The organism is Trichocoleus desertorum AS-A10 (genome assembly GCF_039962155.1).
Taxonomy (GTDB): domain Bacteria; phylum Cyanobacteriota; class Cyanobacteriia; order FACHB-46; family FACHB-46; genus Trichocoleus.
Window position 1 is genome coordinate 1 of record NZ_JAMPKN010000006.1, and the last position, 57,671, is coordinate 57,671.

Sequence of the window (57,671 nt, forward strand, 5' to 3'; positions counted from 1 at the left end):
AGCGTTTCAACTTTCGTAGACGGCTGGCGCTTTGAATGGGTATTGGTAGATTCGCTGCAAGGGATTCGAGCTTGATGGTTTTGAGGGTTTGTAGGAGTTGAATTACCAGCAGGAGTAGGAGAAATTGAGCCAGACTGAGGCAAGAGCGCAGATGAGTTTGGTAGAATTTAGGCATTTTGATTATGGAAGGTCTTCTCAACAAGCAGGGACCTTTTTTATTTGCCTATTGTCCCTCCACCTCTGCTACATCTGCCTTAAACCCACTCTGTCCCCCCACCAGGAAAATGGCTTATGTTTTAGCACTGTATGAAGATACAGCTTTGGTCAAACTCGAAGCGCTGTTGCAACCCTTTGGTCTGACTTACTTTACACAGATGCTTGGGGAGCTTATCTACGGTTGCTTAATTCTCAGCAGCACACTGTTGGAAAAGCGAACACCCAAAAGATGGAGCGCAAACATTTAACCTTGAGAACTCGGATTAAGCGATTAGCTCGTAAAACAATTTGTTTTTCCAAAACTACTTGGTTGCATGACATTGTAGTTGGGTTGTTCATCAACCGCTATGAGTTTGGTCGGGCTGTTTGACTGCTTCCACAGGTCTAGAACACTACCCAAGTTTTTCGGCTTACCGTACTTATGAGCATACTCTTGGGCCAGCCGAGTCAGCCCTGCTTCTGTTTTGGCAGTGGGTGTAATGGAAGTGCCTTCCCGGGAAATGTAGAGGCCGAAAACATAGAGAGACTCAGCTTCAGCAACTGCTTTGGTTTGGGCAAATGCTTCAGCTGTGGCAGAAGTCAAAGCCTCTTTCAGCTTTGCGTAATCGAAATTCAGTTGCATACAAACTCAGTACAGTAGGATCGCGTTATCGGACTCGAAATTCCACCACGTCGCGCCGAATCGTGACATCAAAGTTGCCAAAGAAATCGTGACCGAGCAATCCAGTATCTAAGTCAGGCCCCGCGATCGCAACTGAGACATTGCTAGCAACTGCACCATCTACTTCAATCGAATCGACAAAGCCGACGGGAATTTCTACTCCTTTTTGGCTAGCTGTGTCTACCAGGGCTTTGGTCACGGGTTTGACACCCATAGCAGCTGCCATTTGCTGAGTAATCAAGGTGCCGCTTGCGCCCGTATCCACAATCATCTCGAAGGTTTGATTGCCGTTAAAGGTGACATCAATCACGGGAGTGCCGCCTTCTCGGCGCTTGATCGGAGCCTCAAAAACTCGTTCGCGCCTAGGTGCAGGTTGAGTCGGTCGGGTGGCGACATTGGAGCGTGAGGCTTCTACGGGTTGTGGGATCGGGGGAGGCGCTAAAGCAATAACGCTCTCAGTAGGGGGCTCAGCCGCTCCATCTGGCTTGCTGGCTTGTTTTTTGGCGTACGTGAGTTGCTGTTGATATTCGCTAATTTTTTCTTTGACTAGCAATTGGTAAGGGCTGGAGTTTGGCACCTGTTTGAGGAAGGCGATCGCTTCTTGCCACTGGCTCACCACTAACTTCCAGTCATCTTGGGATTGCGCGGAGGCTCCAATGCTAGCAGCACTGGCAGCGCGATCGAGCGCAAACTCAAAGGGATCTAGTTCTGGGGAAGGCGGAGACGCAGGTTCTTCAATCACTACAGGTGAGGGATCAATCGGTAATGCAGCCACTGGCGCAGCACTCGAAGTAGGCGTGGGAGCAGACAGACTCTGCGCCGAAGGCTTGATCGAGGAGCCGCTGCAACCTGTACTAGCCAGCGTTAAGACACCCGACACAATCAGCAAAATCGCTCTCGACGGAAAAAGCTTTGGCATAGGAAGGCAAACAACTGCCGTGGGATGGTTTAAAGTCTACAAGCTAGATATTTTCAGTTTTCACTCTTCTACTTTAAACTCACCGACTTCAGCTGAGATTCCGTACAGGGCGATCGCCTGCTCAAAAGACGGTTGGCTTGTTCAGGCAACCGAGCGGCACCAAGCTGGAATCAGCTAGGTTTAGTTTAGACACTGAATAAGTTGATATTGATTCACAACATCCAAGTGGGGCCAAGCCAGTGAAGCGTGCAAGTTTGATCATGAATCCGGTTTCCGGTACGGATGAGCCTAACCCCATGAAGCTGCCCGATATCATTGCTGCCTTGGAGACAGAAGATATTCGAGCTGATCTCGCATTTACCAAGCCAGATGAATCTCCGGCGCTGCTGGCCCAACGAGCCGTAGAAGAAGGATATGACATGGTGATTGTGGGGGGTGGAGATGGCACGGTCAGTGAAGTCGCAAAAGGGCTGATTCACGCGCCAATTCCGCTGGGCATTGTTCCCATTGGCACCTATAACAACATTGCTCGTAGCCTCAATATACCGACTGATCTGGCTCAAGCCTGTCAAGTGATCGCCCAAGGGCAAATCAAAAGTATTGATGTCGGACAAGCTAACAACGACGCTGAGCACTACTTTTTTGAGGCCGCTGGGGTAGGGCTAGATGCAGCTCTCTTTCCTTTAGGGGAGGAAGTGAAGGATGGGCAATGGGGACGAACGCTGCAAGCTGTCCGCTTAGCCATTAGTTATCAACCTCAGCGCTTGAAAATTGAGTTAGATCGTCCCTTGGCAAACGCGACGACACGCACCTCCTTGCGTCAACGATTTTTGCGCCGTCAACTCGCAACTCGCAGCGAATTTCAGCTCCAAGCTCTACTAGTTGTGATTGCCAATGGTCCCTATTATGGAACCGGATTTACGGTGGCTCCTGATGCAGTGATGGATGATGGGCTGCTGACTGTCAGCGTTTATCGCAAGTTCAGCAAATGGGAACTAGTGCGTCATTTTTGGTCTATTAGTCGAGGACAGTACCACTACAACCCCAAAATTGAAACTTACCAAGTGGCAAAGGTGCGTCTTAGTTCACCTAGCAAGCTGCCTTTTCATATTGATGGGCATCAAATTGGTGAGTTGCCTGTGACATTCCAAGTTGTGCACCAGGCTCTGAAAGTGCTTGTTCCAGCAGAGACAAGTTCGCCCTAATGTGCTCCTACTGGGCCAGTCGGATTCGGCAGTTTTCGATACGACACTTACAATTGGGCATGGGATAATAGCGTCCGGCAAGTATTAGTTTTCAAGTATCAGTTTCCAGGTCCTCCTATCTAGACTTCTATGGCTCTTTCTGCCCCTCAACCTGCTCTTTTAGTTCTTGCGGATGGTTCAGTTTACCGGGGGTGGTCTTTTGGTGCGCCTGGGACCACCATTGGCGAAGTTGTGTTCAACACAGGAATGACGGGTTATCAGGAGGTTTTGACCGATCCCAGCTATTGCGGTCAAATTGTTACCTTCACTTATCCTGAGTTGGGAAATACTGGCGTAAACCCTGAAGATGATGAATCTGCACGGCCTCAGGTACGAGGGGCGATCGCTCGCAATATTTGCCCACGTCCTAGCAATTGGCGATCGACCCAATCTTTATCGGACTACCTGAAGCAACACAACATTCCAGGCATTTACGGCATTGATACCCGCGCCCTGACGCGCAAGCTTCGCTCTGCTGGAGCCATGAATGGGGCAATCTCGACCGAAATTCTTGATCCCACAGAACTGCTGGAGCAGGTGCAAAATGCACCCAGTATGGCTGGTCTCAACTTAGTCCAGGAAGTAACGACCTCAACGATTTACGAATGGTCTGACCCCACCGATTCCGTGTGGGAGTTCAGCCCTACTGCTCAGAACGATGAGAGTGGCTCTAATTTGTTAACCGTGGTGGCGTTGGACTTTGGGATTAAGCGCAATATTTTGCGTCGTCTGGCTAGCTACGGTTGCCGCGTCCTTGTGGTTCCAGCCGACACGCCTCCTGACGAAATCATGAAATACAATCCAGACGGGATTTTTCTCTCGAATGGACCCGGTGACCCGGCGGCAGTAACCGAAGGTATTGCCACGACCAAGGCACTCTTGACCAGCCAAAAACCCATCTTCGGCATTTGTATGGGCCACCAGATTTTAGGGTTGTCGTTGGGGGCAGAAACCTTCAAGCTGAAGTTTGGTCATCGAGGACTCAATCAACCTGCTGGATTAAAGCAGCGAATTGAGATCACCAGCCAAAATCATGGATTCGCGATCGCGCCAGAATCCCTGCCTGATGCAGATGTGGAAATCACCCACCTCAACCTCAACGATCGCACGGTAGCAGGCTTGCGGCACAAATCCTTGCCATTGTTTTCGGTTCAATATCACCCGGAAGCTAGTCCTGGTCCGCATGACGCAGATTATTTGTTTGAGAACTTTGTGCAGGCTATGCGAGCTGCCAAAACTAACGGCGATCGCCCTACCGCCGTCGCCACCGAAGCAACGTCCTAAAAAACTTAAAGTTGCAAACTTGAGGTTACAGGCATGGAGCTAAGGATTATACTGGCATGAGTTGTCCTGAAAACTGGCTAAAGTGTATACTGGAGCCTCGAATTATGGACATTTTTTGTTAGGAGGGATTTATTCCTGAGCCACTCACCCTGACCGTTAGCCTTAGAGGCACACGCGAAGTCAGAGATAATTGCCAACTCTTCCGTCTGACGGGTCTGTTAGATGCATTTTCTGAACCTACCTTTCGTAAGGTGCTCACAAAATGCGTCGAAGAAGGCCCCAAGCATGTCATTTTAGATCTTTCCCATATCGACTTTGTTGATAGTTCTGGACTGGGTGCACTGGTGCAGCTAGCCAAAAAGGCGCAAGCCGCTGAGGGAACCTTGCAGATTGTCACTAATCCTCGAGTGACTCAAACTGTGAAGCTAGTTCGTCTAGAGCAATTCTTAGCTCTGCAAACTTCAGTCGATGTGGCCTTAGAGAACGTCAAGTCAGCTTGACTCATGCAAAAGTCGCGCCATCAAGCTATCCAGGCTTAACTGGATAGCTTGTCATTCTGCAAAAATGGCAAGACTGTAGCGAATCAATCGACTGACCTATGATGGAAAATAACGGTTCTGTGGGATCTAGCTGACAAGGTAAAAGCTGTCTGTGAAAGCAGAAGAAGATTGCTTAGAAATTTCGGATACACAGGCAGCTCAAGACCTGGCTAGCCCAGCTAATCTTCTGCCCACTGCTCAGTTGCAGACGATTTCACCTGGTGCATTGGCTTACTTGGGAGATGCAGTTTATGAATTGTATATCCGCTCTCAGTACCTGCTTCCTCCCAAGCGACTGCAAAGCTATCATCAGCGAGTTGTGGCGCAGGTCAGAGCTGAGAGCCAGGCTCACCATCTGCGATCGCTAGAGTCTTTGTTGACAGGCGAAGAGTTAGAAATTCTGAGACGAGGACGTAACGCCGCTTCTAGCCGCTCTAAGCGAGTGAATCCAGAAATCTATCAGCAGGCAACTAGTCTAGAAGCTTTAATGGGCTATCTATACCTAACCAATCCCCAGCGTTTGGCTTACTTATTGGCCCAACTGAAACTAGACCCAACGCTAGAGGAGTAGCTACCTCCTGGTCAACATAATGAGCCTCAGACCAGTGGGGACTTGAAGGCTCCGGGATATAAATTTTTCGAACTATTGAGAGAATAATATGGCCGCCAAGAAGAATTACTCTAAAGACCGCGGTAGAGCCGCTGAAGGCAAAGGGTCTCAATCGCAAGGTCAGTCAGGAGACCGCCAAGGCCGCCCCATCCCAAAGGATGCATCTCGCAGCTCACGTCCTCGTCTGCGCACAAAATCTGCTAAGGAGCGCCCCTCTGGTAAGGGAACCGATTATAGAGCGGGAGAATACCGAGGCAGCGACCGGAGGGGTGCAGGTGACGGAGAGCCTAGAGTCAGGCCTACTGCAAACACAGGAGACTTTCAGGCTCCTCGGCAGCGCTCAGATAAACCCACTCGTAACTTTGATAAGCGGGAACGCACCTCTGAGAGCCGCGATCGCAGTTTTGGAGAGCGCGATCGCAGTTCTGGTCGTCCCGAAGGACGGGAGCGTAACTTTGGCCCCCGTGAACGCAGTTTTGAGCCGCGTGAGCGGGGTTCGGAAGGGCGGGAACGCAGCCCTGAAAATCGTGGCCGCAGCTTTGGAGAGCGCGATCGCAGTTCTAGTTCTGAAGGCCGCAGCGAAGGCCGCGATCGGAGTTTCGGTCGTCCTGAAGGACGGGAGCGTAACTTTGGGGGTCGTGAGCGCAGCTTTGAGGGTCGCGGTGGCTCAGAAGGTCGGGGTCGCAGTTTTGAAGGTCGGAGTGAAGGTCGCGAGCGCAAGTTTGAGGGGCGGAGTGAAGGACGAGATCGAGGGCAGGAAAACCGCGATCGCCGTTTTGACGAGACTTCCACCAAACCTGCTGGCGAGTCCGAAGAAAGCGACTTGATCTATGGTCGTCATCCGGTGCTAACGGCCTTGGAAAACCAACATCCGCTCAATCGGATCTGGATTACTCCTCGACTGCGTTATGACCCTCGATTTCATACCGTGCTGCTGCAAGCCAAAGCCAATGGCACTGTCATTGACGAAGTAGAGCCGCAACGTCTCAGCTACATTGCGCCAGGTGCAAATCATCAAGGTGTGATTGCCCAGGTTGCACCCTATGAATATGCTGATTTGGGCGATTTGATTGCCCAAGCCCAAGCAGCAACGGCTCAGCCCTTAATCATTGTGGCGGATGGGATCACCGACCCCCACAACTTAGGAGCGATTATTCGGACTGCTGAAGCGCTAGGAGCCCAAGGCCTGGTGATCCCACAACGCCGAGCTTCGGGGATTACATCCGTTGTGAAGAAAGTAGCAGCAGGGGCTTTAGAAACATTTCCTGTTTCTAGGGTCGTCAATCTCACCCGGGCTTTAGAAGAACTCAAGACTGCCGGATTCTGGATTTACGGTACTGCTGCGGGAGCGAGCGAGCCCGTCCCCACGGTGAAGTTTTCTGGCCCGATTGTCCTGGTTATCGGTTCGGAAGGGGAAGGTTTAAGCTTAACGGTACAGCGCTGCTGTGATGTTTTAGTCTCCATTCCGTTAAGCGGCAAGACTCCCAGCCTCAATGCTTCCGTTGCCACAGGAATGGTACTTTATGAAATTTATCGACAGCGGCATGGCACCTCCTTTGATTTTGTCAACATGCCTAACAAGGAAGGAATTGAAAAAAGAAATGCAACAGAGTATAACAAAGTGTGAATAATAACGACAGTAAAAGCCTGCGTAGCACCCCGTAAAACGTTGGTAATCGGCACAGAAAAAGAATCATGAAAGAAGTTTTGGTCAGTTTTCTCGAGACTCTTGGGCTCGCTTTTTGGGTTGAGATTGTTACTGATAGGCCTCGGTGTACTTACTACTTCGGGCCATTCCTCAGTTCTCAAGAAGCTCAAGTTGCCAAATCTGGTTACGTTGAGGATTTGGAGCAAGAAGGCGCTCAAGGGATTCGAGTCACAGTAAAGCGCTGCAAAACCCCTGCCGACCTAACAATCGCGGATGATTTGGAGGTAAAAATGCCTCTGGGAAAGTCTCGGATTCTTAGCGGGCAGTTTTAGTAATGTGAGTTGTCACGCTCAAAATTGCCTTTAAACCTGTGGCTACCCTTGAGGTTCGCTAAGAAAACCAACCTAATTTGATTTCACCACTTCTGGATGGAGAGCTAGCCACCGATCAATATCTTTTACGACTTGATCGGGGATCTCCCAAGGGAACAGGTGAGCTGTGTTTGAGTAGCAATGCCATTGACTGTTCTGGAGGTGCTGAGCAGTCTCCCAACTAGATTGAGCCGTGATATGGCGATCTTCGGCACCCGCTAAGACTAAGCTGGGACAAGTAATTTGAGCGAGATCCGCTAGGCGGTTATAGTCTTTTCTCAAAGCGGCTGTCAGAGCTTGGGTGGCTTCTCGTGAGGTGCGGAGGTAAGCAACTAGTGCCTCATCGGCTAAATATTGGTAGGCGATCGCGGTGTGCTGCTGAATCAGATAGCGGTAGAGCGATCGCTTGCCAAAGGCTTCAATATTCCACTGCCAACCGGGGGAAAGGCGATTGATCATCGATGCTAACCCCGTATAGAAATTGTCCTGCCAAGTGATGGGCGGATGGCTACCACGTGGGCGAGCTGCTGTCGCAACCAAAATTAAGCCACTGACTCGTTCGGGAAATTTTAGGGCTAGCTCCATCGCCAAAATGCCACCTAACGACCAACCCAAAACTAAGCAACGCGAAACTTGATAGCGATCGAGCACCGCTTCTAGATCCAGTAGATGATCTTCCATCTCAAAAGCTTGCTGAGCAGGGCTGTTGCCATAACCCCGTAAATCCGGCGCAATGGTCTGGAAACGCTGCGATAAATGATTGGTAAACACTGACAAACTACTGCCTGATCCGGGATGGCCGTGCAGACAAAGAATGGGAAATCCTTGCCCTTGGTTCTGCACATGTAAACGAGCAGCTTGAGCAGTGCGATCGAAACTCGAATTTTGCGATTGCATCTTAACCCCTAATTTCTCAATTTCTATAGTGGCTGACCAGAACTTTATTCGCCTAAACAGATAAGGTGTATTTGCAGAAACGTATACTAAAGTTTTGGACTTTGAGTCAGGAAGAGGTCGCTGCATGGCATCCATCCGCGAGTTGCATCAACAGCTTGTCAGCAAAGAGCGCTCGGCTGTGGAAATTACCCAAGAAGCTCTAGAGCGTATTCAAGCCCTAGAGCCGAAATTGCATAGCTTTCTGTGCGTCACGGCAGATCGGGCGCTAGAGCAAGCACGGCAAGTCGATGCCAAAATTGCGGCAGGGGAAGAAATCGGACTGTTAGCAGGTATCCCTGTAGGGATTAAGGACAATCTCTGTACGCAGGGTATTCCCACGACCTGCGGTTCGCGAATTTTAGAAAACTTTGTGCCACCCTACGAGTCCACAGTGACCCAGAAGCTAGCTGCCGCTGGAGCTGTAATGGTGGGTAAAACCAACCTGGACGAGTTTGCGATGGGTAGCTCCACCGAGAACTCAGCGTATCAAGTCACCGCGAATCCTTGGGATCTAGAGCGTGTGCCTGGTGGCTCCTCTGGTGGTTCGGCGGCGGCGGTTGCGGCTAGAGAGTGCGTAGTCGCTTTGGGATCGGATACCGGCGGATCGATTCGGCAACCCGCTTCCTTCTGCGGTGTGGTGGGTCTGAAGCCAACCTATGGCTTGGTTTCGCGCTATGGTTTGGTGGCTTATGCTTCTTCGTTAGATCAAATTGGGCCGTTTGGTCGCAGTGTCGAAGATGCCGCAGTTTTGTTGCAGGCGATCGCGGGCTACGATGCCAAAGACTCGACCAGCCTTAACGTAGAAATCCCGGACTACTCGAAATTTCTCAAGCCTGATCTCAAACCTAGAGGTCGGCGCAAAATTGGGGTAATTCAAGAAACCTTTGGCGAAGGACTTGATCCGGTCGTAGAAGCCGCAGTCACCAAAGCGATTCAACAACTTCAGGATTTGGGCGCGGAAATTCAAGTAATTTCTTGTCCTAGTTTCCGCTACGGTTTGCCCACTTACTACATCATTGCGCCCTCTGAAGCTTCGGCTAATTTGGCTCGCTATGATGGCGTGAAATATGGCTTTCGTTCGGAAGACCCTGATAACATCCTGGCGATGTATACTAAGACCCGCGCTCAAGGGTTTGGCTCTGAGGTGAAGCGGCGGATCATGATTGGCACCTATGCTTTGTCTGCTGGATACTACGACGCTTATTACCTGAAGGCGCAAAAAGTTCGGACTTTGATCAAGCAAGACTTCGAGCGAGCCTTTGAACAAGTGGATCTGTTAGTTTGTCCCACTGCCCCTTCTACGGCATTTAAGGCGGGTGAGAAAACAGCTGATCCGTTAAGCATGTATCTGTCTGACTTGATGACCATTCCGGTGAACTTAGCGGGCTTACCAGGCTTGAGCGTTCCCTGTGGCTTTGATGACAAAGGCATGCCCATTGGTCTACAGATGATCAGCAATGTGCTGCGGGAAGATATCTTGTTCCAGGTTGCCTATGCCTATGAGCAATCTACGCCTTGGCACGAGCAATTGCCCTATCTGGGTTAACTCTGTTTTCTCTCTAAAGATCCATTAGTGAACATTCAGAGTCTAGTTATTATGCCTTCAGTCTTCCTATAGGGATGACGCAATTTCTAGACTCTAAGGCAGGATATATGAAGTTAGGCTCATTTTGGCAACTCTCCTCCCTGACGCTAGCTTTAGTGGGTGCTGCTCACGCGATCGCCCCGAGCGCTCAAGCTCATCACGATCCGATCCACTCTGCTGAAGAAACAGTGACTCGTACAGTTGCGAGTCCTGACACCACAATGCCTCTGGCGCTAGGAAGCAGCTTGTTACTAGGAGTCGCGGCAGCAGGCTCCTACTATGTGTTCAAGCGGCGCTCTATTTAGCTGGAGTGGCACTTAGCTAAAGTGGTACAGAGAATGGCGCTAGTCAGTAACAACCCCAACGGGCGTTACGGCTAGCGCTCTTCATTGGCTCTGGAATTGAAACTTATGCCCACGCTGGTTTTGCTGTTCAAACTCTTGCTGAAGTTACTGCTGGTCTTGGGAGGAGGGCTGGCGATCGCCTATTTAGCAGCTTGTGTCTTCCTGCTATTTCGGCAAAATCGGTTTATCTTCTTTCCTGCTCCCGTTAGCGAAACCACACCCGCAGTTGTCAATCTGGTTTATCAAGATATCTGGATACCCATCACCACTCCTACAGGCAAAGCAGAGCGCTTACATGGATGGTGGATGCCCGCTACAGAGCCAGAACAAGGCGTGGTTTTGTATGTACATGGCAATGGGGCGAATGTGGGAGCCACTGTATCCCAATCCCAGCGGTTTCATCAGCTAGGGCTATCTGTCTTTGTGTTTGACTACCGAGGATATGGTCGCAGTGAGGGCAGTTTTCCTACTGAAGCGCAGGTTTATGCAGATACACAGGCTGCGTGGAACTATTTAACTCAAGTCCGGGAGATTCCACCGGAACAGATTTTTCTTTATGGTCATTCCTTAGGTGGGGCGATCGCGATTGACTTAGCCATCAAGCAGCCTGAAGTTGCTGGGCTGATCGTGGAAAGTAGCTTTACTTCCATGCGCCGGATGGTCGATGTTCGAGGTGGATTTGGTCTATTTCCAGCGGATTTGTTGTTGACGCAGAAGTTTAACTCTCTGGAAAAGGTGCGATCGCTGAAGACGCCTGTGTTGTTCATCCACGGCATTCTAGACTTGACAGTCCCCGCAGAAATGAGCCGTACTTTATTTCAGGCAGCGCCAGAACCCAAGCAACTTTTATTGGTGGAGGATGCGGGACACAATGATGTCGCTGCCATTGGTGAGGGCCGCTATCTTCAAGTGATTCAACAATTTGTGGAGCAGGTGCAGACTAGGCAAAAACAAACTGCTATTTCTTAGTGATTGAGGAGTGAGGCGCTAAGTTAGCGATCGCCTAAAATTAGGAGGTAGCAGGGCTTTGCTGAGAACTGTATACCCAAGCTACTTAGTTGTGAAGTGTTGTTTTGAGCGATATCAACCTTGATCTCCCTGATTTGTTGATCTGAGCAGGTCAGAATAAAGTCAGATAAACCGTAAATTTGCGGATAAGCTTATTGAGGGGTGCGTAAACGGCTAGTACGCCTGATGAGCGTGCTAAATGTCATTTATTCACTGAAAGCCAAGATTGAGTTGCAGGTTGATGACTGCTGAAGAAGCATTAGGGATTGTTGAGCAGGTTCTAGAGGTAGGCCGCTTAAATAAAGTGCAAGAGACGGTATTTAAGCGAGCTTGGGAAGGATGGTCATATTCAGAAATTGCGAAAGAATCTGGCTATGACCAAGGCTACATCAAAGATACGGGTGCTAAGTTGTGGCAGTTACTCTCGGATGCTTTAGGCGAGAGAGTCACAAAATTCAACTGTCCAACCGTGTTGAAGCGATCGCAAGCCAAGCGCCAGGAAGTTGCAGTTAGCGATCGAGGAGACAGTAGCACCTCCTTAGCTCACGCTTCTAGCTCCTCACTCCCGGCTCAAGATTGGGGAGAAGCGATTGATGTGTCGATCTTTTATGGTCGAGCCGATGAACTCAGCACTTTGCGTCAGTGGGTTCAGCAAGACCGTTGCCGTCTCGTCACCCTTTTGGGGATGGGAGGGATTGGTAAAACAGCTTTGTCTGTCAAAGTTGGGGAGCAATTACAGGGTGAGTTTGAGTGTCTGATTTGGCGATCGCTGCGAGATGCCCCGCCCTTACCAGAGCTACTCGCAACTTTGATCAAGTTTTTATCCCGTCAGCAAGACATCACCTTGCCAGAAAGTTTAAGCGGCCAGCTTTCTCGTCTGTTGGAGCTGTTACGAGGATCTCGCTGTCTACTGATTCTGGATAACTTTGAGGCGATCCTCCAAGGAGGTATGCGAGCAGGAGCTTACCGCAGCGGCTATGAAAGCTATGGAGAGTTGCTGAGGCGGGTCGGCGAGATCTCCCATCAAAGTTGTTTGGTGATTACAACTCGGGAGAAACCTCAAGAAGTCGGAGCGCTAGAAGGAGATTTGCTGTCTGTGCGAACGCTGCCAGTAGCTGGGTTAGAGGCGATCGCAGGGCATGAAATTTTGCTGGCTAAAGGATTGGCAGGTTCGACCACCGAACAAGAGCAGTTGATCGAGCACTACCGCGGAAATCCGTTGGCGCTCAAGATTGCCGCTACCTCAATTCAGGATTTATTTGCCGGTGATATTGCGGCATTTCTCGACCAAGGTATGGGAGCATTTAACGGCATTGCGACCTTACTGACTCAACAGTTTGAGCGCTTGTCAGACATAGAAGCTCAGGTGATGTATTGGCTAGCAATTAATCGGGAACCAGTTGTTCCGGCAGAATTGCAAGTCAACATGATACCGGAGATTTCCAGACCCAAATTGATGGAGACTCTGGAATCGCTGACATGGCGCTGTCTGATTGACACAGCCAAGCCGACTGCTGGTGCGACTCGCCCACTGGGATTTACGCAACAGCCCGTGGTGATGGAATATGTGACTGAGAAACTGATCGAGCAAGTCTGTGAGGAGATCGTCACGGTGTCTCCTCGGTTGCTGTTGAGTCATGTATTGATGCAGGGGCAAGCCAAAGAGTATATTCGGGAAAGCCAAATTCGGCTCATTCTAAAAGCTGTGGTGGAGCGATCGCTGACCAAATTAGGCTCTCTGCAACAGCTTGAGCAAAAACTGAATCAGCTGCTGACTCAGCTACAGAACCAATCACTCAGCTTCACCGGATATGGCGGTGGCAATCTCCTCAACTTGTTTCGTCAGCTAGAGACGAATTTAGCAGGTTATGATTTTTCCGGGTTAAAGATCCGCCAAGCCTATCTACAAGATGTCAATTTACACCAAGTAAATTTCGCTCAGGCAGAATTCATTCACTGTGTTTTTGCAGCGACTTTCGGCGGCATTACTTCCGTAGCCTTTAACGCAGACGGTCAGCTCTTAGCCACCAGTGATACCAATGGCGACATTCATATTTGGAGAGCAACAAACAGCAAGCAGATGGTAGCTTGCAAAGGCCATAATAGTTGGGTTTGGGCGGTTGCTTTTAACCAGGACAGCCGAGTTTTAGCCAGTTGTGGGCAAGATCATACAGTGCGGCTGTGGAATGTAGAAACAGGACAATGCCTCAAAACTTTGCATGGACACACCAGCATTGTCACGGCGATCGCCTTTGCGCCTCATCCTAGTTTTCCCGATAGTGCAGCAGCGCAAATCCTCATTAGTAGTAGTACCGACCATACCATCCGCATTTGGGATATCCAGACAGGGAATTGCCTACGAGTTTTGGCAGGGCATACCGCTTGTGTCTGGGCAGTGAGTGTTGCTGCTAGTGGCCAAACCCTAGCCAGTGCAGGTGAAGATCAAACCATCAAGCTATGGGCGATCGCCACAGGAGAATGTTTCAAGAGCTTCCCGGCTCATAGTCATTGGATCAAAGCGCTGGCACTCAGTCCAGATGGACAAACGCTGGTGAGTGGCAGTTTTGACAATACCGTGAAGCTCTGGAATGCTAACACGGGAGAATGTCTGAAAACGCTTCCAGGGCATGTCAGCACCGTAGCCTCTGTCGCGTTCAGCCCGAACGGTAAAGTGGTTGCCAGTGGTAGCTATGACCAAACCGTCAAGCTGTGGAGTGTGCCTTCAGGTGAATGTCTCACTACCTTAGAGAAACATACCAATCGAGTTTGGTCTGTAGCTTTTCATCCAGAGGGACATCTACTCGCGAGCGGGGGAGATGACCATACAGCCAGAATTTGGGATATCTCTACGAGCCAATGTGCCAGAACTATTCAGGGGCACAGCAACTCGATCTATGCGATCGCCCTGAGCCCGGATCAGCAATGGCTCGCGAGTGGCCATGAAGACCAAACAGTTAGATTATGGGATTTCAACGCCATAGATTCAGACGCATCTCGCAGTTTGGGCTACCCGCTGAAAAAAATCTTTCGCGGACATACGAATCGTATCTTTGGCGTCGCCTTTACGCCGGATAGTCAAACTTTAGTCACAGGCAGCCTAGACCGCACAATTAAACTGTGGAATGTGCAAACTGGAGAATGCCTAAAAACATTGCAAGGTCACACCAGTTGGGTCTGGGCGATCGCCTTAAGTCCAGATGGCAGATTAGTCGCCAGTGGTAGTTACGACCATCTAGTCAAGTTGTGGGACATCACCAGTGGAGAATGTCTCCAGACATTGTCAGGACATACGAGTTCTGTGTTGTCAGTTGCCTTTAGTCCAGATGGCCGCTTGCTTGCGAGTGGTGGTTATGAGCAAATGATTAATCTGTGGGATGTGGCTACAGGCCAATGTCTCAGAACCCTCCAAGCGCATGCTAATCGAGTGTGGTCTGTGTCGTTTTGCCCGGATGGTCAACTACTGGCAACCGGGGGAGATGACTTCACCATCAAACTGTGGAATATTGCCACTGGAGAATGTGAGAGAACTCTGTCAGGACATACCAGTGCCGTTCTATCCATTCTCTTTCATCCCAGCAGTGATCAGCTCATTACTGGTAGTGCTGACAGAACGATTAAGATTTGGAGCTTAAGTACCGGAGAATGTCTCAACACCTTGTCGGGTCATCAAAACTGGGTTTGGTCCTTGCTTTTGGAGGCCCGTCATCACCTGTTGTGGAGTGGGAGCCAAGACGAAACGATGAAGTGTTGGGATCTGGAAACTGGAACCTGTCTCAACACCTTGCAACCACCGCGACCCTATGAAGGAATGAATATTACAGAGGTCAAAGGCTTAACAGAAGCCCAAAAAACCACATTAATCGCCTTGGGAGCGATCGCCGACTCGTAGCACCAAACGCGACTGTATTACTCTGCACTCAAAGATTTGGTTAAACCCCGCGGGCGATCGACATCTAGCCCCCGATACACCGTGATGTAATAGGCCAAGAGTTGTAAGGGAATCACCGTCAAAATCGGCGAGAGCAACTCATCTACCTCTGGGATTGGCACCAAGGAATCAAACAAAGCGGCGGCTTCAGAATTTGCAGGCGTGGTAATGCCAATTAACCTAGCGCCACGAGATTTCACCTTTTGCAGATTCGCCAAGGTTTTGTCATAAACTTGCCCTGGCACCGCGATCGCGACCACCGTTACTTGCTCATCCAGAATCGCGATCGGCCCGTGGAGGAACTCTCCCGCCGCATAACCTTCAGCATGAATATAGCTGGTCTCCTTTAGCTTCAAAGCTCCTTCGAGCGCAATGGGGTAATTAATCCCCCTAGCCAAAAAGATAAAATCTTGAATTTCCACCAACTCTTTCGCTAGTTGGGCGATCTCGTCTGTTGCTGCTAAGATTCGGGAGATCTTTTCGGGTAACCGTTCTAGCTCTCTGAGCAAGATATTAAGGCGATCGCTAGATAGCATTTGGCGGCGACAAGCCAGATCCAGCGCCAAGGTGTAGAACACTATTAACTGAGCGACAAAACTCTTGGTTGCTGCCACTCCCACTTCCTGTTCAGAAGGTGCATGTAGGATATGGTCTACTCGTTGCTGTAGGGTACTGTCCGGTTGATTGGTTAAACCTAGCAAGCGAGGACGGCAAGCTGGAGTGAGTCGAGACCGCCGTTGTTGCTCGAATGCCAGGGCCTTAAGTGTGTCTGCTGTTTCTCCCGACTGAGTGACCGCGATCGTCAGTGTATTGGGAGTTAGGGGAAATGGGTGATCTGGAAACTCCGAAGCATAACGAACTCTAGTCGGGATACCTGCCAATTGTTCTAGCCAATATTGCCCAACTAAACTGGCATGGAGACTGGTGCCACAAGCAACAATGTGAATTTCGGCCAAACCGTTATAGAGGCTGGCTGGTAATTCCAGATGGATTGGAGACTCTGAAGCGCGATTCTGTGTCCAATCCAAATTCAGATACTTCTCTAGGCAAGCCCGAACGACATCAGGTTGCTCATAGATCTCTTTCAGCATGAAATGCCGAAATTCTGGGTGCCGAAATTCTGGGCGATCGTCCAGCATGGAGGATAAGTCTAACAGGGCTGACAGTATTGCTGACAATATTAATAGCAACCCAAGCTAGCTTAAAAAACATGGGGCAGAAGACCGAATTATTCACTGGCGATCTTTCTGCCCCTTAGTAGATGGACGGAGAATTCAGCTTACTGATAAACCGTAACGGTTGGTAATCTGATCTGAACTGTGGGAGTCGCAGGTGCCTGGGTGCTGCTTTGCTCTCCTACTGTGGGCACCACGAAACCCCCCTTACTAGGCGCACTAGGGGAGGGAATAACAGATGGGAGACTGGGAGCGGGTGTCACCTTAATACCGTTGGTGGGTAAAGGACGACTGGAGTTAGTCACGGGGGGAATGCTCACCGCAGGCGTGATGGTGGGGAGCTTGACACTAGAAGTGCTGGGTCTATTTCCCGTCTTGGTTTCTGGCGGGGGTACCAGAATAGGAACGGACGTGGATGCAGTTGGTTTCGGAGACGTTACCCCAATTGGCTGACTAATCGGTTGACCAATCGGCTGGCTAACGGGCTGACTTATGGATTGAGGAGGAGGGACTGGCACTGGAATCACAGTTGCAGTCGCGGGGGTTTTGGGAATCACTACTGTGGGTTGAGCAGGCCGAACGGTCCCAATTGGTTGCGTGGGTCGAACGATCCCAATTGGTTGAGTAGGTCGAGCCGCTGGTAGGGGAGCAGGAACAGTTACAGGTCCATTGGAAGGCCGAGTCGAGCCAGTCGTCGGCAGAGTCACAGGTTTAGTCGAGCCCACCGCAGGAATCGTAGTAGGTGAAGTCGAACCCGTGGCAATATTGCTGGGTAGCAAGGTCTCCGGAGCCAAATCATTGGTGAGATAAACATGACCCAATGGGCGATCGTTGTAAACCCGCTTACTCAAGCGCCAACCTGGATCAAGGAAAATCTTGGCGAAGCCTGAGTCTAAGCCACGGGTTCTGCCAATTTCCAATGCTGGTAAATTTTGTCCCCGGTTGGGTTGCCCGATGAGCACCAATTCATTGTTGCGTTTGACCACTCGCAAACTATACTTCAAGCCTAGGTCTTGGCCTGCCATTCGCAGAGAGTAGCCATTGCTATCGGTGCTGCGTCCACAAATGCCAGTGAAGTCAAAGCCGAGTAACAGCGGTTCTACAGACGTATGGCTTCCTGTGGCGATTCCGCCTTCTTGCCAGCAGGCCTGCTTATTGGAGACCTGTTCTAAGATGAGGAGTTGGTGAGCTTGTCGGCCATAGGGAGCAGCTACAGCAATAAATTTGCTCTGATCTACCTCCTGTTGACTGAAGGTAGCAGCCGCGATCGCTGGATTAACGGAACTGATGGCACTCAACGCTAGCGTGGCTGAGACAGCCAATTGGAGTCGCAGGGAATTCGACATAGTGGTTGGGAGAAATCTTGTGTGTGAGGTATTAATAGTGATTGCACCAGTTCCGATAAAGTTGCTGGCCTTATATTAATTTTTTAACGACTTGGGACTGGGATGGTCCGGTTATTTTGAGCCTCATTTTTACTTAAAGTGCCCTAAATATATCAGTCAAGCCCGCAAAACTTAACCGCATTTCGGCTCTAAAGCGAATAAAATAGTGCAAGAGTACTATCAGGCAGCCTGAGGTAAATGGCACAGTTGACTTAAACTTCACTTAATAACTTAACCTCCGCTAGATATTGGGAGTGATGGGGTTAACTTATTGGTGCGAACACTAGATATGCGGTAATCTAATCTCCATCCGTCTGTGGTTGAGAAGCCCATGTCTTTCGTTGGCCTGCATATTCACAGTGACTACAGCTTGCTCGACGGAGCCAGCCAGTTGCCCGCCCTCATCGATCGCGCCTTGGAACTCGGTATGCCCGCGATCGCGCTGACGGATCACGGAGTCATGTATGGGGCGATCGAATTAATCAAAGTTTGCCGTGGCAAAAATATTAAGCCAATTATTGGCAACGAAATGTATGTGATCAACGGCGACATTGAGAAGCAAGAGCGCCGTCCTCGCTATCACCAAGTTGTCCTGGCTAAAAACACTCAGGGCTACAAGAATCTCGTAAAGCTCACCACCATCTCTCACCTAAAGGGTGTGCAGGGTAAAGGCATTTTTTCTCGCCCTTGTATTAATAAAGACTTATTGCAGCAATACCACGAAGGGCTAATTGTCACGAGTGCTTGCCTGGGCGGTGAAGTGCCGCAAGCCATCATGCAAGGTAAACCAGAAGTCGCGCGTCGAGTGGCTCAGTGGTACAAAGATCTGTTTGGAGAGGATTATTATCTCGAAATTCAAGATCACGGTTCTACCGAGGACCGCATCGTTAATGTTGAAATTATTAAAATTGCTCGCGAGTTAGACATCAAAATTGTCGCCACTAACGACTCGCATTTTATTTCTTGCTTTGATGTCGAAGCTCATGATGCGCTGTTATGCATTCAAACGGGTAAGTTAATTGCTGAGGATAAACGGCTGCGCTATAGCGGAACTGAGTATCTAAAATCAGCAGATGAAATGCGGCAACTCTTCCAAGATCATTTGCCTGATGAAGTGATTGAAGAGGCGATCGCGACCACCCTAGAAGTTGCTGAAAAAGTAGAACCTTACGACATCTTAGGCAAAGATCCTTTACCCAATTATCCTGTTCCCGAAGGTCACACTCCTGATACTTATCTGGAATATGTAACTTGGGAAGGTCTACTCCAGCGATTAAGCTGTCAATCCCGTCAAGAAATACCTCCTACCTATCGCGAGCGGTTGGAGTATGAGCTAAAAATGCTCCAGCAAATGGGATTTCCTAACTACTTTTTAGTTGTTTGGGACTACATTAAATACGCCAGAGATAGTGGCATTCCAGTGGGACCAGGGCGTGGTTCAGCCGCAGGTTCTCTAGTCGCCTACGCTCTAAAAATTACTAATATTGATCCGGTTCATCATGGCTTATTATTTGAGCGATTTTTGAATCCAGAACGGAAGTCAATGCCTGATATTGATACCGATTTCTGCATTGAAAAACGTGACCAAATGCTGGAATATGTCACCCGCAAATATGGTGAAGATCGAGTAGCGCAAATTATTACTTTCAACCGCATGACCTCAAAAGCGGTGCTGAAAGATGTAGCCAGAGTGTTGGATATTCCCTACGGTGAATCCGATCGCATGGCGAAATTGATTCCAGTGGCCCGGGGCAAACCCGCCAAGCTCAAGGTCATGATTTCGGACGGCACTCCCGCCCCAGAATTTAAAGAAAAATACGATGGTAATCAAACCATTCCCAACACTTCAGTCACTTATCGCCGCTGGATTGATATGGCAATCCGGATTGAAGGCACGAACAAAACCTTTGGGGTTCATGCTGCTGGTGTGGTGATCTCAGCACAGCCTCTAGATGAAATTGTGCCGTTACAACGGAACAATGATGGCTCTGTAATTACTCAATATTTTATGGAGGACATCGAGAATATTGGCCTCCTAAAAATGGATTTTCTGGGTCTTAGAAACTTGACGATGATCCAGAAAACGGTTGACTTAATTGAGCAAACGCATGGCCAAAAAGTTGATCCAGACGAAATTCCTATTGATGATCCCAAAGCTTTTGCTCTACTCGCCAAAGGTGAACTAGAAGGTATTTTTCAGTTAGAGTCTTCTGGCATGCGCCAGGTAGTGCGTGACCTCAAACCTTCCAATCTAGAAGATATTTCATCAATTCTGGCTCTTTACCGTCCGGGACCTTTGGATGCGGGTCTAATTCCTAAGTTTATTAACCGCAAACATGGCCGAGAACAAATTGATTACGCTCACCAAATTTTAGAGCCTATTCTCAAAGAGACTTACGGCATCATGGTCTATCAAGAGCAAATCATGAAAATTGCTCAAGATATGGGTGGCTATTCACTGGGTCAAGCCGATTTGCTACGCCGAGCCATGGGTAAAAAGAAGGTATCTGAGATGCAAAAGCATCAAGAAATCTTTGTGGACGGCTCAACTAAAAGTGGTGTGAAGTCCAAAATTGCCGAAGAACTCTTCAATCAAATGGTGCTCTTCGCAGAATATTGCTTTAATAAATCCCATTCCACAGCTTATGGGTATGTAACCTACCAAACTGCTTATTTAAAGGCGAATTATCCAGTCGAATATATGGCAGCGTTATTGACTGCTAATAGTGGCGACCAGGATAAAGTTCAAAAATACCTCAGTACTTGCTTGAGTATGGGGATCGAAGTAGAGCCACCAGACATCAATCGATCGCTGGTGGACTTTACCCCGCTTAAAACCAGTATTTTGTTCGGTTTGTCAGCGGTGCGTAACGTCGGGCAAGGTGCGATCGAGTGTATTTTGGCTGCCCGTGATGAAGGAGGTTCTTTCAAGTCGCTGGCAGATTTATGCGATCGCGTGGATTCTCGCTCAGTGAACCGCCGAGCTTTAGAAGCCTTAATTCAGTGCGGGGCGATGGATGCTTTTGACCCTAACTCCAACCGCAACCAGCTAATTCAAGATTTGGAGCTAGTGACTGACTGGGCGCAATCACGGGCGAAGGATCGAGCGATTGGGCAGGGTAACTTGTTCGATCTATTTGGTGGAGCAACGGCTGAAAGCCCTGATACAACTGCTACTAATTTTGAATCTGCTCCTAAAGCGCCGCCCGTAGAAGATTTTCCGCAACAAGAAAAGCTACGGCTAGAGAAAGAATTGCTCGGTTTCTACATCTCCGACCATCCGCTGAAATCGGTGCAGCAATCCGCTAAAATCTTGGCCCCGATCAATATTTGTGACTTGGGCGATCAGCGTGACGATGTCACCATTAGCGCCATCATCATGCTGTCCAGCGTCAAGCCTGTCGTCACTAAAAAAGGCGATCGCATGGCGATTGTGCAAATTGAAGACTTAACCGGACAAGCGGAAGCTGTTGTCTTTCCGAAATCTTTTGAGCGGATTGGCGCCTACATTATCCCTGACGCGCGTTTAATGATTTGGGGCAAAGTCGATCGCCGCGATGACCGCAACCAGTTCATTATTGATGATGCTGAACCTGTGGAAGAAGTACGAATGTTGATGGTGGAACTCGATCCCCAGCGAGCCAGCAATATTGAAGACCAACACCGCTTACGGACAGTCCTCCTAGAGCATCGAGGTGAAGAAGAGAGAGCCAAAATTTCTGTAGTGGCCGTTATTTCAGCACCGAATCGCCGTCAATTTGTCCGTTTAGGAGCGCAGTTCCGCGTTCAAGATTATCAAGCTGCTGTGAATGCCTTGGCCCAAGCTGGATTTCAAGCTAGAGCATCGGCTTTGGTGAATGCGTAACGTTGTGGTTTGGGGCTATGCTGGCGCTGGAAATAATCGTAATTAATGTCAGGCATAATTCGGGTAGTCGTACTAAGCTCAGAAGTAGTGCTACCTGAAAAATTCTTTGGAAGACCAGCATCCGAACTCCCCCAATTCCGAGTTAACAGCAGGTCTCAACAAATTGGTTGAGGCTGTGGTTAAATCTGCGATCGCCGCCCACAAAAGCCAAAACTTAGAAGATGCCTTGGCTATTCGAGATGAATTACAGCGTTTGCCGAGAACCTGGATGACTGAAGTCATCAATGGCGTGATGCTGGAATTAGTCCGAATCGACCCCATTTTGTGCCGCTGGTTCGTTCTAGATGTGTTTCTTTACGATGCTGACCCCGAAGGTAAAGCAGATGTAGCGGAGCGCATCAATCTAATGCTGGCTGACCTCAAAGCCAAGGATTCTTAACAAGAACTGATTTAGGGCTGTTTATGTGGGAACCAACCAGGACAAAATTCATCATAACTTGTTGCTTACCTCATGGTTATTTAGTAATTGATGGGCACTCTAAGTAAGGCTGTAGAAATCATTAAATCTGTACAGCGGATTCAGGGACCTCGGTAGGATGAGCGGTATTAAACCAGCAACCCTCTACTTCAGAAGTGTTCCCTAACTGAACTACTTTGTGAGGAGAGCCCGTGATGTCAGAAAAACTTTTGCTAGCTGTTACCATTACCTTCTCCCTAAATTTATTTTTAGGCGGTAACTGGTCCCCAGGTTCCCAAGCTTCGGAAACCGCCCAAAACCCGGTTGGTTCCAGTCAACTTGCCAATAACTCAGAAACTCAAGCTTTCTTTACCAATCTCATCAAACCTCCTGCCCTATAGCCCTCCGCGCCTTTGGGGTTGATAGAACTTGTTTGAGGTTGAAACAATCTGGCAATCCTCAAAGTACTATTGAAATGTTGTTAATGAAAACCATGTGCAAGATGCAGGATTATCAGCTCTAGATATAAGGATGGGCCTCTACTTAGCGGCTCAATCTCAATTCTTAGAGCTAAAACTAACTGAGACGAATCTTGGGAACTCTCTGAATCTAGCGGCGTCAAACCAAACAGGAATGTTATAGACCCAGATTCCACCCATGAGTCACTCTCTTCCTGTATCCTGGTCCACGGTTGAGGCAAATGCTCCTCAAGTGCCAGTGCAACCCGAAAAACTCTCAAATTACGATTTGATTTTGCAATGTCAAGAAGGGCTACGGCCCGATCGCTCGGCATTTGCTGAATTAATGCGGCGCTACCAGTCCCATGTAGAACGGGTCTTGTATCATCTTGCTCCCGATTGGCAGGATCGCTCAGATCTGGCTCAAGAAGTCTGGATTCGGGTTTACCGCAACGTCAAACGCTTAAACGATCCAGTGAAGTTCCGGGGTTGGCTCAGCCGTATTGCCACCAACTTGTTCTATGACGAACTGCGGAAGCGCAAGCGAGTATCAGAGCCTCTATCGCTAGATGCACCGCGAGCGATGGATGACGGAGAAATGGATTGGGAGATTGCTTCTGCTGATCCTGGCCCCGAAGAACACTTGACGACCCGCGAGTTTTACGACCAATTGCGGGAGGCGATCGCTGACCTACCTGAAGTTTTCCGCACCACCATCGTGTTGCGCGAAATTGAAGGCATGGCCTATGAAGAAATTGCCGAGATTACGGGCGTTTCTCTGGGTACTGTAAAGTCAAGAATTGCTAGAGCAAGGCAGCGCTTGCAGTTTCAATTGCAAAACTATTTGGATGGTCAGTAACATCAACCGTAAGAGATACGGTTAGGGTCTCTGACTTAGGAACAGTGTCAGGCTCAAGCTGTTCTTCTATGATTGGTCTATTAGACTAAATGGTCTGTAAATTTTAGTGTGTTTTCCTGGCGTGACCTGGTAGTGATGTAAAGATGATGTCTGATTTTGAGTCCCGTAACAGCTCTAAACCAACGTCCCCTGAAGATGGTTTCACTGGACAGATTGATAACCCCCATCAACCTACGGGTGCCCGTTCTATGCTCCAACGCGATCGCTTCGAATTATTGAGTGCTTACCTGGATGGTGAAGTCACTGCCGCAGAACGTAAGCAAGTCGAAGAATGGCTAGCAACAGACCCCGTTGTTAAGCGTTTGTACATCCGCTTGCTGGAATTGCGCCAAGGCTTGCAGGCGATGCCCGTACCTGCGGCAAGTCAATCGGTTGACCAAACCGTTGATGCCGTGTTCAAGCGAGTTAATCGTCGGCCTAAGCAACTTCTACTTTGGGGTGGCGCAGCGGTTGCAGCTTTATTTGTGGGTGCGGTTTCCGGATTCCTTCCCGGCAACAACTCTTTCAGCCCCCAGTTTGCCCAGTCTCCTATTGAAGGCTCAGGTGCAGCTCAGAATGCACAACTGCCTAGCTTGGCGCAGCCCGTTAATTCTGACGCTTTGATGATTGCTCTAGACCAGCCAGTGGTGGAAATTCCCAAGGCTCCGGTTTCTCTACCAGCGGATGCAGTCGAAGATATTCATAACGACTCCAACGATAATATTCGCTAGATATTTCTTAGCGAAGTATGAGTGGCTAGACGGGCTCTAGCGATCGCGGGTCTCAATTTTTCAGGCAACGAAACCAGGTCACAAAAGAGGTAAAACAGGGGTGGAAGCTGTTTTACCTCTTTCGTTTTGTCAGTGTTTTCTCAACTGGGTCGGGCTTGCGCCAGCCAAATTCCATCGGGGATTAGGACGCCTCGGAGTTGTTGAATGTGATGGAGGTGCATGAGGTAAGCCCAAGTCCTGCCCAACGGTTGCCCCTCTGAGTCGAAAACCGTAATCACTTCTCGTTGATATTCGTTTTGCTCTAGCGATCGCCCTGGGACAAAATCTTCTAAAGCATCCAAGCGGGACAAGATGGCTGTGTCCTCGAAGCTAAGCAAAAATCCGTGCACAGTTTGCGTTCCCCAAGTCATGGCTGGGTAGCCCAAGGATAGAGCAAAAAGCTGACCACGGGCGATCGCGGGAGTTGCGGCAATGACCTTACCTGCACAGTAGCGTTGATAATTCACCTCTCCGGGCTTGAGGGTGCCGTAGACAAAGACTCTCAAGAAATCCATTTGCAATGTAATAGACTCGTGTCGAGCAACTAGAATAGGTAGGCAAACCAGATGACTGAAATTTAGCAGGAGTTCCGTTCGTGGAGTCCCGGTATACCCCCAAAGCAATTGAGGACAAGTGGCAGCAAACTTGGGCTGAGCTAGGCTTAGACCAGACCTCTACAGATCCTAACGAGCCCAAATTCTACGCGCTGTCCATGTTTCCCTATCCTTCGGGTAATCTGCACATGGGGCACGTGCGGGTGTATACCATTGCCGATGTGATTGCGCGACTGAAGAAAATGCAGGGCTACCGAGTGCTGCACCCAATGGGTTGGGATGCCTTTGGCCTACCTGCTGAAAACGCGGCGATCGATCGCGGCATTCAACCTGCGGAGTGGACTTACAAAAACGTCGCTCAAATGCAGAAGCAGTTGCAGAAGCTGGGCACCTGTTTCGACTGGAGTCGAGAAGTCACCACTTGCTCGCCAGATTACTACCGCTGGACGCAATGGATTTTTTTGCAGTTTTACCAAGCTGGCTTGGCCTACCAAAAAGAGTCAGCAGTGAACTGGGACCCGGTTGACCAAACCGTGTTGGCGAATGAGCAGGTAGATAATGAAGGTCGTTCTTGGCGATCGGGCGCGAAGGTAGAGCGCAAGCTGCTGAAGCAGTGGTTCCTCAAGATTACCGATTATGCTGAGCAACTCTTGACTGATTTGGACAAGCTCAAGGGTTGGCCAGAGCGGGTCAAGCTGATGCAAGCCAACTGGATTGGCAAATCGGTGGGGGCTTATTTGGAATTCCCCATCGTCGGTTCTGACGAAAAAATTGGGGTGTTTACCACGCGCCCGGATACGGTTTATGGCGTGACTTATGTGGTGCTTGCGCCAGAACATCCCCTTACGGCTCGCGTCACTACAAGCGATCGCCAAGAGGCCGTGGCAGCATTTGCCAAAGAAGTAGCAAGCCAGAGTGAATTGGAGCGAACCGCAGAGGACAAACCTAAGCGGGGGATTCCAACCGGGGGCAAAGCGATCAATCCTTTCACTGGAGAGGAAGTGCCGATCCTGATTGCCGACTATGTGCTGTATGAGTATGGTACTGGGGCGGTCATGGGGGTGCCCGCTCATGATGTGCGCGACTTCAAGTTCGCCACCGAAAAGAATTTACCGATCAAGACAGTGATTGTGCCGGAAGGCGGCGATGCCAGTGCGCCTCTAGAAGCTGCCTATACTGAGCCAGGAGTCATGGTCAACTCTGGTGAGTTTGATGGCACGCCATCGACCCAAGGCAAGGAGGCGATCGTCAAATTTGCCGAAGCGCAAGGGTTTGGTAAAGCGCGGGTGCAGTATCGCTTGCGAGATTGGTTGATTTCTCGGCAACGCTACTGGGGCGCACCAATTCCAATTATTCATTGCCCGAAGTGTGGCGCGGTACCTGTGCCCGATCAAGATCTCCCGGTGCGGTTGCCAGAAAATATCGCTTTTTCAGGTCGCGGGCCATCTCCTTTGGCTCAACTGGAAGATTGGGTGAATGTGCCTTGTCCCAGTTGTGGCACCGCAGCGAAGCGTGAGACAGATACGATGGATACCTTCATTGATTCGTCGTGGTACTTCCTGCGCTATCCGGATGCGAACAACGATCAGCAAGCTTTTGATCCTGCCATCACCAATGACTGGATGGCGGTAGATCAGTATGTGGGTGGGATTGAACACGCGATTCTGCACTTGCTCTACTCCCGCTTCTTTACTAAGGTGTTGCGCGATCGCGGTCTCCTCAATTTTGATGAACCCTTTGAGCGCTTGTTGACCCAGGGGATGGTGCAAGGTCTGACCTACAAGAATCCCACCACGGGTAAATATGTCACACCTAACTTGGTGAACGCAGGCGATCCCAAAGACCCTGAAACGGGAGAAACGTTGGAGGTCTTCTACGAGAAGATGTCCAAGTCGAAGTACAACGGGGTTGATCCAGAAGCGGTCTTGGCGAAGTATGGCGCAGACACGGCCCGGATGTTTATCCTGTTCAAGGCTCCTCCAGAGAAAGACTTGGAGTGGGATGACGCTGATGTAGAAGGTCAGTTCCGCTTTTTGGGTCGGGTGTGGCGGTTGGTGAGTGAGTTTGCCGAGAAGGGTGGCGATCGCACCAAGAAGGCTAATCTAGCTGAACTAAGCAAGCCAGAGAAGGATCTCCGCCGCGCCATCCACACAGCGATTCAAGCGGTGACAGAAGACTTTGAAGGAGAATATCAATTCAACACGGCGGTGTCTGAGTTGATGAAGCTGAGTAACGCCCTCACCGATACCACCTGCAAAGACTCTCCTATCTATGTGGAAGGGATTCAGACATTGCTCTTGTTGTTAGCTCCTTTGGCTCCGCATATTGCCGATGAGCTATGGCAGGGGATCGGACATACGGAGTCAATTCACTTGCAAGCTTGGCCTGAAGCGGACGCTGCGGCCTTGGTAGCAGACGAGATCACGATCGTGATTCAGATCTTGGGTAAAACCCGTGGCAGTATCCAAGTACCTGCGGGAGCTGACAAAGCAGCCCAAGAGCAATATGCTCGTGAGTCGGAATTGGCTCAGCGCTACATCGAAGGCAAGGAGATCAAGAAAGTGATCGTCGTGCCTGGTAAGTTGGTCAATTTCGTAGTGGCTTAATTCATTGCCAATCAGCTATTTCTGATTCAGAAAATCAATCACTTAAACAGAAACACTCAGATCAAAGCTACCTGAGTGCTTCTGTTTAAGTGATTGAAGTGCGATCGCTGTTTTTCTAGTGCCACTAATCTTCTAACTCTTCCTCAGAATCATCCCTGACTTTGAAATACCAGTAAAGATTGGCAATGGTAAGGTTAGAGGCTTCCTGGAGGTTGGCAGAAGTTAAAGCTTTATGTCCAGCAGCGATAGCTTGCTTATCAATATAGGCAGCATACTCTTGCCGTAAGTTGGGTTTGATGAGTAGTTCTAACTGATCTCTCAGCGAGGAGAGATGGGACTTATCCTTCAAGTCCTCATAGAGAGTTTGTTCAGGCACTATTTCCATCACACTAGTAGCTGTATTGAAATCAGCAGTGCTCTCTAGCTCAAGTGAATTGGAACTCTGCAATAACTTTCTTTCTGATTCAGGCAGCGATCGCTCCCAATCAATATGGTTTTGCCAAGACTCTAAAGCAACTAGATCGTGATCATGAATTCGGGTGATTTCAGGAAAAATAAAGTCTAATTCTTCTTCAGACTCACAAGCTTCTACAACAGCTAGCGTATCTTGACAAACTCGCTTGCGGAGGTGGGATAGGCGATCGCTTGCAGCAGCAGATTCATTTTGTAATTGATAAGTTACTGCGATTGTTTGCTCAATTGCCCAAGCACACTCTAATCTACGGAGTTGGCCGGGGGCTGAAGTTTCTGACAAAACATGGGGATTGCCGTAGTCTGCTAAAGCTTCTCCAAGCATTTGTCGTGCGTTGGCTAAGTCAGCATTTCGGATCGCTATATCAATGCATGACATTGCTGCTTTGATGAGTTTAGTGGCCTCTAGAAATCTCCCATAGGCTCGAATCAGGATCTGACGATGCTGCTCGAATTTGATATCTTGCGCGATCTGCTCAATCTTTAAAAGAATTTCAGATCCTTGGTCTTTAAGTGCCTTTCTTAAATCGACAAACCCATCTTTAACCTCAAGCTTAAGCTGTTTAACATCTTCCCGAAGCTTAAGGGTTTGCCAAAGATTTACAGCTGAGAGTGCTACACCAGCGGCGACTCCCACACCAATGACTGCTGTTGTCGCTTGTAGAACTCCAACGCTAGCCTGAAGTGTCTGTAAACCAGCTTGCACCGTTGTAAAACCTTGATGCATCTGATGTATCTGATACATTTGTGTTCCAGCATTAGCAAGTTGCAGGGGAACGGCCAGTGGATTGAGAGGAAGGCCGCTATTACTCAGCAACCCGACAGCATGACCAACGAACTGCCCGGTTGTCGCGTCTCTAGCAATGCTTAATGGTGCTCCTGAAGAAGTGAGAACTTGTACGTATTTTCCAGCAGCTAAACCAGCCTGTATCGCAGGAGAGAATTGGAAAAGCATACTTTTACTCGCTTACAGAAGATTTTTCCAGCCTAAATTCTGAGATTAAGAAAAGTATCCGTATTTACCCGGATCTGGGCGTCTGTGGGAGAAGATTGGGCATATTGGAAGACGAACAACATTACCAGCCATAAAAATATGGATCTTAGCAGTATTAACTCTGAAACTCTTGAGCTGCTTTCACGCATTACGGGACAAGATTTACGTCAAGAAGATCTTTCGCCATCTATCGTTTTTTTATCTGCGCTGATTACAGTTCTGCAAGGGGTAATGTTGCAAGACGGTCAAATTACAGAAGAAGAAAAGCAACAATAGCGAAAAACAATAAATCGTTTTATTCCACCTAATAGTAATACTCGTCAATTAGTACAATTCATTAGTAAAGGAGTTCGAGAGAAAAAAGTTTATGCACAGTCTAAGAATCTATTGATCCTTACAAATTCTTTATCAGAGTCGGAGAGACTACTACTGATTGGCATTAGCTACGAAATGTCTGCGGTTGATGGCAGTATTAGCCCGCAGGAGAAAAAGTATTTGGGTGCAATCGGCAGCCTCCTAAAGATAGAGCCAGCTTATCTAACGGCTTTAGAAGCTAGATTGACAAATCAAGAACATATAGCTCCGGGAATTATAGATAAGCTGAAATCCCAACTCGATCCAGCGCGTTTTCACTTACTGGATACTATTTTTGTTGATGCTGCGAACGATTTGTTGGCTATGCTAGCCTCGCAAGAGGAACAGGAAGATGTTGAGCAAAAAGTTATTTCCTACAAGCAACTTCAAGAATTTCAAAATTACAAAAAACAGTTATCGAAATCATGCTGTGATTTGTATCAAATTTTTCAAAGCTGTAATGAGCGTAAATTTATAGCTCATCCTCTTATTGAAGGATTAGAAAGAGTATCTGAGAAGCTTACATCTCAAAAATTTAACCTGGCAGTTGTAGGAGAGTTTAGTCAGGGTAAGTCTACATTACTTAATGCTTTACTAGGAGAAGAAATTCAACCCGCACGTGCAATCCCTTGTAGTGGGAATATTACAGTCTTAAAGTATGGTGACAAAAAGCGTGTTACTTGTTTTTATAAAGACGGAGAGCATCAAGAGATTTCAGTTGACAAATACAAAGAAAAAGCATCTATTTCCAAAGATGCAGCCAGAGATCATCGTAGTGATGAATTAGAACAATCTAAGATAGAAAGAATTGTTTTTGAGCATCCGAACTTAGCATTATGTAAAAATGGTGTTGAGATTATTGATTCTCCTGGCTTAAATGAACATCCTGAAAGAACTGCTATTACTCAAAAGCTACTTCAAGACATAGACGTAGCTATAGTTATGACTGATGCGATGCGTCTTCTTCCTGAAAAAGAGAAGGAACTAATACAAGACATAAAAAGACAGCTCAATAAAAATAGCTCAAATTCTTCTACTGAAAACCTGTTTTTAGTAGTCAATTTTATGGATCTCCTGGATGATGAAGAGGATCATGCAGATGTAATCCAAAGAATTGAAATATTTGCAAGTCATACTTTGTCCATAACCACGAAAGATCGTATTCATTACATCTCTGCCAAAGCAGCTCTAAAATCAATTAAGTCTGGCAGTAAAAATGAATACTTTGATGCGTTTTCAAATTTCACTAAATCAATTGAAGATTTTCTTGTGACAGAGCGAGGTTCTTTTCAAGTTAAACAATGTGCATATGAAGTTCTAGGTCTTATTCAAGAGGGTTTAAGCAGTATGAACCAAGCTGAAAGCCTATTGAATGGAGAAATAATTATATCTGAATCAGAGAAACGAAAGATTATAGAGAAGATTGGAGAGGTTAGTGGGCGTCATGTTAAATTAAAAAAACTGGCAAGAGATATACAGAATATAACTAAGCAAAAAGCTGCTAACTCTTGGGAGAAATGGTATCAAAGCGTTTCTGAGTCCCTGACCTCAAAAAGCCAAGATTGGCAGTCGAGTTATAGCCCTGTTTGGAACCAGAAAAAACTCATCCAAGACTATACTGATCAGTTTGTCAGAGATCTCCTCAGAGAAGTAGATCAATGGGGACAAACAAGCTTACAGCCTATTCTTCAAACTAGCCTAGATAGCTTAAATAAAAAGATTTCGGCTGAGCTAGAAATTATCAAATCAGAAACAAAAGAGTTTGATCGCCAAGTAAAAACTAATCTCAGTGAGCAGTTGAAACTTGGGATTACAAGCGTAAGTGATGATTTTACAGGAGTAGGAGGTTTTCTCGGAGGTATTGGAGCAGGAGGAGCTTTGGCTGCCGCATTAATTTTCTTTACACCTGTAGGTCTAGTCTCTGTTATTTTGGCAAGTTTAGCTGCTGCTGTTGCAGGCTCCTTTGGCCTAGGAATGCTAGACTTCGACGGCTTAAAGAATCAGATCAAGGGTGAAATTTTAAAAGTCGGGCTTAAAAAGTTTGATGAATCGAAGGAAAAAGTTTCTCAGAAGCGAAACGAAATTATAAACTCTACTTTTGAGCAACCAATGAGTGCGTTGAATCAGATTATTGAGCAGGCTATATCTCTATATGAGAGTTTACTAGAGCAACAAGAGAAAATTCACGCTGAGACATTAGAGCAACGTGAAACTGATAGAAGTTGGATTGTGGAAAGACGTGAGGCATTAGAGAAAGTTCAGCAACAAGTAACAGCAATTCTTAATCAGTAACTCACTATTCAATTCAGCGATCGCCCATGTTTCTTCTTACTAAGGAGCAGCGAGGCCGTCTACTTTTTTTGCCACATTTAGCTTTGAACTCGTTTAAAGATTGCTAAAGCAGAAGTGAGGCAAGCCAATGCAACTAATAAAGTGCGGCGATCGCTTGGATAAATCAGCAACTTGAAGCGTTGGGGGCCAGAAGCTCAACCCACACTCAGCTCCCTAGACCAAATGGAAGCAGGATGAATTTCTCCTCAATTCACACAAGAATTAGGAAGATGAAACGAGGTCTAGCAAAGTTTATGAATAGCCCACGTCAACCAAATCAGCCATTTACCTTATTTGCAGGTATAGTTACAGTCTCTTCTACCGCTGTTGCGCTTCTAGCTCTTTGGCTTGTGCCGCAGTTTCAAAGCATTGCGATTGGCATGTCAATTCCCCTGATAACGCAATTCGTTTTCTATAGTTATCGCTGGATTTGGTTGGGGGCTGTCCTCAGTGGCGTGGTTTGGTTTCTGGCTTATCGCCGCTGGATTTCCTGGGGTTGGGCCTGGGGTGCCCTGAGTAGTATTGAGCTTTGCACCATTGCTTATGCAGTTTTGGCCCTCTTAGCACTGCATTCTTTGATGTTTAACATGTTGGAGAAGGTCGGGCAATAACAACCAACGCAATCTCGAACATATTCTCTCTACTTCTTCTTACCAAATTTGGCTTTGAGGTCGTTGAGCGTGGCGGGTGAGGTTTTGGCGCGATCGCCTTGCTTTCCACTCTGCTTCTCGACTTGTTGTTTGCTCACCTGATTCACCTTACTGGGCTGACTGGTGGGTCTGGGAGCTTCTTGGCCAGAGCGCATGGTTAAACTGATCCGCTTGAGGGCTTCGTTGACTTCCATCACTCGTACCTTCACCACTTGCCCCACTTTCACAATCTGTTTGGGGTCGCTGACGAAGCGATCGGCAAGTTGGGAGATGTGGACTAAGCCGTCTTGATGCACACCAACATCCACAAAGGCTCCGAAGTTAGCCACATTGGTCACAACACCTTCTAACTCCATACCAACTTGCAAGTCTGAAATTTCTTTGACGCCTTCTCTAAAGGTGGCGTATTTGAACTCAGCACGGGGGTCACGGCCTGGTTTTTCTAACTCACTGATAATGTCGCGTAGCGTCGGTTCTCCCACCGTCTCAGTTACATATTTTTTCAGACTGGTAGAGTTTACCCGTTCTGCAACTTGAGTGATCTGGGTGAGAGGTACTTGCAAATCCTTGGCGATCGCTTCTACGACTTTATAACTCTCTGGATGCACAGCAGTGTTATCTAAGGGGTTCTCGCCGTCTCGAATGCGTAAAAAGCCTGCGGCCTGCTCGAAAGCTTTAGGGCCGAGCTTTGGCACTTTCAGGAGTAAACGGCGGTTCTTGAAGGCACCGTTTTGGTTACGGTAGGCGACGATGTTGTTAGCGATCGTGGGAGTGATGCCAGAAACAAAGGTGAGCAGTTCCTTAGAAGCGGTGTTGAGGTCCACGCCCACATAGTTGACGCAACTCTCTACCGTTTCGTCTAACTTCTTCTTTAGCAGCTTCTGATCCACATCATGTTGGTACTGCCCCACCCCGATAGATTTGGGGTCAATCTTCACCAATTCCGCCAGAGGATCTTGCAAGCGCCGACCAATGCTGATCGCGCCTCGCACGGTGATATCTAAATTGGGGAATTCTGCGATCGCTACCTCACTCGCCGAATAGATCGAAGCACCCGACTCGTTCACCATCACCTTGACTGGCTTGCGGTCTAAGGTTGCCAATACTTCTGTGACGAACTCATCCGTTTCTCGTCCAGCGGTGCCATTGCCGATCGCAATCAACTCAACCTGATATCGCTCAATCAACTGCTTGAGGGTGGCAGCGGCTTGGGCGCGTTGTGCTGCTGCTTGGTGAGGAAAGATGGCTTGATAGGCGAGAAACTGTGCTGTTTGATCGAGGACAGCGACTTTGCATCCGGTGCGGAAACCAGGGTCGATCGCCAGAGTCGGTTTCATGCCAGCGGGACTGGAGAGCAACAACTCCCGCAGATTGGTTTCAAAGGTTTTGATCGACTCCATATCAGCGTAGGCTTTGCGATCGCCCCGCACCTCACTGATTAGAGAGGTTTTCATCAAGCGATTAAACGCATCTTTAATCATGGTGCGGTAGAAGTCGCGCACTGCTGGAGTCTTGGTGCGGATTGTCTGCGACTCCAAATAGGAGAGCACTGCTGTTTCATCGAAGGTGAGGTCAAAGTCTAAAATCCCTTCTGCCTCGCCGCGATAGAGCGCTAAGAGATTATGGGGAGCGATCGCTTTAGCTTTGGCTTGGAAGTTGCGGTACATCTCAAATTTGGTCGTACCTTCGGCATAGTCTGCCTTGATTTTGGAGATAAAGATGCCTGCCTCCATCAAGTAGTCTCGCAAATAGGCTCGTAGCTCTGCTTGCTCAGCAATGCCCTCTGCCAAAATATCCGAGGCACCCTGGAGAGCATCTTCGGCCGTCTTCACTCCCTGCTCCTCAGAGAGATATTTGCTGGCTTCTGTCGCCAAGGCAGCAGGAGCCGCACTAGGGCGGTTCAAGGCTTGAATAAACTCGGCTAGCGGTTGCAGTCCCTTTTCCCTGGCAATGGTGGCTCTAGTACGACGCTTGGGCTTGTAGGGCAGATAGAGGTCTTCTAATTCGTTTTTCTGAAGACAAGGGACAATCTTAGCTTGCAATTCTTCGGTCAGCTTTCCCTGAGCGGCGATCGCCTCTAAGATGGCAGCTTTGCGCTCTTCCAACTCGCTGAGGTAAGTGTAGCGATCGAAGAGATCTCGCAGTTGTACCTCATTCATTTCCTCGGTGCGCTCTTTGCGATAGCGGGCAATGAAGGGAACGGTAGCTCCTTCAGCAAAGAGTTCTAAGGCGCTTTTAACCTGGTGGGGTCTGAGGTCTAGCTCTTCAGCCAGAATTTGAGGAATGTTCAGCATCGCGATCGCAAGAGTCGAGTGGGAACGTCAGAGTTAACTGTTTTAGCAGTTTTGATCATCTTATCTCCACCTGCATGACTCAGCCAAAATTACTGGCTTAATTAATCTGTACTGGAGGCGATCGCCTTCCCTATTAACCAGCGTAAATCTGGCAGTGACACAGACGAGCAATCAACGTTCAGAGCTGGATTTCAGCTTTTCTACTTAGATCTGTAAAATTACTGAGATTCGTGTCAACGATCGCCAACTTATGTCTAAAAAAGCAGATATGAGGGGTTATGTGCAACAAAGATGTGAATTTTTATGCAAAACATTTGTCTGAAATGATAGAACAGTTCATTCTCTCTTTTAGAATTAACACTAACATGCGTAACCTAAAGGAATGTCTCCGGTGACAGATTCTCCATCATCTGAACAAACATCTACTTCCGTTCTGACTAAACTCCTAGACGTAGATGCTGATTTGGCATCTCAGGAAGCTACACTCTTGGTGCAGCTAGAGGCTGTCCGTGAAAAGCGCAACAGCCTGAAAAGCGTGATTGGTATGTTTAGCTCCGCAGATACAGGTTCAACTCCTGCTGCGCCTGCTGCACCTGCCGCACCTGCTGCGCCTGCTAAGCAGCCTGGCAAACCGGGTAGAAAGCCTAGAGCGAGTAAAGCTCAGGATGCTAAAACTGCACCTGTAGCCGATGAGGTGGCTCCTGAGCCTTCTACACCTGCGTCTCCTCCAGAAGTAGAAGCAGAAACCGAAACTCCCGCTCCTGCTAAATCCGGTCGAGGTCGGCGGGCTAACCCTGACAAACCCAAGCGTGGCGCTAAGCCAGCTAGAAAACTAGAAGGTTGGCAGCGATATGTGCGGTCGGAGTTCGGTAAAACTCCTTTGCCTGAAGCCGTCTCGGTAGTGCTGCAACGCCAGCCCGAAGACATTATCGAAGTACCCGCGATTGTTGATGCCATCTTTGAGCAGGAAATGCCTCAGACTGTGCGCAACAAAGCTCGCGATCGCATTTTGCATGTGCTCTCAGCGGGCGTGAAAGAGAACAAGTGGTATCGCGGCAGAACTGGACAATACAGCCTGTCTCGCAATGCGGCTGCCTCCAACAAAGCGTCATAAGCAAAAACAAACCCCAACCTCTTTCGTTTAGCAACTGAGCTAGCCAGAAGGTTGGGGTTTGTTTTTGGCTCTCTCAAGCACTTCTAGAAGGCGATCGCTATCTAGACCTGAGGGACATCGTCTTGGCCAATCTGCCGCTCTACGTTGTCGATCGCAGCGTTGAGACCTGCCAACTTAGTTTCTAAGTCATCTCGCATCGATCGCAGGAAACCGAGTTTACGTTCTAGTCGAGCTTTGCGAGAAATGGGTTCGTTACCGTAGCAGGCGTTGCCCCAGTTGTTGCTCCAGAAAGGAAACATAGTTCACCTCGCGTATATGTCTCTAACTTCTCTCTAACTTCCATGTTGGCTAAACTTTGCCAGGGACGCTGGACGGATCTCCTCACCTCCGAGGTGGGGCGAAGGATGGCAAGTGGCAGGCTAGCTAGAAAACAAATTCGTCGTAGTGGCAGGTGGGGCAACTGACATAGTGACCTTGCCAGCGAATCGGGCCATCGCCGCACTCTGGGCAGTAGAACGTGAAATTAGCGGAGATTAAACGGGTGCTAGGGCGAGATGCTTGGTTTTGTCGTTGGCGCAACTGAGAATTCTTTGCAGGCTGAGGTGGAGGCTGCGCGACTAAATATTTCTCTCGGTAAACTTGTTCGGCCATACCTTGGGCTTCTGCTTGAGTCCAGCGTTTCTGGGGCTTTAGCGTGGCCACTTGCCGGAACGGATGCAGCATGGCGCTATCTCCGAGCAGGGTGGCGATCGTGCTGGCTACAGCTTTGCAACAACTCGCAGGCGATCGCACCACTTGTTCTTCGCTGAAGCGGATGATCAGCCAGCCTTGGTCTAGGAAATATTGATTTCGCTGTTGGTCTTTGGCAGAACCGAGATAGTGGATCGGTTTCTGGGTGCCGTAAGCGTAAGGCTCGTCAATCTCAAGATCAATATGTAAATTGAGTGATTGATCAATGTAAGCGAAGTCTGGCACATAGGGCTGCTTACACGCTGGGTTACTCACCAGCAGTCCCATCTGGATTTTGCCTGGAAAGTAGCGCCACAGATCATGCTCAAACTGGCTTTCAGAATGACCTTTGGGAGCCTTCATATGCACTCCCATCGGCGGCAAAGTTTGCTGCAAAGCTGCTTGAACTTGCAATGGAGATTCAGCAGCGGCGATCGCGGAAGGAATTAAAACAGTAGGAAATCGCTCCATACTGCGATCATGGCAAATTATTCTTTACTTGTGCAGCGATCGCATCCCAAAGCATCAGTTCATGCGTTGAGCTAAATTTCTAGCTTAGATCCAAGGTTCGTCATCGTCGTCCTCTGTCTCTGTCTTGGCCTTGGGATTAGTGTCCGCTTTTCTGAAGGTCTCTGGATAGCTGGGAGTGGGAGTGAAAGGCTCATCCTCTTCTAGGAAGTCCCAGGGATCATCTTCCTCATCGGCGAAGGTATGCGTTGTTGCTGTTGCTTGAGGCTGAGGAGTTGAGGCAGGAGGCGGAGGAGAGACGGCAGGTTTGCTGACGGATGGTTCTGGGGTGGTTGGCGCTTGACTGGGCTGATAATGGCTCTGAAAACCTGTATTTGCCTGATCTACTACCGTTTGGGTGCGCTCCTTCACCTGCTCTGCCACGGTCTGACTGGTGGTTTTCGCTTGCTCCGTGAAGGTTTGGGTTTCTTCTTTAAGTTGTTCTGTGAAGGTCTGGGCTGTCTCTTTGGCTTGTTCCGCGATCGCCTGTGCCCGTTCTTTGGCTTGCTCTGTCAGGCTTTGGGCTTGCTTCACTAGCGAGATATAGTCGTCTTTGAGGATGTTTCGGGCTTTGCTTAGCGTTTGTTTAATGCCAGGGCGATAGAGTTCAAACGATTTCACTGCCGCTTCTGGCACCAGCACCCGCTTACGCCCAAAGCTGATGATGCGGCTTGGAGGCAGTTGATAGATATCTCCCGTGATACCACTCCAGCCACTAGAGACAAACAAATATTGCGTGATTTCTCCGGTTTTCAGTTGGAAGCGGTAATCGGTGATGCGGCCAACTTTGTTACCAGCGTCGCTCCAGACTTCGCAATTGAGCAATGAATCTAGCTGCTTCACTTTTTCGCCGTCGGTTTCCTCTGGTTGGGAATGCACCAGAATGCTATTGGTACCGAGTGTCTGAATTTGTGGCAGCTTAAAGACAATCTTTTTTGCGCCTAAAAAGCCTGACTTGCAAATAAAGCCGAGGACGCGATGGGCTGCGGGATACATCCACAGCATATCGACTCGCCCCAACTCTTCCATGTTGTTGCGATCGAGGACTAATTGATTGAGCAAGTCGCTTTGCTTAACAACGTCTGCTTCAGCCGTCATGAAAACCTTAAGGTGAAGTGATGTCCTTACCTTTCAAGTCTATCCTAGGCATTGTGAGATCCAGAACTTCCCTCAGCGATCGCTCCTAGGCCCCCAACTCCGCTCCCTTTAAAGCTCGACCCTGACGGGAGTCCCCAACACCGCGATCTCATACAATTCACGAATGTCTTCATTCAACATCCGCACACAACCATGCGAAGCCGCCTGACCGACAGAGTCGCGATCGGGGGTGCCATGAAAGCCAATCGAGTTACGACCATCGGTCCAAAAAGCAATCCAGCGATCGCCCAAAGGATTGCCAGGACCTGGAGGCATTACTTTTCGAGTAAAAGGATTGGTCCATCCAGGATTTTGTACCATCCCCATGACTCGAAATTGACCTGTGGGCGTCTCCCATCCAGAGCGACCGACTGCAACCGGATAGCTGACTTTGAGTTGCTTGCCTTGGTAGACGTAGAGGCGGCGTTGCTTCAGCTTCAGCACCAATCGAGTTTCTTGCGTCGTCACATCTGGCAGAATCGGACGAATCGGAGGCAACTCTGGAATATAGGGAGTCAGAGCCTTGGTTTTTAGCTCTGGCATAGGAGCTGGCGCTTGATTACGGTTGAGGTTCGTTTGGGCAACTTGGGCAACTTGGGCAACTACTGGAGTAGCAACAGCACTCAAGCAAATGGCTGCCCCAAAACAAACCCACAGAGAACGGTCTGGAAACACGGCTACGCTTTGTCCTAACGGTCGAGATTCTAGTGAGATGGAATTACTGCTGCTGCAATGGAATTACCAGAGAGCGGCAGGATTTGGATCAGTGATCGGAGCTGGGGTGCTTCCGGAGCCCTGAGTTGGCTGAGTTGGCTCTGCTTCTGGGGCGGCAGTCGGAGTATCCGTTGGTGTTGCGTTCTCTTCTACCGGGGCAGCATCAATATTCGAGGGTGCTTGGGGAGAAGTCACAGGCTCTGAAGTCGGAGATGTTTCTGCGGCAGGAGTAGGGGTAGGAACGGGTTCCTCGATCGCTGGCACGACGAAAGATCCTGGCGGTGTTGTGGCGGGCTGAGAGGTATTAGTGGGCTGAGAGGTGGGGCTGGCTTCTGGAGCGGGTGTAGGTTCTGGGGTAGCACTGGGCCTGGGTGAAGCAGGAGATTCAGAAGCGGGAGTGGGGGGCGGTGCATCTTGAGCTTGAGCGGATAGAGGAGCCGCAAGCGCTAAACTCACCACAGATAGCGAAACGACGGAACCACAGAGCCACTGAAAGATGTGGGATGACTGCTGACTCATGGATGTGTCCTCCTGAAAATTGGGGCTTTTTCTAATGGATGCGAGGTGGAGATACTTTTCTCAAGAGCGAGGCATTTCTAGGGGTGTGCGATCGCAAGAGAGATTAGTGCCTACCAAGCTACCATTCTGCCAAGTGCCAGATTGAGATGAACCATCCGCAAAGATGAATGTTCCGCGTCCGTTGCATTTATTTTGGCGAAACTCTCCGACATAGCGATCGCCATTCTCCAGAGTCCAAAGACCTTGACCCTGAAACCAGTCGTCCTGAAATTGCCCGACATAGCTTCTGCCATTGGCAAAGGTGAAGGTGCCGCAGCCATTACGTTTGCCGTTGCGATATTCACCGTCATAACGATTCCCACTGCTATAGGCCATCGTGCCACGCCCATCCGTAGGTTCGCCATTCGCTAGAGGGCCAAAATATTGCGTCCCCGTTTGGTATTCGTAGTCAGGAGCACGATTGGGCAAAGCAGGGGGCGGTGGTTCTTGGCAAGGTAAAGCGGGCAAACTGGCAACGGTGACTGGCGATCGCTGAGCTGTATCCGTTTGTGCCGTAGGCGCTTCAGCTTGGGTCAAGCGGAGGATCACGGTGCTGGCAACTGCGGTTAGGCTGATACCAATCAATACTCCTGCCGCAATTAAGCGCCACTTACGCTCCTGTGGTGGAGTAAAAGCAGGGATGGTTTGACTGGGATGAGGAGATTGGGCGGCCAAGTTGTCTGCCCGAGTTAAAACAGCAGTGTTTGTAGTGGCGCTACCCAGGGCGATCGCCGTCGTTGAGAGCTGAGATACCTGCCCCGGACGCACGCTTTGGGGAACTGCCTGCACGAGTTGGCTCAACTCATCTGGCTTGAACTTTCCCTTGGCAGGTTGTCGTTGCTGTTGCTCCCTTTGCAAGTAAACATATTTACAAGTGATGTCTTCTAATTGTGTGGCGTTATTAATCTGCCAACCTTCAAGGCAAGCTCCCGTTAGTGCAGCCAAATTGAAATTCGTAGATGTCGCGATCGCCTCTGTCAGGTTGGCGTGATTTAAATTGGCTTGACTGAGATCAGCACCTTCTAAGTTTGCCTGACTGAGATTAGCTTGGTTCAACTTGGCGCTACTGGCATAAGCTCCTTGCAGATCGGCACCTGAGAGATCTGCGCCTGTCAAATTAGCGCCAATTAAGCAAGCGCGACTCAAATCTACACCACTCAGATTCGCCCCTGCTAAGTTCGCCTCAAACAGATAAGCTCTACTGAGGTCTGGTTTGATCGTACGGTGTTCCTCTCTCCAGGAATTCCAAGAGTCTGCTCCTTGTTCCAGCAGACTCAGAAATTCGTGCTCTGTTTCTATCATGGAGAACTCCTACTCGCACAAACTACATCGGGACGTGGGAGCATAACTAGCATCAGTAAAAATGATATAGCTTGTCATCTCCCTTGAGAATGTTGTCTGAACAGGGTGAATGGTTCCCAACATGATTGGTCTAAATCCAGCGATCGCCACTCTGCAAAATCGCTTGCATTAGGTTAAGCCATCAGTAGACTTTCGTGGTTGCTCCCTTATTCCACCGTCTAAACTGGCACAACGAATATTCTTCCTAGCTCAGTAATAGCAAATGCCCTCGGCTCACTCTCCTCTAGGTCACAGGCAGAAATGAGAACCACCATCTGCTAAGGTGTGCCTCTAGACAGGCGTTTGGGCACTTCGGGTCACTTACTTTTGTTGTATTGCTGGCTCAGGCAATCTGCCAGCGAGTCATTTAACCGTTGGTTTAATCAATCTGGAGTGATCACAGATGAATGTGGAAGAACTTGTGCAACGCTACAGTGCTGGAGAGCGAGACTTTAGCATCATTGACCTCAGAGGAGCTGTTCTGGAAGGAATTAATTTGAGTGGAGCCATTTTGCATGGAGCTATGCTGGATGGAGCTAACTTGCGGCGGGCCAACCTCAGCCAAGCAACATTGAGCGGAGCTGCCCTCAAGGGTGCAGATTTGACTCAAGCTGACCTCAGTGGTGCGGATTTGAGTGATGCTGTGCTCGATGAAGCAATTTTAGAAGGAGCGATTCTCGACAGCGCGATTTTAGATCAAGCTGATCTGAAAGCTGCTAACTTAGCGGGGGCAGTCCTCAGTGAAGCAGACTTAAGTGAGGCAGATTTAGAAGCAGCCAATTTGACTGGAGCCGATTTAGAGGTGGCGAATCTACATCAAGCCAATTTAAGCAAAGCGGCACTGGAACGCGCCAATCTAGAAGGAGCCAATCTAGAGGATGTCAATCTAGCTGGAGCCAAACTGGAGGATGCCAAACTAGAAGACACCGTTCTAGAGAGTGGAGATAGTACCCTAATCAGCTAGGCAGGGGTTAGGTGAGTCGAGGAAGTGTTGGCGATCGCAATTCTCCTAACTCTATTACTTCAGCTTCTGTTGCGATCTCTCTGTTTGGTCCAAAACTTCATCGGCAATTTGGCACCAATCCTGTCGTAAGGGCGCGTCTTCTGGCTTGCTCGTTAAGGTGCGTCCTTTCAGTTCTGGGTGCTGAGCGTAGAATTTCTCATTCACTTGTGGATAGAAAGAGCCTGTAGGCAGGTTGAGGGCTTCATAACGTTTCAACACCTGCTCTTGGCAACTGGAGCCTGCAACGGAATCGGCAACTCGGGAACTGGGGATGATCGAGTCTTTTAGCCAAGCCAACAGAGCAGGGCCAAACCAATAACTCACCCCTACGAACACCAAAACACTGATCCCTAAAATCAGCAGTTTTTTGACTAGGTACCAAATGGGTTTGAGTAATAAATAATAGATGGGTTTAATCACGAGCCAGGAAACCAGATTGCCCAAAAAACCCAAAAATGACCGCTTCGGTGGTTGAACCGAACTCGGTGCAGGGCTGACCGGAGCAGGGGCGGGAGGCGCTGGCGGAGGAGTTGGTGCGACTGGTTGCCGAGCGATCGGAGCAACCACCCAAGTTTTTGCCCTAGAGACACTAGACTTGGCTTTCGGTTGTCTAGCGGGAGCCGCAGGCTGAGCAGGTTGAGCAGGTTGAGCGGCTCTGGCAACTGCTAATGTCTGAGCTTGAGACACCGGGTGCGATCGCACTAGAGGCTGGAGAGCTTGTCTGACTTCTTGGGTGGAGGTGTAGCGATCGCACTCGCGCTCCGCTAACATCTTTTCCAATACAGCAGCAAATTGAGAGTTCAGCTTTAAGGTTTGCTGCCAGCACCAAGTACGTTGATGAGCATCATATAAATCAGCCGGATTCTTGCCAGTAAGTAATACCAAAATGGTTACGGCTAAAGCATACAGATCACTAGCTGCGGAAGCTTTGCCATATCGCTGCTCAATCGGGGTGTAACCTGGTTTCTCTAGCTGTGTGGGGATGGGCTGTTGGGTCAACTGGCGCACTGCGGTCGCCGCTACCTGTTTCACACCGCCAAAATCTATTAGAACTGGCTTACCTGTAAATCGTTGCTGAATTAGATTGTCTGGAGAAATATCACGATGAATTACGCCTTGAGCGTGAATGTATTCCAGCACAGGCAATAAATCGAGCAAAAGGCCCAGGGCATCCGGTTCACTAAACTTTTGTCCTTGCTCTAGCAGTTCCCAGTAAGTCGGGCCTTCAATATACTGTTGAACCAGGAAAAGATAATCTTCTCCATTTAAATGGGTCTGAATTAACTCGCGAAATTCCGGGATTTGGGGATGGTGCAGTTGGTAGAGCACCCCCGCTTCTCGTTGAAACAGCTCAGCCGCCCTTTGCAGAACTGCTGTCCCTTTAACTTGGGGAGCAAATTCCTTCAAGACACAATATTCATGAAAGCGGTTGAGGTTTTCAGCCAAATAAACACGTCCGAAGCCCCCTTGGCCCAACATGCGAACAATTTTGTACCGCTTGTCTAGAATCAGGTCCGGATGAATGGGTGAGGAGTGAGGCATTGATTGAGCGTGCTTTCCCAGCCAGCGAGTCTGTGTCAGATTAGAAATCTTATTGTCATCTTACACAAGTCGTTGCTCGGATCTGGGAAATTTAACCTGACCTCAAAATGCTAAGAAGCGGCTGACGAATTGGGCTGACGATTGTAATCATCCTGGAACCGCACAATGTCGTCTTCTCCCAAATAATCACCGTTTTGCACTTCAATCAAGACCAGCGGAATTACGCCGGGGTTTTCCAGCCGATGTTGGGTGCATTGAGGCACATAAGTAGATTGATTGTTGTACAAGGTTAATTCTTGGCCATCACAAAGCACCCGCGCTGTACCCGAGAGCACAATCCAATGTTCGCTGCGATGATGGTGCATTTGCAGACTGAGGCGATGACCTGGTTTGACCTCAATGCGCTTAATCTTGTAGCCTCTGCCTTCTTCGAGAATGGTGAAAGATCCCCAAGGACGTAGCTCGGTGGCGGCGATACTAGACGCGACAGGACTGGATGTAGCCATCGATGCAGGATGTGAGGTTACTTGAGTCATTTCTCGAGGTTTAGCCAAAGTTTTCCTCCCTGGAATTACTTCAAAACGAAAAATCTAGAGGGTTTGAGCCAGCGATCGCACTGCCTTACAAACCTCTTTTGACTCTGGAGGACACCATAGCAAATGTTTACTGAGGGTTGTCATCCTAATTGATGTCATGCGCTCATCTCTAGCATCGAGTCTGACATTGAATCTGGTGTTGAACTTTGTAGCTGTATTGTGGTCAGACAGGGAGGTTTGCCATTAACAAACCAAGACTCAAAAGACAAATCTGGAAATTAAATACTTAAAAAATTAGGGTGAAACACAGAAAAATATAACCCTAAACTCGACAATTATTTCGATTCAGCATTTGTTCTCCCTTCCTAAACCCTATCCCTGTCAGTCTTTGAGGTGTCGAATAGATTAACTACTGCAATCCTGGTTAGCTAAGCGCTTTAGGAAATGCAGTTAGGCACTGAACGAGGTAGACGTTAGAGAACTAGGAAAGGTTGCCGCTAGGAAAGGTGCGATCGCCATCTACTTCTGAGTTTTGCGAGTTGACAAACTTGGCCTCCCTCTGTAGATAGATTTAGTTATGTAAAGCAACATCACTCTATAGGGTGATGATGATCGCTTAAAAAACTCCGTATCGTTCGTAGAAGCTGCGCTCGTTAGCAGTACAGGGTACGTGCCAAGTGTATGGCTTTGTATCAGCACCCGTAAGCCATCTACCGTTGAACGTACACACTTTAGTTCCCTTTTATGTTTGTTCCCTCCAGTGCATGGCAAGAGTATCCAGTGAGTCAGTCCCGTCACTAGATCTCGTTTAGAACCAATGCTACAGAAGTTGCTCTACCTCTATAAACCAAACTCAATCGGTCGATCAGTTTCTTCATTACTAGAGGTAATTGAGCTAGGAGATATGTCAATTGTGGAACTAAGAACCTGATTTTTTGAGCTTGCTACCCTATTTCTTAATATCCTTTAGTTCAGTTTCTAAGGCTATCTTGAGGTTCTTAGGTAGGGTGGACTACAAAGATTTTGTCCTGCTTAAACTACACTGCAAATAAAGCCTAGGTTAAGCAAATTTTGTAGGCTTTGTTACTTGCAATTGTTGGATTTTAACTGAGCATATTGATCAGTTATTGATTCGTGCTTCAAGTGAGTTTTAAACACCAGATTGGCTAAGGCCAAGGAGGATTGTTTATGCAATTACAAATTGAGTGTAACAACACTTCCTTGACAGACCAAGCTTGCCTATTATGCAATCAAGAATTTGAGTTGCAAGAAGCAAGAGTCATCGTTTGCAATGAAGGCGGAAAGAACTGTGGCGATCTCTGCCCTGGGTGTATTTCTAAAGGCCCAGAGTGGATTTGGCATCGATTGCTACAGACATCAAATATCTCACTAAAGGTAGAAATGATTCCCATCTCCCTCTAGCCCTGGAATGTTTTTACTAGCCTTAACTAGACGCAACATAAGAGTTGAAAACTATCTAGTTTAAAGGCTGGCTTCCGGGTAAAACCGTAATCCATGATTCTTGGTTAGCCATGAGAGTTGCTTTAGTTCATGACTATTTAACGCAACGAGGTGGTGCAGAGCGAGTCTTTGAACTGCTTTGCAAGCGATATCCTAAGGCCGATATTTTTACCTCTCTCTACGATCCTAAACGAACAATTGACCTAGGCGATCGCTTTGTCAACACAACTTTACTTCAGCGCATTCCAGGAGCTAGCAAATACTTTCGATTGATGGCACCGTTCTATTTTCCAGCATTTCGATCGCTGGATTTACGGGACTATGACTTAATCATTAGCAGTAGTACTAGCTTTGCTAAAGCAGTTAAAAAAGGCCCGGGATCACGTCATGTTTGTTTTTGCCACAATGTGACGCGCTTTCTTTGGGATACCCAGACTTATTTGCGGGAGTATGGCACCTATCACAGGTTCTATCCCCTGCTGGAAAATGTTTTCCACCAGATGCGAAATTTGGATTTGCAATATGCTCAGGAACCTGATCTATATATTGCCAATTCTAGTGTGGTAGCAAAGCGCATTCAACAAATCTATGGCAAGCCAGCTTTAGTGATTAATTATCCGATTGACAGCAGTAAATTTCTGTTTGCTGACCACAAAGCAGACTTTTATCTAGCTTCGGCTCGGTTGATTAGTTATAAGCGGATGGATGTGATTATTGAGGCGTTTAACTGGCTGGGATGGCCCTTGCTGATTACAGGTGATGGGCCAGAGCGATCGCGCTTAGAAGCTCAAGCCTTAAGCAATATTCGGTTTCTTGGTCATGTCAGTGATGCCAAACGCACTCAACTGATGGCTCAAGCCCGCTCAGTAGTAGTAGCAGCTCTAGAAGACTACGGTTTGGTACCTGTAGAAGCCAACGCTAGCGGCACTCCAGTCATCTCTTATGGAGCTGGGGGAGTGCTAGATACCCAAGTGCCGGGAAAAACGGGTGTCTTTTTCAATCGGCAAACACCAGAAGCGCTGCAAACTGCTTTATTTGCAGCCTCAGATATGACTTGGGATTATGGCAAAATTCGCCAACATGCCATGAGCCGTTTTTCGGAAGAGGCCTTCTTTGACCAAGTCGATCAGGTGATGGAGCAGGCTTGTTACTAAGATTGCGGATGATTTGATTGTTGAACTGTTTCCGAGGTGAGGGATGGTAGACCTAACTGAAAGCAAGCTCATAGAGGCTGCTGATACAGATCCAGGATATGGACAACTGTTTGCAGTTCTGATGCGGCGACGCTTCTGGCTCTTGGGTGTATTTAGTGGCGTTGTATCGATCGCTGCGGTCCTCACATTTCTAGCTGAGCCTATTTACCAAAGCTCCATGCAATTGCTGGTGGAATCCAACTACCAAAGCAAAAAAGGAGAAAACGGCAGTACAGAAGTTCCCTTCGCGGACGCTACGGTTGAGGTGGACAATGCCACACAACTGACTCTGATGCGGAGCTCTCATCTCTTGCAACGGGCGGTCAAGATTCTGAAGCCGCAATACCCAGAGATTACGGTGGCGGAGATTCAAAAATCGTTGGTCTTGACTCAGCTGATGGAGGACAAAGTCAAAACCAAGGTGTTTCAGGCGGTCTATACCGATTCTGATCCAGAGAAAACCAAAAAGGTTTTGCAAGCCATTCAAAAGGTTTACCAAGACTACAACCGGGAGCAGCAACAGCAGCGCTTATCCAAAGGTTTGTCTTTTATTACTGACCAAGTGCCGAAGGTCCAACGGCAGGTTAATCAAGCGGAAGATGCGCTGGAGAAGTTCCGCGATCGCCAAAACCTAATTGATCCCGAAGCTCAATCGAAAGCTTTGTTTGATGCGCTGAATAGTGTGCGGCAAGAACAACGCACTAATCAGGCGCAGCTCAAGGATATGCAGGCTCGTTATGTGGCTTTGCAACAGCAAGTCAAGCGATCGCCCCAAGAAGCCTTGGTTGCATCTCGCTTGAGCCAATCGTCACGCTACCAAACCTTACTAAACGAGCTGCAAAAAAGTGAATTGACCCTAGAGCAGCAACGGCTCCGCTTTAAGGATTTTGACCCCCACATTAAGTCTTTGCTAGAGCAGCGGCAACGACAACTTGGGTTATTGCGGGCCGAGGTCAGCCGTGTTTTAGGAACCGTTCCCGCGCAATTTAACGCCTCAGGGAACGACTTACTCAAAGCAGGCCAACTAGGCGCAACAGACTTAACGCTGATTACTCAATTGGTGGAGGCTCAGGTCAATACCAGAGCTTTACAGGCTCGAGGGCAAAGCTTGAGTCAAACGGAACAGCAATTAACGGCAGAACTTAAGCGCTTTCCCCGCTTGCTAGCGGAATATGGGCGGCTACAACCGAATGTGGAAGTGGGTCGGGAAACACTGCAACAGTTGCTGAAGGCGAAGCAAGAACTAGCGCTGGAAATTGCGCGGGGTGGCTTTGACTGGCAAGTGGTAGAAGCGGCTCAACTAGGAACCCAAATTGGCCCGAGCCTGAAGCAAAACTTACTTCTAGGAGCGGTAGCAGGCTTGATTCTGGGCAGTGTCGCCGCCTTTGTCCGGGAGGGCATTGATGATGCGGTTCACAGCTCCGATGAACTGGAGAAACAAGTGGCAGTACCTTTACTGGGCTTGATCCCAGCGGTGCCCCGCTCTGGCTTTAGCGAGCCAATGCTCAACTTATCCTTCCGCAAAACTCCCGCTTTGGCTCCTGCCACGCTTCAAGTTGTAGATTGGCCTCCCTTCCGGGAATCGCTGGACCTAATTTACAAAAACATTCAGCTACTCAACTCCACCTTCCCTTTTAGCTCCTTGGTAGTTACCTCCGCTCTATCGGGTGAAGGTAAATCGACTCTGGCTTTAGGGTTGGCGATGAGTGCGGCTCGCTTGCACCAGCGGGTGCTGCTAATTGATGCGGATCTCCGCCGTCCCAGTTTGCACAAGCAACTAAACCTGCCCAATGAGCAAGGACTGTCTACCTTGCTGGCCAGCGATCGCCCGATTACAGAGGAGCACAGTTATATTCAGCCAGCGATCGCCTATAGCAACATTTCCATCTTGACGGCTGGCCCCACGCCCGCTGATCCCGCCAAGCTCCTGAGTTCGCGCCGCATGGCAGAGCTGATCTCTACTTTTGAGGAATCCTACGACCTCGTCTTACTGGATGCTCCGCCAGTTTTGGGCATTGTCGATGCCATTCTCACAGCGTCCTTCTGTAGTGGGGTGTTGATGGTGGGACGGATGGGACAAGTGACCCGTAGCGAGCTAACTCAAGCCACCAACATGCTGAGCAAACTCAACATGGTTGGCGTAATTGCCAATGGCGCTGAAATGCCAGCGAATAACTATCTACCCTACGCCCGGTCTGCCTAGTAATCTGCGTGTTGCCGTGGATTGAATCTTTGAATCTATCAACTTCAGATGTCGAAATTGGTTACCGATTGAATTTCATCCGAGTCACCTTATCCCTCTGAATCGCTATGAATCTACTTTCAATCCCTACAAATTCTGTCAAGGCTCTCCCCAAGAGCGATCGCTCTTTTAAGTACGAACTGAAATGGCGGCAAAAACATCTAGTAGTCCGCCGCGCTCCCAACAGCGCTAGCAACCACCTACCCTCTCTAGAAAGCCAGCGTTGGCTAATCGCCTGCCTCAAGCGATCGCCCATTCGCCTGATCAGTCTTGCTCCGGATGTAGGAGAAGAAAAGCTCCGGTTCTGGGCGGATGCCTGTGAGCAAGCAGGTAAGTCTTTGTTCCTAACTATTCCCAACACCTCAGAATTACCGAAGAAGCAATCTGGCAGGAGTTGGCGGATCAAGCGTCTGCTGGACCGAGTTGCCGCCGCGATCGCCATTCTCCTCCTCAGTCCTGTGTTCCTCGCGATCGCCTTACTGGTACGTTTGCAATCTCCTGGCCCGATTCTTTTCTGCCAGTGGCGGGTGGGCGAACGAGGTCGTTTGTTCCGGATCTATAAGTTCCGCACCATGAGCGCGAATGCCGAGCAACTGCACCACCAAGTGATGGGTCATCAGCCAGGCTTGCACAAACATGAGAACGATCCCCGCGTCACTCCTAATGGTCGTTGGTTACGCAAGTACAGTCTGGATGAGCTACCCCAACTATTTAATGTGCTGCGCGGAGAGATGAGTTTTGTTGGTCCTCGTCCTTGGGCGCTGTATGACGCAGTCCGGATCAGCCCCGAAGTTAGGCAGCGACTGAATGCGCTCCCCGGAATTACCGGACCGTGGCAGGTGATGGCTCGTTCCAATATGCGAGACATTGATACAGTCAACCGCTCTGATTTGAAATATCTCCGTCACTGGTCACTTTGGCAGGACTTAAAAATTCTTCTGCTCACAGTGCCTAAGGTTCTAACTGGTTTCGGTGCCTACTAAGGTCGTTGGATGATATGCCATCCCCACATTATCCCGTCTTCAACACCCCTCTCCTGTAGGAGAGGGGTTGGAGGAGAGGTTATCAAGGACCTTTCCTGAAGCGTGACAACTCTTACCCCACTAGAAACATAATGCAGTTCAAGCTTCCAGCGTTTCTCCGTCAGTTGCTAAAAGCGACAAGTTTTTGGAAAGATAACGACCTGATTCTACGAGAGTTTCAGTATTTTCCAAAAATCGCAATATTGGCTGTGGTTTTCTCGCTTCTAGCGGCAGCATTTGAGGGATTCGGATTAGGGTTTTTGTTGGCGTTCTTACAAAACTTGGTCAACCCTAGTGCTGAACCTTTTCAAACCGGAATTCGTTGGTTTGATCTTTGGATTTTAGGTATTAACACATCAGAAACCAGCCGTTTGTTTAGGGTCTCTGGCTTAATTTTGCTATCAACTTGGTTGCGAGCAGGATTTAACTACCTGACTTATGTGTATACCGAAAAAGCCCAAATGCACTTGGTGAATCGCTTACACAAGCGAATTTTTGAGCAATGGCAATCCTTGAGCCTGAGTTACTTTAGTAAATCTCAATCGGGTGAACTGCTGAATAGCATCACTAGTGAAATCGGGCGACTGAGGCAAGTTTTTAATTTAAGCGCTTTCATTATGACTAAAGGCTTGACCCTTTTAGTCTATGTGGCGATTATATTTAGCATCTCCTGGCAGCTATCGATTAGTTCGGTGATGCTATTTGTCCTGCTAGGGGTAGGGTTATCCACGCTCAATAAGCAAGTGCGAGAAGCAAGTTTTCCGGTGTCGCAAGCCAATGGTCGGTTTGCTTCGATCGCAATGGAATTCATTAATGGAATTCGTACCGTCCAATCTTTTGCGACACAGGATTTCGAGCGCCGACGGTTCTATAAAGCCAGCGATGACATTGTGGAAGCAGGAACCAATGCAGTCGTTGGCTGGGCGATCGTGCGTCCTCTAGCAGAAGGATTAGCGACCACTATTTTGATCGGCATGATCATTGTGGCACTGACTGTGTTTGTCGCCAATGGCACGATGCAAACCGCTTCGTTGCTCACATTTCTATTTATCTTGTTTCGGCTAGTACCCGCAGTTCACGAAATTAATGGCAACCGCGCATTAATTAGTAGCTTTCGCGGCTCAGTAGACAATATTAAAGAGCTTCTGCGCACTGATAATAAACCATATTTACCCAATGGAGTTCGAGAGTTTACTGGAGTCAAAAAAGCGATCGAATTGGTCTCCGTTGACTTTGGTTATGACCCAATTCACTTGGTGCTGCAAAATGTTACTCTCACGATTAATCGCGGCCAAATGACCGCTTTAGTGGGGGCATCAGGCGCCGGAAAAACCACATTGGTTGATTTGATTCCCCGCTTCTACGACCCGACTCAAGGCAAAGTGTTGATGGACGGCGTAGATCTGCGCGAGTTCGACGTCAACTCGGTCCGTCGCCGCATGGCAGTAGTGAGCCAAGATACGTTTATCTTTAATACTTCTGTGCGCAATAACATTGCTTACGGCTTAGACGGGGTGGATGAAGCCGCAATTTGGGAAGCCGCTAAATTTGCCAATGCTCTAGAGTTCATTCAGGAAATGCCAGAAGGGTTTGATACCCAATTGGGCGATCGCGGGGTGCGGCTCTCTGGGGGTCAACGACAACGACTGGCGATCGCGCGGGCGCTCCTCCGCAACCCAGAGGTTCTGATTCTCGATGAAGCCACGAGTGCGCTGGACTCGGTTTCAGAACGTTTGATTCAGGAGTCTTTAGAAAAACTGTCTACAGGTCGCACAGTGATTGCGATCGCGCACCGACTCTCCACGATTGTCCGAGCGGATAAGGTAGTGGTGTTAGAGCAAGGGCGAATTGTTGAGCAGGGCACCTATCAGGAGTTGCTCGCTCAGGGTGGCAAGCTGTGGAAATATCACCAAATGCAGCATGAAGTTGGCTCAACCGCTGGATGAAGCATATAAGGAGTCGCAACCGTTAAGCCAAGGAGATTGCTATGAAAATTTTGGTCTTAGAAAATGAACCTTCTTCTCGTCGAGGCGGACAGGAATGGTGTTTGCTCGAAGTTTGTACAGGTTTAGCGCAGCGGGGACATGAAATTCATCTGATCTATCGAGAAGATGGAGATTTTTTGCCCAAGTACCAGCAATTTTGTAAGTCGATGACCAAGGTACGACGTTACGTGATTGATACGACCGGAAAACGTCACCTCATCCTCTCGTCGCTGTCCTGGCTCGGCTCCCTCTTGCCAGCGCTCAAGATTAATCCCGATGTTGTCTATATTAATCAGACGAGAGAAGCCTTTTTTGGGGGCGCTGTGGCTCGGCTGAAGCGTGTGCCACTGGTCTGTCACCTACATATCTTTCCCCACAAAACATTTCGGCCACAGATTAAGTGGGGGTTGCAACATGTCACCCGGTTTATGACGGTTTCGCAGGCCACGCTTCAAGGCTACTTGCGAGCTGGATTTGACCCCAAAACGCTTCAGGTTGTTTACAACGGCATTGACCTGAAACGGTTTTCGATGCAGGGCGATCGCCAGCAAACTCGGCAGCGGCTAGACGTACCTCTAGATGCTTTTACGGTGCTCTATGCAGGTCGTATCGATCGCCCCAAAAATATTGAAATGCTGATCCGAGCCTTTGCTCAACTGGGATTGCCCCCTGGACAAGCACGGTTGATGATTGTCGGCAGTCCTGTGGTTCATTCCTCACCCGAAGCGGCAGCAGCGTATGTGCAGGAACTCAAAGACCTGTGCAGCCAACTGCGTATCAGCGACAGTGTGCATTGGTTAGGTCGTCGCACCGATCTCCCGGAAATATTCCGGGCTGCCGATGTTTCGGTGTTGCCCAGTTTATTGCCAGATACCTTCGGGTTAGTCTTAGCCGAGTCGATGGCCTGTGGAACTCCAGCCCTCGGCCTCAAATACGGTGGCATTCCAGATGTGCTTGCAGATGAATTTGAAAAGTTTCAGATTCCTGTCGGAGATGTGGCAGGGTTGAGCGATCGCTTGCGGTCTCTGAGGAATTGGCAAGAAACAGATCCGACTTTAGGCCAGCGGTGTCGCGCCTATGTCGAGAAGCGTTTTCCGGTGGAGCGGATGGTGGCTGAAGTAGAAACCGTGTTGCAAGAAGCAGCCGAGGCAGGTCCGGTGCGGTTAGGTCCCTCGCCCGAAAGCCTGCAAGCTTGGGAAAACGAAGTTGTGACGAATCCGACAGCACTGGCAGGATTAGTGACTCGGTAGCAGTCCCCCAATCGTGTGCAAGCGATCGCTAACTAGCCCCAGTTGCAAAGTCTAAATCCCAGAGGTACCCGATGAATTTAGTGGAAACTCACAGCAACCCAGATGTTTCGATCATTATTCCGCTCTATAACAAGGGCCAATATATTGCTAGAGCATTAAATTCTATCTTGGCCCAAACACATCAAAATTTTGAAATCATCGTGGTGGATGATGGCTCCACGGACAACGGGCCAGAAATTGTCCAGAGCTACACAGATCCTCGTCTGCAATTTATCCGTCAGGCAAATGCAGGACCAGGCGAGGCTCGCAATCGAGGAATTCGGGAAAGTCGAGTCTCCCTGATCGCTTTTTTGGATGCGGATGACGAGTGGCTGCCAACGTATTTAGCTGAGTCTGTGCAACAACTCCAAGCACATCCCGATTGTGCGATGAGTGCCTTTGGCCGCTTCTTGGGTAGCGATCGCACCAGTTGGGAGCCTGAGTGCCAACGGTTTGGGGTGACAGAAGGGGAGTGGCGGATGCCGATCAACCTGGATGGTCAGTCAACCAAGCAAGTCATAGACTTCTTTCATCCGGGCGCGATTGTCTGTCGGCGACAAGTGTTAAAGCGTTTTGGCGGCTTTTATACCAAGAACGGCTGCAACTATGGCGAGGATGTGTATCTGTGGGTGCAAATTGCCCTGAACTACAAAATCTATCGCAATCCCACGCCTCTCTTTTGGTGGCATACCGAAGCATCTGAGATCTCGGCTTATAGTGCGAGAAAGATAGTGCCGCCTTGGCCGATGCTGACCGACCCTCAACCTTTACGGATGGATTGTCCGCCTGAATATCACTCAGCTTTGGAGCGTTATTTGACTTATTTAGCGGTCATTGCTGCCGAGCGTTGCATTCGGGCAGGCGATCGCGTCACCGCAGAACAGCTTTTGCAAGATTATCCAGTGGCACAGAATTTCTTGGGAGACTACCTCAAACTCCAGGTGCATCTCTGGTTGATGGACTCGCCTGGTCTACGAGATCGGCTGCGGCAGGTCAAAAGCTTGGTGCGATCGTAAACTCAAAAACTTTGCGGTGTGAGACGAGTCGCTAGGGATGAAATTGAGTCATGAAAATTGCTTTTGTCGTCGGGGAATTTCCCTCTCTATCTCAAACTTTTATCCTGAGCCAAATTACAGGATTAATTGACCGAGGACATCAAGTCGATATTTATGCCAACGTCGGGCAAAAGCAGCCTAAAAACCATCCAGATGTCGAGAAGTACGATTTGCTGCGCCATACTCACTATTGGCCCCCTATCCCTGATAATCAAATCTGGCGATGGGTCAAAGGGACTGGGTTGCTGTTGAGGCATGGCTTCAAAGATCCAGTGCTGCTGGGGCGATCGCTCAATGTGTTGAAGTACGGCAAAGAAGCGGCCTCTTTCCGATTGCTCTACCCCACCCTTCCCTTACTCAAAGAGCGGCCTGCCTATGACATTATTCATTGCCACTTTGGTTGGAGTGGGTTGCAAAGTGCCTTTCTTAAAGATATTGGTGCCCTCAGAGGGAAACTAATCACTACCTTTCATGGCTTCGATATTACGACCAGCTTGAAGCTGTTTGGCGATCGCCTCTACGACCCTCTATTTCGCATGGGCAACCTGTTTCTGCCCATCAGTCAGCGGTGGCAGCAACGCTTGATTGAATTGGGTTGTGATGAGCAAAAAATTATGGTTCACCGGATGGGCATTGACTGCCAGAAATTTACCTTTGCACCGCGCCAACCCGATGCCGATGGCAGCATTCGGTTAGTCACGATCGCCCGCTTAGTGGAGAAAAAAGGAATTGAGTACAGCATTCGAGCCGTGGCTCAACTAGCCGAAACGTACCCAAACCTGGAGTATCACGTAGTTGGGGATGGACCACTGCGAGACGCTTTATCTGACTTGATTCAAAACTTGGGTGTGCAGAAACATGTGAAGCTGCTGGGCTGGAAACAAGACCAAGAAGTACTTGAGATTTTGAACCAAGCTCACATTTTGCTAGCGCCGAGTGTCACCAGCCAAGACGGCGATCAAGAAGGAATTCCTGTGGCTTTGATGGAAGCGATGGCAATGGGATTACCTGTAATTAGCACATTCCACAGCGGCATTCCAGAGCTGATCGAACATGGCAGTTCTGGTTTTTTAGTGCCTGAGCGGGATGCTGATACTCTGGCTAGCAAGCTCAGCTACTTAATTGAGCAGCCAGAAATTTGGCCTCAAATGGGGCACGCAGGTCGTTCTTATGTAGAAACTCACTACAACATCAACCAGTTGAATGACCGATTGGTGGAAATTTACCAGCAACTGTTGCTTCAACCCTGTTAGTAAATTCAGAGGATGACCTATGCCCCAAGTTTCTGTCGTGATTCCCACGTACAACGCGATCGCCTACCTGCCCGATACGGTGGCGAGTGTCCTAGAGCAAACTTATCCAGACTTTGAACTGTTAATCGTAGATGATGGCAGTTCCGATCGTACTGTGGAATGGGTATCTGCATTAACTGATCCCCGCATCAGGCTGATTACCCAAGAAAATCAAGGGTCAGCGGGAGCGCGAAATAGAGGCATTACGGAAGCTCAGGGAGAATATATTGCTTTTCTAGATGCCGATGACTTGTGGGCACCGACCAAGCTAGAAAAACAGGTGCGGTGTTTGGGGGCAGATCCAGCCGTTGGCTTGGTCAATACTTGGGTGGTGAATATGGATGCGGCGGGCAACTTAACCGACCAAGTGTTAATGTCAGATGCCGAGGGGGAGATTTGGCAAGCGATCGCCGAAGAAAATCAGATCTTTTGTGGCAGTTCTCCGATGGTGCGGCGTAGCTGCTTTGAAACGGTGGGAGTTTTTGACCAAACACTGCGATCGGCGGAAGACTGGGATATGTGGATTCGCATTGCCGCTCGCTATCACTTTGCTGTGGTAAAGGAGCCGTTGGTGTTTTATCGCCAGCATGCCAACAGCAAATCCAATAACTTGCAGCGGCATTTACATCATCGTTTGAAGGTAATCGACAAAACCTTTGCCTCTGCCGCCCCAGAACTCCAGTATTTGAAAAATCGAGCCTATGGACGGGCTCATCTGTCGGTCGCTTGGAAGCCTTTGCTGGCGAAAGATTATGACACTGCTTTAAGCTTGCGGCGACAGGCTTTGACCTACTATCCCCAACTTCGTTCCACCAAAAGCTATCTGCGCTTGGGTCTGATTATTACCGCCATGCGTTGGTTAGGTCCGCAAGGCTACCAAAAGCTGAGAAACCTGTTGCACACTCTCCGCAAGCAGAAGCCCTGGCTGAAACAAGAAGTGCCTGGTTAATTTCCTAGTTAATTTCCTGGTTAATTTAGTGAGCCTAGGCTTTGGCAGCAATGAATGATGGAACTTTGTGAGGATTGGGGAAACAGATTATGACCGCAGAGACCAAGCATCAGGGGCCTCTCGTCAGTGTGATTATTCCGACCTACAATCGCCCCGGTTATTTAAAGCAGGCGATCGCAAGTGTCGTTCAGCAAACTTACACCAATCTTGAAATCATCGTTTCAGATGACTGTAGCCCAGAGCATCCCCAACCGATTATTGATGCTTTTCAAGATGGGCGGATTCGCTTGCGCCGCAATCCGACTAACTTAGGCATTGGCTTGAATGCAACCTACGCCTTCAAAGAGGCTCAAGGTAAATATGTAGCAAGCCTGAATGATGATGATCTTTGGTGTCCAGATTTCCTAGAGAAACTGGTACCACCGTTGGAAGCTAACCCAGATTTAGCTCTAGCATTCTGTGACTACTTCATCATCAACTCGGAAGGCGCGATCGACGCTCCAGCTACAGAGAAACAATCTTGCCGAGAAAAGCGGCATCAATTGCAGGCGGGTATTTATCGACCTTTTTGGGAACTGGGTTTAATCGATCGCTCGGTATTTGCAGCTTCTGCGGCCTTAATTCGCTGTGAGGCTGTGGCTTGGGAGCGCTTACAGGAAGCAGGCGTATTTTGGGACTACTACATTAGCTATCTGGCTTGTCGTTCTGGTCAGGGAGCTTACTACTGCCCAGAGCGCTTAGCTTGCTACCGCATCCACGCTCAGTCGGAAAACATGACCAGCGGGAATCGCAACGCTCAAGCCAAAATTCGTAAAGGTAAGGCAGGAATTGCTTGCTATGAAAGCTTTATGGCTGATGCTCCGACTCCGAAGCTACGAAAATACTTTGAGCGGGAATGGGCCTATGCTAATACGACTTTGGGGATTGGATTGTTGCGGGCAAATCAAGCGATCGCGGCTCGGCCCTATCTCTTGCGATCGCTCCAATACCAAAAATTGAATCTTCGGACGATGGTGGCTTTAGCTTTAAGCTTTATTCCTCAGTCGTTAGCAAGTCCTTTTTTGCAAATGCGAAATGTTTTTGCCGAGCATTCCAATCATTTGTAGGTTAACTATCTGTTCTGTTCCTGAAGATGGTTGTCTTAAAATCCTGAAAACTTGAAAATCTATTGAATTTTTAATTATTAAATAATAGACCTTTAGAGGAAAAGAGAAATGATTCAAGCCGCCTTAATTCGCTCAATCTCAACAGTTATCATTGCCCAAAATGAGGAAGAATGTATTGCTAATGCCATTCAATCTTGCTTACCTTTTGCGGATGAGATTGTTGTGGTTGATGGTGGCAGTCAAGATGCTACAGTGCAAATTTCTGAGAGCCTGGGTTGTAAGGTTTATACTAATCCTTGGCCAGGATACTCCAAGCAACGCAATTTTGGGGCAGACCAAGC

48 protein-coding genes and 1 pseudogene (1 of these 49 running past the window's edge) are annotated in these 57,671 nt (G+C 48.8%); 33 read left to right on the plus strand and 16 right to left on the minus strand.

The features are described 5' to 3' along the window. Positions 1 to 284: 284 nt before the first annotated feature. Positions 285 to 586: pseudogene (locus tag NDA01_RS31880) on the plus strand (IS1 family transposase); the annotation flags it as partial. Here the strand turns inward: NDA01_RS31880 and NDA01_RS31885 are convergent. Continuing rightward, a complete protein-coding gene (locus tag NDA01_RS31885; RefSeq protein WP_431193374.1) occupies positions 488 to 838 on the minus strand; it encodes a DUF4303 domain-containing protein in 351 nt (116 codons plus the stop codon). The pseudogene NDA01_RS31880 and the gene NDA01_RS31885 overlap by 99 nt on opposite strands. 25 nt (positions 839 to 863) lie before the next feature. Then, positions 864 to 1,796, minus strand: a complete 933-nt coding sequence (locus tag NDA01_RS10770; RefSeq protein ID WP_348227941.1) for a retropepsin-like aspartic protease family protein — start codon at positions 1,794 to 1,796, stop codon at positions 864 to 866. A 239-nt stretch (positions 1,797 to 2,035) separates the two neighbouring features. Here NDA01_RS10770 and NDA01_RS10775 point away from each other — a divergent pair, with 239 nt between their 5' ends. The 6 genes from NDA01_RS10775 (at position 2,036) to NDA01_RS10800 (ending at position 7,453) form a co-directional block, all read left to right on the plus strand. Beyond that, positions 2,036 to 3,001, plus strand: coding sequence for a diacylglycerol/lipid kinase family protein (locus NDA01_RS10775; protein ID WP_348227942.1), 966 nt, complete (start codon positions 2,036 to 2,038; stop codon positions 2,999 to 3,001). Between the two features lie 129 nt (positions 3,002 to 3,130). Beyond that, the gene (gene carA / locus NDA01_RS10780; protein ID WP_190439661.1) at positions 3,131 to 4,324 is read left to right on the plus strand and encodes a glutamine-hydrolyzing carbamoyl-phosphate synthase small subunit; all 1,194 of its coding nucleotides are present in this window, start codon (positions 3,131 to 3,133) and stop codon (positions 4,322 to 4,324) included. A gap of 149 nt (positions 4,325 to 4,473) precedes the next feature. Then, a complete protein-coding gene (locus NDA01_RS10785; protein WP_199295836.1) occupies positions 4,474 to 4,824 on the plus strand; it encodes an STAS domain-containing protein in 351 nt (116 codons plus the stop codon). Positions 4,825 to 4,975: 151 nt separating this feature from the next. Next, positions 4,976 to 5,434, plus strand: a complete 459-nt coding sequence (locus NDA01_RS10790) for a Mini-ribonuclease 3 (RefSeq protein ID WP_431193375.1) — start codon at positions 4,976 to 4,978, stop codon at positions 5,432 to 5,434. A gap of 88 nt (positions 5,435 to 5,522) precedes the next feature. Next, complete coding sequence (gene rlmB, locus NDA01_RS31890) at positions 5,523 to 7,100, plus strand: 23S rRNA (guanosine(2251)-2'-O)-methyltransferase RlmB (protein WP_431193376.1); 1,578 nt, start codon at positions 5,523 to 5,525, stop codon at positions 7,098 to 7,100. A 68-nt stretch (positions 7,101 to 7,168) separates the two neighbouring features. After that, positions 7,169 to 7,453 (plus strand): DUF1816 domain-containing protein, encoded by a 285-nt coding sequence (locus NDA01_RS10800; RefSeq protein ID WP_190439644.1) that lies wholly within the window; start codon positions 7,169 to 7,171, stop codon positions 7,451 to 7,453. A 72-nt stretch (positions 7,454 to 7,525) separates the two neighbouring features. On the opposite strand, the gene NDA01_RS10805 is transcribed toward NDA01_RS10800, so the two are convergent. Further along, complete coding sequence (locus NDA01_RS10805) at positions 7,526 to 8,389, minus strand: alpha/beta fold hydrolase (RefSeq protein WP_190560787.1); 864 nt, start codon at positions 8,387 to 8,389, stop codon at positions 7,526 to 7,528. Between the two features lie 124 nt (positions 8,390 to 8,513). Between NDA01_RS10805 and gatA the strand changes: the two genes are divergently transcribed. The 4 genes from gatA (at position 8,514) to NDA01_RS10825 (ending at position 15,254) form a co-directional block, all read left to right on the plus strand. Next, on the plus strand, positions 8,514 to 9,974 hold the full coding sequence (gatA, locus tag NDA01_RS10810; RefSeq protein WP_190552299.1) for an Asp-tRNA(Asn)/Glu-tRNA(Gln) amidotransferase subunit GatA: 1,461 nt from the start codon (positions 8,514 to 8,516) through the stop codon (positions 9,972 to 9,974). Positions 9,975 to 10,081: 107 nt separating this feature from the next. Beyond that, a complete protein-coding gene (locus tag NDA01_RS10815) occupies positions 10,082 to 10,318 on the plus strand; it encodes a hypothetical protein (protein ID WP_348227943.1) in 237 nt (78 codons plus the stop codon). A gap of 105 nt (positions 10,319 to 10,423) precedes the next feature. Then, the gene (locus NDA01_RS10820; RefSeq protein ID WP_348227944.1) at positions 10,424 to 11,326 is read left to right on the plus strand and encodes an alpha/beta hydrolase; all 903 of its coding nucleotides are present in this window, start codon (positions 10,424 to 10,426) and stop codon (positions 11,324 to 11,326) included. Between the two features lie 280 nt (positions 11,327 to 11,606). Continuing rightward, positions 11,607 to 15,254, plus strand: a complete 3,648-nt coding sequence (locus NDA01_RS10825) for a WD40 domain-containing protein (protein ID WP_348227945.1) — start codon at positions 11,607 to 11,609, stop codon at positions 15,252 to 15,254. Positions 15,255 to 15,271: 17 nt separating this feature from the next. Here NDA01_RS10825 and NDA01_RS10830 read toward each other — a convergent pair whose 3' ends face one another. Next, on the minus strand, positions 15,272 to 16,432 hold the full coding sequence (locus NDA01_RS10830) for an isomerizing glutamine--fructose-6-phosphate transaminase (protein WP_431193377.1): 1,161 nt from the start codon (positions 16,430 to 16,432) through the stop codon (positions 15,272 to 15,274). A 140-nt stretch (positions 16,433 to 16,572) separates the two neighbouring features. After that, complete coding sequence (locus NDA01_RS10835) at positions 16,573 to 17,814, minus strand: DUF3747 domain-containing protein (RefSeq protein WP_348227946.1); 1,242 nt, start codon at positions 17,812 to 17,814, stop codon at positions 16,573 to 16,575. 370 nt (positions 17,815 to 18,184) lie between these two features. Here NDA01_RS10835 and NDA01_RS10840 point away from each other — a divergent pair, with 370 nt between their 5' ends. From NDA01_RS10840 to NDA01_RS10860, 5 genes are all read left to right on the plus strand, one after another. Next, positions 18,185 to 21,718, plus strand: a complete 3,534-nt coding sequence (locus NDA01_RS10840) for a DNA polymerase III subunit alpha (RefSeq protein ID WP_190560801.1) — start codon at positions 18,185 to 18,187, stop codon at positions 21,716 to 21,718. Positions 21,719 to 21,824: 106 nt separating this feature from the next. After that, complete coding sequence (locus NDA01_RS10845) at positions 21,825 to 22,157, plus strand: hypothetical protein (protein ID WP_190439616.1); 333 nt, start codon at positions 21,825 to 21,827, stop codon at positions 22,155 to 22,157. A gap of 233 nt (positions 22,158 to 22,390) precedes the next feature. Next, positions 22,391 to 22,576 carry a hypothetical protein gene (locus NDA01_RS10850; RefSeq protein WP_348227947.1) on the plus strand — a complete coding sequence of 62 codons (186 nt, stop codon included), beginning with the start codon at positions 22,391 to 22,393 and terminating at the stop codon, positions 22,574 to 22,576. A 256-nt stretch (positions 22,577 to 22,832) separates the two neighbouring features. Further along, positions 22,833 to 23,492, plus strand: a complete 660-nt coding sequence (locus tag NDA01_RS10855) for a sigma-70 family RNA polymerase sigma factor (RefSeq protein WP_190439613.1) — start codon at positions 22,833 to 22,835, stop codon at positions 23,490 to 23,492. Between the two features lie 143 nt (positions 23,493 to 23,635). Then, the gene (locus NDA01_RS10860; RefSeq protein WP_348227948.1) at positions 23,636 to 24,262 is read left to right on the plus strand and encodes an anti-sigma factor family protein; all 627 of its coding nucleotides are present in this window, start codon (positions 23,636 to 23,638) and stop codon (positions 24,260 to 24,262) included. A 140-nt stretch (positions 24,263 to 24,402) separates the two neighbouring features. Here NDA01_RS10860 and NDA01_RS10865 read toward each other — a convergent pair whose 3' ends face one another. Further along, the gene (locus tag NDA01_RS10865) at positions 24,403 to 24,816 is read right to left on the minus strand and encodes a gamma-glutamylcyclotransferase family protein (RefSeq protein WP_348227949.1); all 414 of its coding nucleotides are present in this window, start codon (positions 24,814 to 24,816) and stop codon (positions 24,403 to 24,405) included. A gap of 80 nt (positions 24,817 to 24,896) precedes the next feature. On the opposite strand from NDA01_RS10865, the gene leuS reads away from it, so the two are divergent. Further along, positions 24,897 to 27,461: a leucine--tRNA ligase gene (leuS, locus tag NDA01_RS10870; RefSeq protein WP_348227950.1), complete on the plus strand. Its 2,565-nt coding sequence runs from the start codon at positions 24,897 to 24,899 to the stop codon at positions 27,459 to 27,461. A gap of 124 nt (positions 27,462 to 27,585) precedes the next feature. Here leuS and NDA01_RS10875 read toward each other — a convergent pair whose 3' ends face one another. After that, positions 27,586 to 28,887: a hypothetical protein gene (locus NDA01_RS10875; protein ID WP_348227951.1), complete on the minus strand. Its 1,302-nt coding sequence runs from the start codon at positions 28,885 to 28,887 to the stop codon at positions 27,586 to 27,588. Positions 28,888 to 28,971: 84 nt separating this feature from the next. Here NDA01_RS10875 and NDA01_RS10880 point away from each other — a divergent pair, with 84 nt between their 5' ends. The 3 genes from NDA01_RS10880 to NDA01_RS10890 all read left to right on the plus strand — a co-directional run bounded on the left by NDA01_RS10880 (position 28,972) and on the right by NDA01_RS10890 (position 32,222). Continuing rightward, complete coding sequence (locus NDA01_RS10880; RefSeq protein WP_348227952.1) at positions 28,972 to 29,202, plus strand: hypothetical protein; 231 nt, start codon at positions 28,972 to 28,974, stop codon at positions 29,200 to 29,202. Between the two features lie 174 nt (positions 29,203 to 29,376). Continuing rightward, the gene (locus NDA01_RS10885) at positions 29,377 to 31,572 is read left to right on the plus strand and encodes a dynamin family protein (protein ID WP_348227953.1); all 2,196 of its coding nucleotides are present in this window, start codon (positions 29,377 to 29,379) and stop codon (positions 31,570 to 31,572) included. 293 nt (positions 31,573 to 31,865) lie between these two features. Further along, positions 31,866 to 32,222, plus strand: a complete 357-nt coding sequence (locus NDA01_RS10890) for a hypothetical protein (protein ID WP_348227954.1) — start codon at positions 31,866 to 31,868, stop codon at positions 32,220 to 32,222. Between the two features lie 29 nt (positions 32,223 to 32,251). On the opposite strand, the gene NDA01_RS10895 is transcribed toward NDA01_RS10890, so the two are convergent. Next, positions 32,252 to 34,555, minus strand: coding sequence for a Tex family protein (locus tag NDA01_RS10895; protein WP_348227955.1), 2,304 nt, complete (start codon positions 34,553 to 34,555; stop codon positions 32,252 to 32,254). 382 nt (positions 34,556 to 34,937) lie between these two features. Here NDA01_RS10895 and NDA01_RS10900 point away from each other — a divergent pair, with 382 nt between their 5' ends. Then, positions 34,938 to 35,669: a hypothetical protein gene (locus NDA01_RS10900; RefSeq protein ID WP_348227956.1), complete on the plus strand. Its 732-nt coding sequence runs from the start codon at positions 34,938 to 34,940 to the stop codon at positions 35,667 to 35,669. 101 nt (positions 35,670 to 35,770) lie between these two features. On the opposite strand, the gene NDA01_RS10905 is transcribed toward NDA01_RS10900, so the two are convergent. The 6 genes from NDA01_RS10905 to NDA01_RS10930 form a co-directional block, all read right to left on the minus strand. After that, positions 35,771 to 35,968 carry a hypothetical protein gene (locus tag NDA01_RS10905; protein ID WP_190552285.1) on the minus strand — a complete coding sequence of 66 codons (198 nt, stop codon included), beginning with the start codon at positions 35,966 to 35,968 and terminating at the stop codon, positions 35,771 to 35,773. A gap of 124 nt (positions 35,969 to 36,092) precedes the next feature. After that, the gene (locus NDA01_RS10910) at positions 36,093 to 36,869 is read right to left on the minus strand and encodes a DUF559 domain-containing protein (RefSeq protein ID WP_348227957.1); all 777 of its coding nucleotides are present in this window, start codon (positions 36,867 to 36,869) and stop codon (positions 36,093 to 36,095) included. Positions 36,870 to 36,953: 84 nt separating this feature from the next. Continuing rightward, the gene (locus tag NDA01_RS10915) at positions 36,954 to 38,003 is read right to left on the minus strand and encodes a PRC-barrel domain-containing protein (RefSeq protein ID WP_348227958.1); all 1,050 of its coding nucleotides are present in this window, start codon (positions 38,001 to 38,003) and stop codon (positions 36,954 to 36,956) included. A 108-nt stretch (positions 38,004 to 38,111) separates the two neighbouring features. Further along, positions 38,112 to 38,717 (minus strand): L,D-transpeptidase, encoded by a 606-nt coding sequence (locus NDA01_RS10920; protein ID WP_348227959.1) that lies wholly within the window; start codon positions 38,715 to 38,717, stop codon positions 38,112 to 38,114. Between the two features lie 63 nt (positions 38,718 to 38,780). Beyond that, entirely contained in the window at positions 38,781 to 39,275 is a 495-nt protein-coding gene (locus NDA01_RS10925; protein ID WP_348227960.1) for a hypothetical protein, read from the minus strand. A 60-nt stretch (positions 39,276 to 39,335) separates the two neighbouring features. Beyond that, positions 39,336 to 40,616: a pentapeptide repeat-containing protein gene (locus NDA01_RS10930; protein ID WP_348227961.1), complete on the minus strand. Its 1,281-nt coding sequence runs from the start codon at positions 40,614 to 40,616 to the stop codon at positions 39,336 to 39,338. A gap of 442 nt (positions 40,617 to 41,058) precedes the next feature. Between NDA01_RS10930 and NDA01_RS10935 the strand changes: the two genes are divergently transcribed. Continuing rightward, positions 41,059 to 41,619, plus strand: a complete 561-nt coding sequence (locus NDA01_RS10935) for a pentapeptide repeat-containing protein (RefSeq protein WP_348227962.1) — start codon at positions 41,059 to 41,061, stop codon at positions 41,617 to 41,619. A gap of 54 nt (positions 41,620 to 41,673) precedes the next feature. Here NDA01_RS10935 and NDA01_RS10940 read toward each other — a convergent pair whose 3' ends face one another. Both NDA01_RS10940 and NDA01_RS10945 read right to left on the minus strand, forming a co-directional pair. Then, a complete protein-coding gene (locus NDA01_RS10940) occupies positions 41,674 to 43,200 on the minus strand; it encodes a protein kinase domain-containing protein (RefSeq protein ID WP_348227963.1) in 1,527 nt (508 codons plus the stop codon). 110 nt (positions 43,201 to 43,310) lie between these two features. Beyond that, positions 43,311 to 43,706 carry a phosphomannose isomerase type II C-terminal cupin domain gene (locus tag NDA01_RS10945; RefSeq protein ID WP_431193382.1) on the minus strand — a complete coding sequence of 132 codons (396 nt, stop codon included), beginning with the start codon at positions 43,704 to 43,706 and terminating at the stop codon, positions 43,311 to 43,313. A gap of 1,218 nt (positions 43,707 to 44,924) precedes the next feature. Between NDA01_RS10945 and NDA01_RS10950 the strand changes: the two genes are divergently transcribed. From NDA01_RS10950 to NDA01_RS11000, 11 genes are all read left to right on the plus strand, one after another. Next, positions 44,925 to 45,158 carry a hypothetical protein gene (locus NDA01_RS10950; RefSeq protein WP_190439566.1) on the plus strand — a complete coding sequence of 78 codons (234 nt, stop codon included), beginning with the start codon at positions 44,925 to 44,927 and terminating at the stop codon, positions 45,156 to 45,158. Between the two features lie 110 nt (positions 45,159 to 45,268). Continuing rightward, a complete protein-coding gene (locus NDA01_RS10955; RefSeq protein WP_348227964.1) occupies positions 45,269 to 46,351 on the plus strand; it encodes a glycosyltransferase in 1,083 nt (360 codons plus the stop codon). Between the two features lie 43 nt (positions 46,352 to 46,394). Next, positions 46,395 to 48,593 carry a GumC family protein gene (locus tag NDA01_RS10960; protein WP_348227965.1) on the plus strand — a complete coding sequence of 733 codons (2,199 nt, stop codon included), beginning with the start codon at positions 46,395 to 46,397 and terminating at the stop codon, positions 48,591 to 48,593. 107 nt (positions 48,594 to 48,700) lie between these two features. Next, complete coding sequence (gene hepC, locus NDA01_RS10965) at positions 48,701 to 49,615, plus strand: heterocyst development glycosyltransferase HepC (RefSeq protein ID WP_190439556.1); 915 nt, start codon at positions 48,701 to 48,703, stop codon at positions 49,613 to 49,615. Positions 49,616 to 49,746: 131 nt separating this feature from the next. Then, entirely contained in the window at positions 49,747 to 51,600 is a 1,854-nt protein-coding gene (hepA, locus tag NDA01_RS10970) for a heterocyst formation ABC transporter subunit HepA (protein WP_348227966.1), read from the plus strand. 41 nt (positions 51,601 to 51,641) lie between these two features. Beyond that, a complete protein-coding gene (locus NDA01_RS10975; RefSeq protein ID WP_348227967.1) occupies positions 51,642 to 52,889 on the plus strand; it encodes a glycosyltransferase family 4 protein in 1,248 nt (415 codons plus the stop codon). Between the two features lie 71 nt (positions 52,890 to 52,960). Beyond that, the gene (locus NDA01_RS10980) at positions 52,961 to 53,944 is read left to right on the plus strand and encodes a glycosyltransferase family 2 protein (protein WP_348227968.1); all 984 of its coding nucleotides are present in this window, start codon (positions 52,961 to 52,963) and stop codon (positions 53,942 to 53,944) included. 50 nt (positions 53,945 to 53,994) lie between these two features. Beyond that, the gene (locus NDA01_RS10985) at positions 53,995 to 55,236 is read left to right on the plus strand and encodes a glycosyltransferase (protein ID WP_348227969.1); all 1,242 of its coding nucleotides are present in this window, start codon (positions 53,995 to 53,997) and stop codon (positions 55,234 to 55,236) included. A 19-nt stretch (positions 55,237 to 55,255) separates the two neighbouring features. Beyond that, positions 55,256 to 56,224: a glycosyltransferase family 2 protein gene (locus NDA01_RS10990; protein ID WP_348227970.1), complete on the plus strand. Its 969-nt coding sequence runs from the start codon at positions 55,256 to 55,258 to the stop codon at positions 56,222 to 56,224. An 89-nt stretch (positions 56,225 to 56,313) separates the two neighbouring features. Then, positions 56,314 to 57,330, plus strand: coding sequence for a glycosyltransferase family 2 protein (locus tag NDA01_RS10995; protein WP_348227971.1), 1,017 nt, complete (start codon positions 56,314 to 56,316; stop codon positions 57,328 to 57,330). Positions 57,331 to 57,438: 108 nt separating this feature from the next. Further along, on the plus strand, positions 57,439 to 57,671 hold the 5' end (the start) of the coding sequence (locus tag NDA01_RS11000; RefSeq protein ID WP_348227972.1) for a glycosyltransferase family 2 protein. 604 nt of this gene lie beyond the right edge of the window; only the first 233 of its 837 coding nucleotides appear in the window; the start codon lies at positions 57,439 to 57,441; its stop codon lies off the right edge, out of view.

Excerpts from the sequence above, each read along its gene's own strand:
- NDA01_RS10820 (WP_348227944.1), top strand. The coding sequence starts at position 10,424 with ATGCCCACGCTGGTTTTGCTGTTCAAACTCTTGCTGAAGTTACTGCTG.
- NDA01_RS31885 (WP_431193374.1), bottom strand. The coding sequence starts at position 838 with ATGCAACTGAATTTCGATTACGCAAAGCTGAAAGAGGCTTTGACTTCT.
- NDA01_RS10835 (WP_348227946.1), bottom strand. The coding sequence starts at position 17,814 with ATGTCGAATTCCCTGCGACTCCAATTGGCTGTCTCAGCCACGCTAGCG.
- NDA01_RS10935 (WP_348227962.1), top strand. The coding sequence starts at position 41,059 with ATGAATGTGGAAGAACTTGTGCAACGCTACAGTGCTGGAGAGCGAGAC.
- NDA01_RS10825 (WP_348227945.1), top strand. The coding sequence starts at position 11,607 with ATGACTGCTGAAGAAGCATTAGGGATTGTTGAGCAGGTTCTAGAGGTA.
- NDA01_RS10980 (WP_348227968.1), top strand. The coding sequence starts at position 52,961 with ATGAATTTAGTGGAAACTCACAGCAACCCAGATGTTTCGATCATTATT.
- NDA01_RS10915 (WP_348227958.1), bottom strand. The coding sequence starts at position 38,003 with ATGACGGCTGAAGCAGACGTTGTTAAGCAAAGCGACTTGCTCAATCAA.
- NDA01_RS10960 (WP_348227965.1), top strand. The coding sequence starts at position 46,395 with ATGGTAGACCTAACTGAAAGCAAGCTCATAGAGGCTGCTGATACAGAT.
- NDA01_RS10885 (WP_348227953.1), top strand. The coding sequence starts at position 29,377 with ATGTCTGCGGTTGATGGCAGTATTAGCCCGCAGGAGAAAAAGTATTTG.
- NDA01_RS10975 (WP_348227967.1), top strand. The coding sequence starts at position 51,642 with ATGAAAATTTTGGTCTTAGAAAATGAACCTTCTTCTCGTCGAGGCGGA.
- NDA01_RS10955 (WP_348227964.1), top strand. The coding sequence starts at position 45,269 with ATGAGAGTTGCTTTAGTTCATGACTATTTAACGCAACGAGGTGGTGCA.
- NDA01_RS10945 (WP_431193382.1), bottom strand. The coding sequence starts at position 43,706 with ATGGCTACATCCAGTCCTGTCGCGTCTAGTATCGCCGCCACCGAGCTA.
- rlmB (WP_431193376.1), top strand. The coding sequence starts at position 5,523 with ATGGCCGCCAAGAAGAATTACTCTAAAGACCGCGGTAGAGCCGCTGAA.
- NDA01_RS10860 (WP_348227948.1), top strand. The coding sequence starts at position 23,636 with ATGATGTCTGATTTTGAGTCCCGTAACAGCTCTAAACCAACGTCCCCT.
- hepA (WP_348227966.1), top strand. The coding sequence starts at position 49,747 with ATGCAGTTCAAGCTTCCAGCGTTTCTCCGTCAGTTGCTAAAAGCGACA.
- NDA01_RS10800 (WP_190439644.1), top strand. The coding sequence starts at position 7,169 with ATGAAAGAAGTTTTGGTCAGTTTTCTCGAGACTCTTGGGCTCGCTTTT.
- carA (WP_190439661.1), top strand. The coding sequence starts at position 3,131 with ATGGCTCTTTCTGCCCCTCAACCTGCTCTTTTAGTTCTTGCGGATGGT.
- hepC (WP_190439556.1), top strand. The coding sequence starts at position 48,701 with ATGAATCTACTTTCAATCCCTACAAATTCTGTCAAGGCTCTCCCCAAG.
- NDA01_RS10855 (WP_190439613.1), top strand. The coding sequence starts at position 22,833 with ATGAGTCACTCTCTTCCTGTATCCTGGTCCACGGTTGAGGCAAATGCT.
- NDA01_RS10925 (WP_348227960.1), bottom strand. The coding sequence starts at position 39,275 with ATGAGTCAGCAGTCATCCCACATCTTTCAGTGGCTCTGTGGTTCCGTC.
- NDA01_RS10900 (WP_348227956.1), top strand. The coding sequence starts at position 34,938 with ATGTCTCCGGTGACAGATTCTCCATCATCTGAACAAACATCTACTTCC.
- NDA01_RS10770 (WP_348227941.1), bottom strand. The coding sequence starts at position 1,796 with ATGCCAAAGCTTTTTCCGTCGAGAGCGATTTTGCTGATTGTGTCGGGT.
- NDA01_RS10875 (WP_348227951.1), bottom strand. The coding sequence starts at position 28,887 with ATGCTTTTCCAATTCTCTCCTGCGATACAGGCTGGTTTAGCTGCTGGA.
- NDA01_RS10830 (WP_431193377.1), bottom strand. The coding sequence starts at position 16,432 with ATGCTGGACGATCGCCCAGAATTTCGGCACCCAGAATTTCGGCATTTC.
- gatA (WP_190552299.1), top strand. The coding sequence starts at position 8,514 with ATGGCATCCATCCGCGAGTTGCATCAACAGCTTGTCAGCAAAGAGCGC.
- NDA01_RS10850 (WP_348227947.1), top strand. The coding sequence starts at position 22,391 with ATGTCAGAAAAACTTTTGCTAGCTGTTACCATTACCTTCTCCCTAAAT.
- NDA01_RS10865 (WP_348227949.1), bottom strand. The coding sequence starts at position 24,816 with ATGGATTTCTTGAGAGTCTTTGTCTACGGCACCCTCAAGCCCGGAGAG.
- NDA01_RS10815 (WP_348227943.1), top strand. The coding sequence starts at position 10,082 with ATGAAGTTAGGCTCATTTTGGCAACTCTCCTCCCTGACGCTAGCTTTA.
- NDA01_RS10990 (WP_348227970.1), top strand. The coding sequence starts at position 55,256 with ATGCCCCAAGTTTCTGTCGTGATTCCCACGTACAACGCGATCGCCTAC.
- NDA01_RS10840 (WP_190560801.1), top strand. The coding sequence starts at position 18,185 with ATGTCTTTCGTTGGCCTGCATATTCACAGTGACTACAGCTTGCTCGAC.
- NDA01_RS10890 (WP_348227954.1), top strand. The coding sequence starts at position 31,866 with ATGAATAGCCCACGTCAACCAAATCAGCCATTTACCTTATTTGCAGGT.
- NDA01_RS10910 (WP_348227957.1), bottom strand. The coding sequence starts at position 36,869 with ATGGAGCGATTTCCTACTGTTTTAATTCCTTCCGCGATCGCCGCTGCT.
- NDA01_RS10985 (WP_348227969.1), top strand. The coding sequence starts at position 53,995 with ATGAAAATTGCTTTTGTCGTCGGGGAATTTCCCTCTCTATCTCAAACT.
- NDA01_RS10950 (WP_190439566.1), top strand. The coding sequence starts at position 44,925 with ATGCAATTACAAATTGAGTGTAACAACACTTCCTTGACAGACCAAGCT.
- NDA01_RS10940 (WP_348227963.1), bottom strand. The coding sequence starts at position 43,200 with ATGCCTCACTCCTCACCCATTCATCCGGACCTGATTCTAGACAAGCGG.
- NDA01_RS10995 (WP_348227971.1), top strand. The coding sequence starts at position 56,314 with ATGACCGCAGAGACCAAGCATCAGGGGCCTCTCGTCAGTGTGATTATT.
- NDA01_RS10895 (WP_348227955.1), bottom strand. The coding sequence starts at position 34,555 with ATGCTGAACATTCCTCAAATTCTGGCTGAAGAGCTAGACCTCAGACCC.
- NDA01_RS10905 (WP_190552285.1), bottom strand. The coding sequence starts at position 35,968 with ATGTTTCCTTTCTGGAGCAACAACTGGGGCAACGCCTGCTACGGTAAC.
- NDA01_RS10805 (WP_190560787.1), bottom strand. The coding sequence starts at position 8,389 with ATGCAATCGCAAAATTCGAGTTTCGATCGCACTGCTCAAGCTGCTCGT.
- NDA01_RS10930 (WP_348227961.1), bottom strand. The coding sequence starts at position 40,616 with ATGATAGAAACAGAGCACGAATTTCTGAGTCTGCTGGAACAAGGAGCA.